Source organism: Brevundimonas sp. UBA7506, from assembly GCF_002479495.1.
Classification (GTDB): domain Bacteria; phylum Pseudomonadota; class Alphaproteobacteria; order Caulobacterales; family Caulobacteraceae; genus Brevundimonas.
This window is the reverse complement of sequence record NZ_DLNQ01000014.1, coordinates 56,229-113,899: the sequence shown is the minus strand read 5'-3', so window position 1 is coordinate 113,899 and position 57,671 is coordinate 56,229. Positions and strand designations below refer to the sequence as shown.

The window sequence follows — 57,671 nt, the reverse complement described above, 5'->3', positions numbered from 1 at the left end:
CAGTTCACGGCCAACACCATGGCCATGGCCCTGTCGATGATGGGCATCAGCCCCATGGGCGCCAATGACGTCCCCGCCGTCGATCCCGGCAAGGGCGCGGAAGGCGAGCGCTGCGGTCGTCTGATCGTCGAGCGCGTCTTCGCCGGCGACACCGCCCGCAAGTACATCACCAAGGCCAGCCTGAAGAACGCCGCCGTCGCCGTCTCGGCCTCGGGCGGATCGACCAACGCCGTCATGCACCTGACCGCCATCGCGGCCGAGGCCGGCGTCGATTTCGGCATCGAGGACTGCCACCAGGCCTGCGTCGAGGCTCCGGTCATCTGCGACCTGAAGCCCGGCGGCCGCTTCCTGGCCTCGCACCTGTTCGCGGCGGGCGGCACGCGTCTGGTCGCCCAGCGCCTGGCCGAGGCGGGCAAGATCGTCAACACGCCCACCGTCAGCGGCCGCAGCCTGTTCGCCGAGGCCGCCGAGGCCGAGGAGACGCCCGGCCAGCAGGTCGTCACCAGCATGGACGCCCCCGTCATGGCGCGCGGCTCCTACGCCGTCATCTATGGCGACGTGGCCCCCGAGGGCGCGGTCATCAAGCTGACCGGCCACAAGGTGGACCGCTTTGAAGGCCCCGCCGCCGTCTTCGACTGCGAGGAAGACGCCTTCTACGCGGTTCAGGACGGCTCGGTCGGCGAAGGCGACGTCATCATCATCCGCTACGAAGGGCCCAAGGGCGGTCCCGGCATGCGCGAGATGCTGCAGGTCACCGCCGCCCTGAAGGGCCGCAAGGTCGAGAACGTCGCACTGCTGACCGACGGCCGCTTCTCGGGCGCCAGCTACGGCTTCGTCGCCGGCCACGTCTCGCCCGAAGCGGCGGTCGGCGGCCCGATTGCACTCATTCGCGATGGCGATCCGATCGTCATCGACGTCACCAACCGCCGGATCGACGTGCTCGTCGATCTGGAGGCGCGCCGGGCGGACTTCGCCCCCAACCGTGTCCGCCCGGCGCAAGGCGTTTTCGCGAAATACCGCGCCGCCGTCGCCTCCGCCTCGCAAGGGGCCGTGACCATCCCCAATCCGCCGCCGGCCCAGATCCCCGCAGATTTGGCCGCCTCCACCTATTCCAACGCCCCGATCTCTGAGGACGCCTGAACCATGGCCATCACCATCTACACCAACGACGACATCAAGCCGGGCGCCATCGCCGGCCAGCGCATCGCCGTCATCGGCTATGGCTCGCAGGGCCGCGCCCACGCGCAGAACCTGAAGGACTCGGGCCACGACGTCATCGTCGGCGTGCGTCAGGGCGGCACGGGCTGGAAGCACGCCACCGCCGACGGCGTCCCCACCGCCGAGCCGGCCGAGGCCGTTCGCGGCGCCGACATCATCGCCATCCTGACCCCGGACATGATCCAGAACGAGGTCTATCGCGACATCATCGAGCCCAACGCCAAGCCGGGCGCCGCCCTGCTGTTCGCCCACGGCTTCTCGATCATCTACGACCGCATCACCCCGCGCGACGACATGGACGTCATCCTGGTCGCCCCCAAGGGTCCGGGCGATCTGGTCCGTCGCGAGTTCGCGCGCGGCCGCGGCGTCCCCTCGCTGTTCGCCATCGAGAAGGACGCGACCGGCAAGGCGCGCGACCGCGCCATGGGCTACGCCAAGGGCATCGGCGGCGCGACCGGCGGCCTGCTGGAAACCAGCTTCCGCGAAGAGACCGAAACCGACCTGTTCGGCGAACAGGCCGTCCTGTGCGGCGGCGCCAAGGAGCTGGTCATCTCGGGCTTCAACACCCTGGTCGAGGCCGGCTACCAGCCCGAGATCGCCTATTTCGAATGCCTGCATGAGCTGAAGCTGATCGTGGACCTCTTCTACGAGGGCGGCATCTCCAAGATGCACCACTTCATCTCGGAAACGGCCAAGTGGGGCGCGGTCGCCAGCGGCCCGCGCGTCATCACCGATGAGACCCGCGCCCGCATGAAGGAGGTCCTGACCGAGATCCAGGACGGCACCTTCGCCCGCAACTGGATCGCCGAGAACGAGACCGGCAAGCCGCAATACCAGGCCTGGCTGGACGCGGATCGCCAATCCCACATCGAACAGACCGGCGCCCGCCTGCGCGAGCGGATGGCCTGGCTGCAGACCCCCAAGTCTGAAGCCGCCTGACCCGCACATATATAAAGAGAGACTGACCCGATGAGCGCCGTCGCGCCCGCCCTGAAAACCGCCTCCGCCCCGGCGACCGTGCACGACACGGCCACCGGCGCGCGCCTGCTCGTCTCCAGCCTGGAGCGAATGGGCGTGGAGGTGGTCTTCGGCTACCCCGGCGGCGCCATCATGCCCATCTATGACGCCCTGACCGGCACGGGCTTGAAGCATATCCTGGTCCGTCACGAACAGGGCGCGGCCTTCGCCGCCGACGCCTATGCCCGCGCCTCGGGCAAGGTCGGGGTCTGCATGGCCACCTCCGGCCCCGGCGCCACCAATCTGATCACCGGCATCGCCAACGCCATGATGGATTCGGTGCCGATGGTCTGCATCACCGGCAACGTCCCCCAGGGCGTCATGGGCACCGACGCCTTCCAGGAGATCGACATCCTGGGCGTCACCCTGCCGATCGTGAAGCACTCCATACTGGTGCGCGACGCATCGGAGATCCCGGCCGCCGTCGAACAGGCCTTCCACATCGCCGCCTCGGGCCGCCCCGGTCCCGTCCTGGTCGACCTGCCCAAGGACGTCCAGTTCGCCACGGCGACCGCCCCCTTCGGCTTCAACATCCCCAATGAGGCCGCAGACGTCGACCACGACGCCATCGCCGAGGCCGAACGCTTCATCCGCGCTGCTGAGCGCCCGCTGATCTACATCGGCGGCGGGGTGAAGATCGGCCGCGCGACCGAGGCCGTCCGCGCCTTCGCCGAGGCCACCGGCATCCCCACGGTCTCGACCCTGAACGCCCTGGGCACGGTTGCGACCGACGCCCCCGGCTTCCTGGGCATGCTGGGCATGCACGGCACGCGCGCCGCCAATGAGGCGGTCCAGGCGTCCGACCTGCTGATCGTCCTGGGCGCCCGCTTCGACGATCGCGCCACGGGCAAGCTGGCCGAGTTCGCCCCCCACGCCCGCGTCGTCCATTTCGACATCGACGCCTCCGAGATCGGCAAGCTGCGCGAGACCCATGTCGCGGTCGCCGGTGAACTGAAGCCGGGCGTCGAGGCCCTGACTGCGCGCATGGCGTCTGGTCCGTTGGCCATCGACGCCTGGGTCATCCGCTGCGCCACGGCGGCCGTGAATCATGCGGCCCGCTATGACGCGCCGGGCGAAGGCGTCTATGCGCCCGCCCTGCTGAAGCAGTTGTCCGAAGCCGCCGGCGACCGCTTCGTCGCCGCCTGCGACGTCGGCCAGCACCAGATGTGGGCGGCCCAGCATTGCCGCTTCTCCAAGCCCGAAGCCCACATCACCTCGGGCGGTCTGGGCGCCATGGGCTTCGGCCTGCCCGCCGGTCTGGGCGCCAAGCTGGCCGATCCGTCGGCCACGGTCGTCACCATCGCCGGCGACGGCGGCTTCATGATGAACATCCAGGAGCTGGCGACGCTGAAGCGCTACGGCGTCGCCCTGAAGATCGTCCTGCTGGACAACTCGTCGCTGGGTCTGGTGCGCCAGTGGCAGGAGCTGTTCTTCGAGGAGAACTATTCCGAGGTCGATCTGTCCGACAATCCGGACTTCGTGAAGGTGGCCGAGGCCTTCGGCGTCGAGGCCTTCCGCATCGACCAACGCGATCAGGTCGAGGCCGGCATCGCCCGCCTGCTGGCCGCCGACGGCCCCTGCCTGGCCCACGTCGTCATCAACCCCAAAGAGAACGTCTGGCCTCTGGTTCCGCCGGGCAAGAGCAACGCTGAAATGATGGAAGGCGCATGAGCATGAGCGACACCATTCACATCCAGATCGACCGGGCCGACGGCTCGCTTCAGCGCCTCATCGGCCTGGTGGAACGCCGCGGCTTCCACATCGACGGCATGAGCATGGCTGACGAAGGCCCCTCGCGCCGCATCGCCCTGACCGTGCGCGGGCGCGACGCCGCGCGCTCCATCGACAATCTGGGTTGCCAGATCGACCGCCTGTTCGGCGTCGCTCGCATCAGCGCCCCTGCCTATCAGTCCGAGGCCGCCTAATGTCCCGAGTAGAACGAGTATCCAGAACCGCCGAGATTACGGCGTCGGATCCCAACCGCGTCATCATCTTCGACACCACCCTGCGCGACGGGGAACAGGCCCCCGGCTTCTCCATGTCGGCCGAGGCCAAGCTGAAGATGGCCCATGTCCTGCGCGACCTGGGCGTAGACGTGATCGAGGCCGGCTTCGCCGCCGCCTCGCCGGGCGACGAGGAATGCATCCGACGCGTCTGCGGCGAGATCGAGGGACCGATCTTCGCCTCGCTGAACCGCGCCAACGAGAAGGACATCGACGCCTCGTTCCGGGCTCTGGCGCCGGCGCCGAAATCGCATCGCCGCTGCCACGTCTTCCTGGCCACCAGCCCGATCCATCGCTCGGCCAAGCTGCGGATGAGCACCAACGAGGTTCTGGCCACGATTTCGCGCACGGTGGAATACGCCGCCTCGATGTTCGACGACGTCGAGTTCTCGGCCGAGGACGCCTTCCGCACCGAGCCGGAGTTCCTGGCCGAGGCCCTGATGGCCGCCGCCGATGCGGGGGCCCAGACGCTGAACGTGCCCGACACCGTCGGCTACGCCACGCCGGAAGAAGCGCGCCAGCGCTTCGCCTATCTGGACGGGATCATCCGCCCGCGACACGCCGACATCATCTTCTCGTCGCACGCGCACAACGACCTGGGCCTGGCCGTGGCCAACTCCCTGGCCGCCGTCGAGGGCGGCGCGCGTCAGATCGAGGGCGCCATCAACGGCATCGGCGAACGGGCCGGCAACGCCTCCATCGAGGAGATCATCATGGCCCTGCGCACCCGCGCGGACCGCTATGGCGTCAGCGTATCCGCCGAGAGCCGCCACCTGGTGCGGGCGTCCCAGACCCTGCGAGACGTGACCGAGACGGTCATCGCCCGCAACAAGGCCATCGTCGGCCTGAACGCCTTCGCCCACGAGGCCGGGATCCACCAGCACGGCATGATGGCCGACGCCCGCACCTACGAGATCATGCGTCCCGAGGACGTCGGTTTCGAGGGCAGCTACTTCGTGCTGGGCAAGCATTCCGGCCGCCACGCGGTCGGCAAGCGGGCCGAGGCCCTGGGCCATGTGCTGGAAGGCCAGCGCCTGGCCGACGTCTTCGCCGGCTTCAAACAACGCGCCGACCAGATCGGCGAAATCAATGACGCGGAGCTGACCGCCATCATCGCGGCCGTGACGGCCAATACGACGATTGGGGGCGCCTCCGCACAAATGGACAAGACCTATGCAGCCGCTGGCTAAGAATATCTGGATCAACGGCGACCTGACGCCGTGGGCCGACGCGAAGATTCACGTCATGAGCCACGCCCTGCACTACGGCACCTCGGTGTTCGAGGGCATCCGTGTCTATGACACCCCCAACGGCCCGTGCGGCTTTCGACTGACCGACCACATCCGCCGCCTGTTCGACAGCGCGCGCATCTATCACTTCCCCCTGCCCTTCACCGAGGACGAGCTGGTCCAGGCCTGCAAGGACGTGGTCCGTTCCGAGGGCCTGCGTTCGGCCTACCTGCGCCCGCTGGCCTTCCTGGGCGAGTGCGGCATGGGCGTGACCCCGTCGCCGGAAAACATCCGCACCGACGTCATGATCTCGGCCTTTCCCTGGGGCGCCTATCTGGGCGAGGAAGCCCTGGAAAAGGGCGTCGACGCCTGCGTCTCCAGCTGGAGCCGCGTCGCTCCGAACACCATCCCGGCGGGCGCCAAGGCCGGCGGCAACTATCTGTCCGGCTACCTGATCGGCCGTGAAGCCCGCGTCGGCGGCTTCGGTGAAGGCATCGCCCTGGGCGTCGACGGCCGCCTGTCGGAAGGTGCCGGCGAGAACCTGTTCGTGGTCAAGGACGGGGTGCTGATGACGCCCCCCGCCGCCGCCTCCATCCTGCAGGGCATCACGCGCGACAGCGTGATGAAGCTGGCGCGCGGTCTGGGCTACGAAGCCCGCGAGCAGATCCTCCCGCGCGAAGCTCTCTACGTCGCCGACGAAGTCTTCATGACCGGCACCGCCGCCGAGATCACTCCGGTGCGCTCCATCGACGGCATCACGACCCGCGCCGCCGGCCCCGGCCCGATCACGAAGGCTGTCAACAAGGCCTTCCGCGGCCTGTTCGACGGCACGACGCCCGACCGCTTCGGCTGGCTGGAGCCCATCGGCGAGGCGGCGACCGCCCCCAAGGAGCGCGTGCATGAGCCAGCATGACCAATCCTCCCCTGTCGCCTCGCGACGGGGGAGGGGGACCGCCGCAGGCGGTGGAGGGGGCAAGCCCCATCCGTCGCGCTCGGCCATCGCCCCCTCCACCATGCTGCGCATGGTCCCCCTCCCCCGCTACGCAGGGGAGGATCGCTGATGGCCGCCCGCACCCTGTACGAAAAGGTCTGGGACCGGCACGTCGTCGTGCCGGAAACGGCCGAGACGCCGGGCGTCATGTATGTGGACCTGCATCTGGTTCACGAGGTCACCTCGCCCCAGGCCTTTTCCGAAATCGAGGCGCGCGGACTGAAGGTCCGCCGCCCCGACCGCACCTTCGCCACCCTGGACCACTCCACCCCGACCCTGCCCGCCGGGCCGGACGGCCAGCGGCCCTATTTCACCCAGGCCGCCAAGGCCCAGGTCGAGACCCTGGAGGCCAACTGCGCCCGTCACGGCGTCGAACTGGCCGGCTGGGGTTCGGACCAGCGCGGCGTGGTCCACGTCATGGGGCCCGAGCTGGGCCTGACCCAGCCCGGCATGACCGTGGTCTGCGGCGACAGCCACACCGCCACCCACGGCGCCTTCGGCGCCCTGGCCTTCGGCATCGGCACCTCCGAGGTCGGGCATGTTCTGGCCACCCAGTGCCTGTTGCAGCGCCGCGCCAAATCCATGCGCGTGACCGTCGACGGGCGCCTGCGTCCCGGCGTCTCGGGCAAGGACGTGGCTCTGGCCGTCATCGCCGCCATCGGCTTCGGCGGCGGCACCGGCTACGTCATCGAATACGCCGGCGAGGCCGTGCGGTCGCTGGACATGGAAGGGCGCATGACCCTGTGCAACATGTCCATCGAGGCGGGCGCCCGCGCGGGCATGATCGCCCCGGACCAGACGACCATCGACTGGCTGCGCGGCCGCAAACACGTCCCCGCCGACTATGAGGCCGCCGCGGCAGACTGGCTGGGCCTCGCCTCCGATCCCGGCGCGACCTTCGACAAGGAGGTCGTGCTGGACGGCGCCGCCATCCGTCCCATGGCCACCTGGGGCACCACCCCCGACGCGGGCGCCCCCGTCGGCGCCCCGGTGCCGCAGCCGCGCTCGGACTCGGACCGCAAGGCCATCGCCTACATGGGCTTCACCGCCGGCGAGGCGACGACCGGTCACAAGGTCGACGTGGTCTTCATCGGCAGCTGCACCAACGGTCGCCTGCCCGACCTGCGCGCCGCCGCCGAGGTCCTGCGCGGCCGCAAGGTCCAGCCGGGCGTGCGTATGCTGGTCGTGCCCGGCTCCGAGGCCGTGCGTCGCGACGCCGAGGCCGAGGGTCTGGACAAGGTCTTCACCGAGGCCGGCGCCGAATGGCGCATCCCCGGCTGCTCCATGTGCATCGCCATGAACGGCGATTTCGTCGCTCCCGGTCAGTTGGCGGTCTCGACCTCCAACCGCAATTTCGAAGGCCGCCAGGGCAAGGGCGCCCGCACCATCCTGGCCAGCCCGGCGACCGCCGCAGCCAGCGCCATCGCCGGCGTCCTGACCGACCCGCGCGCCTATCTGTCGGAGGCGGCCCTCCTCATGCAGCCGAGCGCCGCGCGCGCGGCGGTAGGAGCAGAATAATGTCTGAGCCCTTTAAAACTCTGACGTCGAAGACCCTGACCCTGAGCCAGGCCAATATCGACACCGATCAGATCATCCCGGCGCGCTTCCTGACCACCACGACGCGCGAGGGTCTGGGCGCCCAGGCCTTCTATGACTGGCGCTATGAAGCCGACGGCTCGCCCAAGCCCGAGTCCGTGCTGAACCGCATCGACCCGAGCGAGCACCGCATCCTGCTGGCCGGCCCCAACTTCGCCTGCGGCTCGTCGCGCGAGCACGCGCCCTGGGCCCTGCTGGACTATGGCTTTCGCGCGGTGATCTCGACCGAGATCGCCGACATCTTCACCTCCAATGCGCTGAAGAACGGCTTCCTGCCCATCGTCGTCGATCAGGCGACCTGGGACGACCTGGCCGCCCACCCGGAACAGGCGGTCACCGTCGATCTGGAAGCCGGCGAGATCCGTCGCGGCAACGTCGCCCCCGTCCCCTTCAAGGTCGAGGCCTTCGCCCGTCAGTGCCTGCTCGACGGGGTCGACACCCTCGGCTGGCTGCAAGCCAAGCTGCCCTACGTCGAAACCTTTGAACGCCTGCGCCAAGATTCCTATCAGCCGGAGACCGCCTGATGCCCCACCATGAAGCCCACCCCGCCCCCCGCACCTTCAACATCGTGGTCCTGCCCGGCGACGGCGTCGGGCCGGAGGTCGCCCTGGCCGCAGAGCGCGTCCTGACCTGCATCGGCGACATCTACGGCCACCGCTTCGACTTCACCGAGCACCTGATCGGCGGTGCCGCCATCGACGCGACCGGCGAAGCCCTGCCCGAGGACACCAAGGCCGCCTGCCTGGCTTCCGACGCCGTCCTGCTGGGCGCGGTCGGCGGTCCCAAGTGGGACGGCGCCCCGGTCCGCCCTGAACAGGGTCTGCTGGCCATCCGCAAGGCCATGGGCCTGTACGCCAATCTGCGCCCGCTGCAGGTCTCGCCGGTCCTGGCCCACCGCTCGCCGCTGAAGAAGGAGATCGTCGAGGGCGTCGATCTGATCGTCTTCCGCGAACTGACCAGCGGCGTCTATTTCGGCGAGAAGACCCGCACCGAAACCAGCGCCTCCGACCTGTGCGTCTATACCGTCGAGGAGATCGAGCGCGTCGCCCGCGCCGCCTTCCAGGCCGCCGGCCAGCGTCGCGGCAAGGTCACCTCGGTCGACAAGGCCAATGTCATGGAAACCAGCCGCCTGTGGCGTGAAGTGGTGACCCGCATCCACGCCGAGGAATATCCGCAGATCACCCTGGAACACGCCCTGGTCGACTCCATGGCCATGCACCTGATCCGCAAGCCGCGCGACTACGACGTCATCCTGACCGAGAACATGTTCGGCGATATCCTGTCGGACGAGATCTCGGTGCTGGGCGGCTCCATCGGCCTGCTGCCCTCGGCGTCGCTGGGCGCCGACGGCCCCGGCCTGTTCGAGCCGATCCATGGCTCGGCCCCGGACATCGCCGGTCAGGATCTGGCCAATCCGGTCGGCATGGTGCTGTCAGCAGCCATGATGCTGCGTCACAGCTTCGATCTGGAGGACGAGGCGGATTCCATCGAGGCCGCCGTCGCCGCCGTCCTGGCTTCGGGCGCCGTCACCGCCGATCTGGGCGGCGCCCTGGGCACGGTCGAGGCCACCCGCGCCATCGTCGACGCCATCCGCGCCATCCACTGGGCCGCCGCGCGTCACGTGCCGATGCACTGGGCCTGAGCCCCGACGTCGGCGCACAAAGAAAGGGCGGGCCTCGCGGTCCGCCCTTTTGCATTCAGTTGTCGATCAGGCCCTGCAGCGCCACGGCCATGCGCCGCGCCAACTCCGCCTTCTGCGTCTCGTCCAGCGAGGAATAGCCGTCCGACAGCTCGCGCCCGATCGCCATGCCCATGATCAGGCCCGCCGCCAGACGCGCCCGCACCGGGGCCTCGGGACCGCCGATCCAGGCGGCCAAAGGGTCGAAGAAGCGGTTGTTGGACGTGCGCTGCATGACGTCCATCGCTTTCGCCGAACCGACCGAGCGCAGCAGGATCAACAGACCTCGCATCTTGGCGCCCGCGCCGTCATCCTGACAGGGCATGACCTCCCCGTAGACGATCTCGCGCGCCAGCCGCTCGCCGAAGTCCTCGCGCGGGCCGTCCATCAGGTCGCGACCGTTCTTGCAGCTGTCCAGCACGGCGACGAACAGGTCTTCCTTGGACCCGAAGTAGCGGCTGATCAGAGCGGCATCCACGCCGACGTCGCGCGCGACGTCTCGCATGCCGACGTCATCGTAGCTGTCGGAACAAAAACGCTCCCGCGCCGCTTCCAGAATCGCCTGGCGCGTCGCGTTGGCGTTACGCGGTCGAGGGGCGTCGCAAAGGACCAACGGAACCTACTCCAATAAACCTTAAACCCTATATGGCTTTGTCATCAGACGTTGACAAGCGCTGCCGCCGTTCTTTAAGTCACCCAGCGTTGACTGGACGCTCCCTCCCCAAAGAGCGACGGTCTTCCAGATTCAATTCCCTCCCAAGGAGAATGCGCCGATGCGCACGGTGAAGATCGCGGCCGCGTCCGTACTGATGGCGACCGCCCTCTACGGCTGTTCCAAGGGCGGCGAAGCCCCCGCCCCCCAAGCCCCTCCGGTGACGGTGGCCCTGCCCCTGGCCCGCCAGGTGGTGGACTGGGACGAAGTCACGGGTCGCTTTGAAGCCCCCCGCACGGTCGATGTGCGCGCGCGCGTCGGCGGCTACATCCAGTCGGTCCATTTCAAGGACGGCGACTTCGTGCGTCAGGGCCAGCTGCTGTTCACGCTTGACCCGCGCCCGGCCCAGGCCGCCCTGGCCTCGGCCCAGGCCCAGCTGTCGCAGGCCCAGGCCCAGTTGACCCTGGCCCGCACCGAGTTCACCCGCGCCGAAGGCCTGCTGGCCTCGCAGGCCGTGTCCCAGGCCGAGGTCGACGCCAAGCGCGGCGCCGTGGCCCAGGCCCAGGCCGCCGTCTCGGCCGCCAACGCCGCCATCCGCGCGCGTCAGCTGGACGTCGAGTTCACCCGCGTCACGGCCCCGATTTCCGGCCGTGTGTCCGATCGACGCGTCGATCCCGGCAACCTGATCGGCGGCGGCTCCTCCGCCGGCGATGTGCTGACGACCGTGGTTTCGGCCTCACCGATCTACTTCGTCTTCGACGGCTCCGAGGCCCTGGCGCTGAAGTATCAGCGCGACGCCCGCTCCGGCGGCGCCGCCCCGATCCGCATCCGCCTGCAAGACGAGACCAGCTATGACCGCGTCGGCACGCTGGACTTCACCGACAACGCCATTGACCCGGCCTCGGGCACCATCCGCCTGCGCGCCGTGGTGCCGAACGCCGACGGCTTCCTGAAGCCCGGCATGTTCGGTCAGGCCCAACTCGCCGGAGCGGGCGCCTATCAGGCCCTGCTGGTGCCCGACGCCGCCATCGCCACCGACGCAGCGCGCCGCGTGGTCATCGTGGTCAAGCCTGATGGCACGACCGAGCCGCGCGCGGTCCAGACCGGACCTCTGGTCGACGGCCTGCGTGTCATCCGTTCCGGCCTGAAACCGACCGATCGCGTCATCATCGCCGGCGGTCAGCGCATCCAGATGCCGGGCATGAAGGTCGCGCCCAAGAACGGCACCATCGCTCCGGTCGCGCCGCAGGCTGGCGGCGCCCCGGTCACCCAGGCGGCGCCGGCTTCCAGCGCCTCCTTCGCCAACGCCGGCTGATAGCTCATGAATTTCTCACGCTTCTTCATCGATCGGCCGATCTTTGCAGGCGTGATCTCGGTGTTCATCACCCTGATCGGCCTGTTCGCCTATCCGATGCTGCCCCTGTCGCAGTATCCGGAGATCGCGCCGCCTACCATCACCATCAACGCGGCCTATCCGGGCGCCTCGGCCGAGACCCTGGCCGAGACGGTCGCCGCCCCCATCGAGCAAGAGGTCAACGGCGTCGAGAAGATGCTGTACCTGACCTCCTCGTCCACCTCGGACGGGGCCGTGGCGATCACGGTGACCTTCCAGCCCGGCACGGACCTCGATTCCGCCCAGGTGCTGGTCCAGAACCGCGTCGCCCTGGCCGAGCCCAAGCTGCCTGAACAGGTCCGCCAGATCGGCGTGACGGTCAACAAGGCCGAAAGCGGCTTCCTGATGATCGTGGGCCTGACTTCGCCCGACGGCAGCCTGGACAACGACTATGTCGGCAACTTCGCCAACTCGACGCTGCGCGACCGCCTGCTGCGGATCGACGGTGTCGGTCAGGTCCAGGTGTTCGGCGGCGGCAACTATTCGATGCGGATCTGGATCGACCCGGCCAAGGCGGCAGAGCGCGGTCTGACGGGTCCTGACATCGTCGCCGCCCTGCGCGCCCAGAACGTCCAGGCCGCCGCCGGCGCCATCGGTCAGCCGCCCTTCGCCACCAACGCCGCCGCCTTCCAGCTGCCAGTTCAGGTCCAGGGCCGCCTGTCCGACCCGGATCAGTTCGCCGACGTCGTCATCAAAACCGATGCTCAAGGGCGCGTGACCCGCGTTCGCGACGTCGCCCGCGTTGAACTCGGCGCCCAGGATTACGGCATCCGCGGCTTCTTCGACGGAGAGCGCGGCGTCGGCGTCGCGGTCGTCCAGCAGCCGGGCGCCAACGCCCTGGGCACTGCCAACCGCGTCCTGGCCGAGGTCGAGGCCATCAAGACCGAACTGCCGGCCGGCATGGCCGCCTCCATCCCCTACAACCCGACGGAATTCGTCGCCGCCTCGGTCGAAGCGGTGCAGCACACCCTGCTGGAAGCTGTCGTCCTCGTCGTCATCGTCGTCATGGTCTTCCTGCAGACCTGGCGCGCGGCCATCATTCCCATCGTCGCCATCCCCGTCGCCCTGGTCGGCACCTTCGCGGTGCAACTGGCGCTCGGCTATTCCATCAACTCCCTGTCGCTGTTCGCCCTGGTTCTGGCCGTCGGCATCGTCGTCGACGACGCCATCGTCGTGGTCGAGAACGTCGAGCGCTACCTGAGACAAGGCCTGACGCCTAAGGAGGCCGCCTATCGCTCCATGCAGGAGGTTTCGGGCGCCCTGATCGCCATCGGCCTGGTGCTGACGGCGGTGTTCGTTCCGACCGCCTTCGTCCCCGGCATCCCCGGCATTTTCTACCGTCAGTTCGCCGTCACCATCGCTTCGGCGGCTCTGATCTCGCTGCTGGTGTCCCTGACGCTGTCCCCGGCCATGGCCGCCCTGCTGCTCAAGCCGCACACAGAGCACGACAACGTGCGCAAGCCGGGCCTCTGGGGCGCGGTCGTCTATTACGTCCGTTGGGCCGGCGACAAGTTCAACCAGGGCTTCGACTGGCTGTCGGACAAGTATGGTCGTCTGACCGCCCGTCTGGTGCGCTCGCTGATGGTCGTCATGATCATCTATGCGGGCCTGTTGGCCCTCACCGGCTGGCGCCTGATGGACACGCCCTCGGGCTTCATTCCGGAACAGGACCAGGGCTTCCTGATCGGCGTCATCCAGCTTCCGGCCGGCGCTTCGCTTGACCGCACCGAGGCCGTGATGAAGCGCGCCAACGAGATCATCCAGAAGACCGAGGGTGTCGACGGCACTGTGGCCTTCGCCGGTCTCGACGGCTCCAGCTTCTCGTTCGGCTCCAACGCCGCGACCATCTTCGTGCGCCTCGACGCCTTCGAGAACCGCACCAAGGAACAGGCCGCCACGGCCCTGGCCGGCGCCATCACCGGCGCCACCGGCGGCATCGAGGAAGCCAACATCTTCGTCATCGCCCCCCCGGCCGTTCAGGGCCTGGGCAACGGCAACGGCTTCAAGATGATGATCCAGGACCGTTCCGGCGCAGGCTATCGCGCGCTGGAAGGCGCCACCTTCGCCATGATGGGCGGCGCGGCCCAGATGCCTGAACAGGTGCAGCAGGTCTTCTCGACCTACAACACCGGCTCGCCCCGCATCGCCGCCGACGTTGATCGCAACAAGGCCCTGATGATGGGCGTCCAGCCGTCGGCGGTGTTCGACACCCTCGGCGTCTATCTGGGCTCCTCCTACATCAACGACTTCAACCTGCTGGGTCGCACCTTCCGCGTCACCGCCCAGGCTGAACCCTCGGCCCGCGACGACATCGCCGACATCGCCAATCTGAAGACCCGCTCCGCCTCCGGCGCCATGGTGCCGATCGGCGCCGTCGCCAACCTGCGCGAGGACTCCGGTCCGGCCCGCGTCGTCCGCTACAACCTGTTCCCGGCTTCCGAGCTGCAGGGTCAGGCCGCGCCGGGCGTCTCGTCCGGCCAGGGCATCGCGGCGATGGAGCAGCTCGCCTCTCAAGCCCTGCCGCAAGGCTTCAGCTATGAGTGGACCGAACTGGCCCTGCAGGAGAAGCAGGCCTCGGGCGGCGCCTCGATGATCTTCATCATGGCCGTGGTCTTCGTCTTCCTGGTGCTGGCGGCGCAGTATGAGGCCTTCACCCTGCCGCTCGCGGTGGTGCTGATCGTCCCCATGTGTCTGTTGGCGGCCATGATCGGGGTGAACATCCGCGGTCTGGACAACAACATCCTGGTCCAGATCGGCCTGGTCGTCCTGATCGCCCTGGCGGCCAAGAACGCCATCCTGATCGTCGAGTTCGCCAAGCAGGCGGAAGAAGAAGAGGGCATGGATCGCTTCGAAGCGGCTGTTTACGCCGCCAAGGTGCGCCTGCGTCCCATCCTGATGACCTCCTTCGCCTTCATCTTCGGCGTCGTGCCGCTGATGCTGGCGACCGGCCCCGGCGCCGAAATGCGCCAGTCGCTGGGCACGTCGGTCTTCTCCGGCATGCTGGGCGTGACCTTCTTCGGCCTGATCTTCACCCCGGTCTTCTACGTGATGATGCGTTGGCTTTCGGCCAAGCTGCCCAAGACGCCGGAGAAGCCGCGCGAGCTGCCGACGACCTACGGCGCGCCTCCGCATGATCCGTACGACCCCAACGACCCCGCGCCGACGGCCCCCACGGCCAGCCCGCGCCTGGGAGACGCCTGATGAACCGTAAAGCCCTCTCGCTCCTGACCGCTTCCGGCGCCGCGCTCCTGCTCGCCGCCTGCGCGGTCGGGCCCAAGGCGCCGGACGCTACGATCCCGGCGCAGGGCCAGGGCGCCTTCATCGGCTCGCAATCCGTCTCGGTTTCGACCGAGGCGGCCCGCGCCGACTGGTGGCGGCTCTATAACGACGCCACGCTGGACAGCCTGATCCAGCAGGCGCTGACCGAGAACAACGAGCTGGAGGCGGCCGCGGCCAATCTGCGCGCCGTCCGGGCCTCGCTGTCCGAAGCCCGCGCCGGTCGTCTGCCCACGACCAACGCCAACGCCGCCTTCAACCGCAGCCAGGCCTCGACCATCACCAACCCCGCCGCCAACGGCGCCAAGCTGGACGACGTCGACACCTACAGCGTCGGCCTGGACGTCTCCTACGAAGTCGACCTGTTCGGCCGGGTGGAGTCCTCCATCCGCGCCGCCCGTAATGACGCCGCCGCCGCCGCCGAGGCGCTGGAGATCGTTCGCATCTCGGTCGCCACTGAAACGGCCCGGGCTTACGCCGACACCTGCTCGGCCAACGCCCAGATCGCTGTCGCCGAACGCACCATCGACCTGCAGGGCAAGACCGTCGATCTGACCCAGCGTCTGCTCGACGGCGGATCGGGCAATGGCCTGGACGTGGCCCGCGCCCGCGCGGCCCTGGAGCAGACCCGCGCCAGCCTGCCGCCCCTGCGGGCCTCTCGCGACGGCGCACTCTATCGCCTCGCCACCCTGACCGGGCGCACCCCGGCCGAGGCCAGCGAGGCGGCGCGCGGCTGCCAGTCGCCGCCGCAACTGTCGCAGCCGATCCCGATCGGCGACGGCGCGGCCCTGCTGGCCCGTCGTCCCGACGTGCGGCAGGCCGAGGCCCGTCTGGCTGCGGCCGCCGCCCGCGTGAACGTGGCCACCGCCAGCCTCTATCCGTCGATCAGCCTGGGGGGCTCGCTGGGCTCGACCTCGCTGGATTCCTCGGGTCTGGGCGACGACGCCAACTTCCGCTTCAGCGTCGGTCCGCTGATCAGCTGGAACTTCCCCAACATCGCCGTGGCCCGCGCCCGCATCAAGCAGGCCGGCGCCCAGACCGACGCGGCTCTGGCGACCTTCGACCAGACCGTGCTGACGGCGCTGCAGGAAACCGAGACGGCGCTCAGCGCCTACGCCAACGAACTGGACCGTCGCACAGCCCTGCGCACCGCGCGGGATCAGGCGGCGACGGCGGCGCGCCTGTCGCGTCTGCGTTTCGACGCCGGCGCCGACAGCTTCCTGACGGTGCTGGATTCGGAACGGACCCTGGCCGGCGCCGACGCAGCTCTCGCCGCTTCGGAAGCCCAGGTCACCACCTACCAGATCGCCCTGTTCAAGGCCCTGGCGGGCGGCTGGGATCAGGCGCCAGATCCTGAAGCCTAGCCCCGAAGCCTGATCCTCGGATCATCGCTAAAAATACAAACGCCCGGCAGGTTCGACCCCGCCGGGCGTTTTCTTTTGGGCTCGTCGGCACGATTTTGACGCACGAGGGCGTGACCCCGACGCGATTGATGCTCTAGGGAGGATGCATGGCTTCTCCCGCCGTATCCACGCCCGCCGTCGACATCACCGCCGCCCCCGCGACGGCGCTGACCCACGCCCGCCGCGTGGTGGTCAAGATCGGCTCCTCCCTTCTGGTTGACGCCGCCACCCGCGCGGTGGCCCGCGACTGGCTGGCCTCCCTGGCCCAGGACATCGCCGACCTGCGCGCGCAGGGTCGCGAGGTCATTGTCGTCTCCTCGGGCGCCGTGGCCCTGGGGCGCGGACGACTGAACACCGCACCCGGTCGGCTGCAGGACAAGCAGGCCGCCGCCGCCGTCGGCCAGACCCTGCTGATGCACGCCTGGGAAGAAGCCCTGGCCCCCCACGGCCTGATCACCGCCCAGATCCTTCTGACCCGCGACGATACCGAACGCCGTCGCCGCTGGTTGAACGCCCGCGCCACGGTCGAGGCCCTGCTGGCCCATGGCGTCGTCCCGGTGGTCAATGAAAACGACACCGTCGCCACCGAGGAAATCCGCTACGGCGACAACGACCGGCTGGCTGCGCGCGCGGCACAGTTGGCGCGCGGCGACCTGCTGATCCTGTTGTCCGACGTGGACGGCCTCTACACCGCCGACCCGCGCCGCGATCCCGACGCCCGCCATCTGGCCCTGGTCGAGAGCCTCGGCCCCGACATCCTCGGCATGGCCAGCGGCGCCAATGCCGAGGCCGGGGTCGGCACCGGCGGCATGGCCACCAAGCTGGCGGCGGCCCAGATCGCCCGCTCGGCCGGCTGCGCCACCGTCATCGCGTCGGGCCTGACCCTGCATCCGCTGAAGGCCGTGGCCGAGGGCGCCCGCGCCACCCTGATCACCGCCCCGGCCACGCCCCTGGCCGCGTGGAAGCAGTGGATCGCCGGCAGCATGGCGCCGGGCGGTTCCTTGACCCTGGACGAGGGCGCCGTGCGGGCCCTGAAATCCGGCAAGAGCCTGCTGCCCTCGGGCATTGTCACCGTCAGCGGCGAGTTTGAAAAAGGCGACAGCCTGCGTCTGCTCGATCCGTCCGGCGCCGCCTTCGGCGTGGGCCTGGCCGCCTATCCGGCCGATGAAATCGCCCTGATCCGGGGCCGCCATTCTGACGAGATCGAGAGCCTGATCGGCTACCGCGGCCCCTCGGTTGTGATCCACCGCGACGACCTGGTGCTGGAGACCCGATGACTGATGTAAGCACCATCATGCTGGACATGGGCCGACGCGCCCGCGCCGCCGCCGACGCCCTTCGCGCCACGACGCCGGACGCCCGCACCGAGGCCCTCATCCGTCTCGCCCAGGGCCTGCGCGCCGCCGAGGCCGAGATTCTCGCCGCCAACGCCCGCGACATCGCCAACGCCCGCGCCTCGGGCCTGTCGGAAGCCCTGATCGACCGTCTGGCCCTGACCCCCGCTCGCGTCGAGGGCATGGCCGTCGCCGTCGAGACCATCGCCGCCCAGCCCGATCCCGTCGGCGCCGAGATGGCCCGCTGGACCCCCGCCAACGGTCTGGACATCGCCCGCGTCCGCACCCCGCTCGGCGTGCTCGGCGTCATCTACGAGAGCCGCCCCAACGTCACCGCCGACGCCGCCGCCCTCTGCCTGCGCTCGGGCAACGCCGCCATCCTGCGCTGCGGTTCGGACTGCCTGGAATCCTCGCGCGCCATCGCCGCCGTGGTGGCCCGCGCCGTGACCGAGGCCGGCCTGCCCGCCGACACCATCCAGCTGGTTCCCGTCCCTGACCGCGAAGCCGTGGGCGCCATCCTGTCGGGGCTTGAGGGCGCCATCGACCTGATCATCCCGCGCGGCGGCAAGAGCCTGGTCGCCCGCGTTCAGGCCGAGGCGAAAGCGCCTGTGCTGGGCCACCTGGAAGGCCTCTGCCACACCTATCTCGACGCCGCCGCCGACCTTGAGGTCGCCCGCCGCGTCGCCGTCAACGCCAAGATGCGCCGCGTCTCGGTCTGCGGCGCCACCGAGACCCTGCTGGTCGATCGCGCCGCCGCGATGCGCCTGCTGCCCGTCGTCGCCGCTGACCTGATGGCTGCCGGTTGCGAACTGCGCGGCGATGCAGAGACCCGCGCCCTGGTCCCCGCAGCGGCCGAGGCGGTCGAGGCCGACTGGACCACCGAATACCTGGCCCCCGTCCTGTCGGTGCGGGTCGTGGACGGGGTGACGGGCGCCGTGGATCACATCCGCCGCTACGGCTCGGGCCACACCGAGGCCATCATCACCACCAACCCCGAGGCCGCCGAACGCTTCGCCAAAGGAGTCGACAGCGCCATTGTCCTGATCAACGCCTCGACCCAGTTCGCCGACGGCGGCGAGTTCGGCTTCGGCGGCGAGATCGGCATCTCGACCTCCAAGCTGCACGCGCGCGGCCCCGTCGGCGCTGAACAGCTGACCACCTACAAGTACGTCGTGCGCGGCCAGGGTCAGACCCGACCCTGAGCCTTCGCCCCCTGGAGAGCGCCACAGCCCTTCCCGGGATGACGCAAGGCCGCCTGAAACCAACATTTTCCCAGGGCGATGCCCGCAGGAGCCGCGCCCATCGCGTCCGCACCCGCGAAAACGTGCTGCGTCGCACACCGCAGTCCGGTGATAAATTCCGCAAATTTAGATTTGAAGGCCCATTAATGCCTATGCATATAAAATTTTAGCTTCACTTCGGAAAATATTTGCGCTCCCGCCGCAGGATTCGCTTAATGAGCAGATGCAAAAAGGTGGACGTTCCAACCCCGGTGGTTTTCTGATCGAGCAGCGTCGGCTGGAGAAACAGCCCGCTGATCTGCGCGTACGCGCCTTCACGGAGATCACGCTCAAACCGACCGCCGACAGCGGAACGGTCCAGGCGTCGCGCTGCACCGACTGCGGCGTGCCCTTCTGCCAGAACGCCTGCCCGCTGCAGAACAACATCCCCGACTGGCTGGCCCTGTCGGCCGACAGCGACCTGCGCGAGGCCTGGCGCGTCGCCTCGGCAACCTCGACCATGCCGGAAATCTGCGGCCGCATCTGTCCTCAGGACCGCCTGTGCGAGGGCGCCTGCACCCTGCAGCAGTCCGGCTGGGACGGCGTCACCATCGGCTCGGTCGAGGCCTGGATCGCCGACACGGCCTTCGACAACGGCTGGGTCGAGCCCATCCGCCCCCTGGCCGAACGCGGCCAGAGCGTCGCCATCGTCGGCTCCGGCCCCGCCGGCCTGGCCGCCGCCGACCGCCTGCGCAGCGAGGGCTACGCCGTCGTCGTCTATGACCGCCACGACCGCGCCGGCGGCCTGCTGACCTACGGCATCCCCGGCTTCAAGCTGGAGAAGCGCATCGTCCAGCGCCGCATCGACCGCCTGGTCGAGGGCGGGGTCCAGTTCGTGCTGAGCACCAACGTCGGCGTCGACGTGTCGATGGACGAGCTGCGGTCGCGCCATGACGCCGTCCTGCTGGCCATGGGCGTCTATCAGGCCCGCACCCTCGCCGTGCCCGGTCGCGGTCCGAATGACACCGTCGCCGCCCTCGACTTCCTGATCGCCCAGAACCGCGTCGACTGCGGCGACGCTGCTGATGCGTCCGCGCCTCATGCGGCGGGTCGCGACGTGGTCGTCGTCGGCGGCGGCGACACGGCCATGGACTGCGTCCGCACGGCTATCCGCCAGGGCGCGAACAGCGTCGTCTGCCTCTATCGCCGCGACCGCGAGAACATGCCCGGCTCGGCCCGCGAGGTGCAGAACGCCGAGGAGGAAGGCGTCCGTTTCGAATGGCTGGGCGCGCCCAAGGCCCTGATGTCGAAAGGCGAGGCCGTCACCGCCGTCCGCGCCCAGCGCATGGCCCTGACGGAAGCCGCCCCCGGCCAGCGTCGCGACATCGCCTCTGTGGCCGGTTCGGACTTCGACCTGCCCGCCGACCTGGTGATCGAGGCCCTCGGCTTTGAGCCCGAGGCCTTCGCCGAGCAACTCGACGCCGGCCTCGGCCTGACCAAATGGAACACCCTGCAGGTGGCGCGTGGCGGTTTCGCCACCACCCTGCCCGGCGTGTTCGCCGCCGGGGACGCCGTGCGCGGCGCCTCTCTCGTCGTCTGGGCCGTGCGCGACGGCCAAGACGCCGCGGCCGAAATCGACCGCTACCTGCGCGCGCGTACCGAGGAAGCCGCCGCATGACCGACGCATCACAACAGAACTGGCTGGCCCAGTACGAAGAGAACCGCGCCCACCTGATCGAAGGGGGGGCCTATGATCCGGCATCGGAACGCGACGCCTGCGGCGTGGGTCTGGTCTGTGCCATCGACGGCAAGCCGCGCCGCGAAATCGTCGAGATGGCGATCAAGTCGCTGAAGGCCGTGGCCCACCGTGGGGCGGTCGACGCCGACGGCCTGTCCGGCGACGGCGCCGGCGTCATGATCGAGCTGCCCCAGGCCTTCTTCGCCGCCCAGGTGCGCGCCGTCGGCCAGACCCTGCGCCCCGGCCCCATCGCTGTCGGCCAGGTCTTCCTGCCGCGCACCGACCTGGGCGCCCAGGACCACGCCCGCGCCATCGTCGAGGCCGAGGCCATCCGCTCGGGCTTCTACATCTACGGCTGGCGCCAGACGCCGCTGGATTTGTCGGTCGTCGGCGTCCGCGCCGACGCCACCCGCCCCGAGATCGAGCAGATCATGCTGGCCGCCCCCGAGGGCATGGAGATCGAGGAACTGGAGCGCGAGCTCTTCCTGTGTCGCCGCCGCATCGAAAAGGCGGTGCAGGCCAGCGGCCTGAACGGCTTCTACCTGTGTTCGCTGTCGGCCCGCTCCATCGTCTACAAGGGCATGGTCCGCGCCGAGCTGTTGGGTCAGCTGTATCACGATCTGAACGACCCCACGGTCGAGGCCGGCTACGCCGTCTTCCACCAGCGCTATTCGACCAACACCTTCCCCGAGTGGAAGCTGGCCCAGCCCTTCCGCATGCTGGCCCACAACGGCGAGATCAACACGCTTCAGGGCAACCTGAACTGGATGCGCGCCCACGAGATCCGCATGGCGGCCTCGGCCTTTGGCGACCGCGACCATGAGGTCAAGCCGGTGGTCCAGCCAGGCGGTTCGGACTCGGCGGCCCTGGACAATGTCTTCGAGGTCCTGGTTCGCGCCGGACGTCCCGCGCCCCTGGCCAAGGCCCTGCTGGTGCCCGAGGCCTGGTCCTCGGACGACGTGGTGATGAAGCCCGAACACCGCGCCCTCTACGCCTATTGCAATGCGGTGATGGAGCCGTGGGACGGCCCCGCCGCCCTGTGCGCCGTCGACGGCCGCTGGGTCGTGGCCGGCAAGGACCGCAACGGCCTGCGCCCCCTGCGCGCGGTGGAAACCGTGGACGGCCTGCTACTGGCGGGCTCTGAAGCCGGTCTGGTCCCCCTGCCCGAGGGCCGCATCAAGCGCCGCCTGCACATCGGCCCCGGCAAGCTGATCGCCGTCGATCTGAAGCACGGCCGTCTCTACGACGAGCATGAGGCCGTCGACGCCCTGGCCGCCGCCCAGCCCTATGAACAGTGGCTGGAGAACATGGTCGACCTGGAGCCGATCATCGGCCCCGGACCCGAGCCGCGCGCCGCCGTCGGCGAGGCCCTGATCCGTCGTCAGATCGCCGCCGGTTTCAGCCGCGAGGATCTGGACCTGCTGCTGGACGCCCTGGTCCGCGACGGCAAGGAGGCGGTCGGCTCGATGGGCGACGACGCCCCGCCCGCCGTCCTGTCCAGCCTGCCGCGCCCACTGGCCCACTACTTCCGCCAGAACTTCAGCCAGGTCACCAACCCGCCCATCGACCCCCTGCGCGAAGCCGGGGCCATGAGCCTGAAGACCCGCTTCAAGAACCTGGGCAACATCCTGGCCCAGGACGAGGCCCAGACCGAGGTCTTCGTCCTGGACAGCCCGGTCCTGACCACCGGCATGTATCAGCGCCTGCTGGGCGTCGTCGCCGACGGCTCGACCACGGTGATCGACTGCACCTATCCGGTCCCCGCTGAAGGCGATCGCCAAGGCGCCGGCCTGCGTCAGGCGCTCGACCGCATCCGCGACGAGGCCGAGGCCGCCGCCCGCGACGGCGCCACCCTGATCGTCCTGACCGACGAGCACGCCTCGGCCGAGCGTCTGGCCGCGCCGATGATCCTGGCCACCGCCGGGACGCACGGCCGTCTGATCGCGGCGGGCCTGCGCACCTATTGTTCGCTGGTCGTGCGTTCCGCCGAGACCCTGGACCCCCACGCCTTCGCCGTTCTGATCGGGGTCGGCGCCACCGCCGTCAATCCGTGGCTGGCGCAGGAGTTGTTCCAGGAACGTCTGGATCGCGGCGTCTATCCGGGCCTGACGCTCCACGACGCCTGCCTCAACTACAAGCACGGCATCGAGGCCGGCCTGCTCAAGGTTCTGGCGCGCAAGGGCATCAGCATCATCTCCGCCTATCGCGGCGGCTGCGAGTTCGAGGTCCTGGGCCTGTCGCGGGCTCTGGCCGCCGAGTTCTTCCCCGGCGCCCCGTCGCGCATCTCGGGCATCGGCCTGGCCGGTCTGGAGCAGGCGGCGCTCAAGCGTCACGCCGTGGCCTTCGGCGCGGCCGTGCCGTCGCCGTCGATGGGCGGCTTCTTCCGCATCCGCGCGGGCGGCGAAGCCCACGCCCACGACGCCAGGACCATCCACCTGCTGCAGGACGCGGTGAACCGCGGCGACTACAAGCGCTTCAAGCAATACTCCGCCGCCGTCCGCGAGCAGCCGGATCTGGCCCTGCGCGATCTGCTGGACTTCAAGGACGGCCTGACCCCGGTGCAGTTGCACGAGGTCGAAAGCGTCTCGGACATCCGCCGTCGCTTCCTGTCCCAGGCCATGTCCTTGGGCGCCCTGTCGCCTGAGGCCCATGAGACCCTGAACATCGCCATGAACCGGATGGGCGCGCGCGCCGTCTCCGGCGAGGGCGGCGAGGACCCGGCGCGCTATGTGCCGCGCCCCAACGGCGACAACGCCAACTCGGCGGTCAAGCAGGTGGCCTCGGGCCGTTTCGGCGTCACCGCCGAATACCTGAACCAGTGCCGCGAGATCGAGATCAAGGTGGCCCAGGGCGCCAAGCCCGGCGAGGGCGGCCAGCTGCCCGGTTTCAAGGTCACCGAGTTCATCGGCCGGATGCGTCACGCCGTTCCGGGCACGACGCTGATCAGCCCCCCGCCGCACCACGACATCTATTCGATCGAGGACCTGGCCCAGCTGATCTACGACCTGAAGGCGATCAATCCCGATGCCAAGGTCACGGTCAAGCTGGTCTCGGCCACCGGCATCGGCGCCATTGCTTCAGGCGTGGCCAAGGCCAAGGCCGACGCCATCCTGATCGCCGGCCACAACGGCGGCACGGGCGCCTCGCCCCAGACCTCGGTCAAGCACGCCGGCATGCCGTGGGAGATCGGTCTGGCCGAAGCGCACCAGGTCCTCAGTCTGAACCACCTGCGCTCGTCGGTGTCCCTGCGCGCCGACGGCGGCATCCGCACCGGCCGCGACGTGGTCCTGGCCGCCCTGCTGGGCGCCGAGGAATACGGCATCGGCACCTCGGGCCTGATCGCCATGGGCTGTCTGATGGTGCGTCAGTGCCACTCCAACACCTGCCCGGTCGGCGTCTGTTCGCAGGACGAGCGCCTGCGCGCCAAGTTCACCGGCACGCCGGAGAAGGTGGTCAACCTCTTCACCTTCATCGCCGAAGAGGTCCGCGAAATCCTGGCCTCGATCGGCGCCCGCACGATCGACGAGATCGTCGGCCGCACCGACCTGCTGCGTCAGACGCGGCGCGGCGGCTCGCACCTGGACGACCTGGACCTCAACCCCTTGCTGATGAAGGTCGACGTCGACCGGCCCGGCCGCTGGGCCGACAAGGTGCGCAAGCCCGTCCCCGAAAGCCTGGACGCCCAGGTGCTGAAGGACGCCGCTCCCTTCCTCGAGCGCGGCCAGACGCTGGAGCTGTCCTATCCGCTGAACAACACCCAGCGCACCGCCGGCGCCGGGGTCTCCTCGGCCATCGTCCGCAAGTTCGGGCCTGAGGGGCCGCAGGGCCGCCTGAAGCTGAAGCTGGAAGGCATCGCCGGTCAGAGCTTCGGCGCCTTTGGCGCGCGCGGCCTGATCCTCGACGTCACCGGCGAGGTCAACGACTACGTCGGCAAGGGCCTGTCGGGCGCCGACATCCATGTCCGTCCCTATGAGTGGCGCGCCGACCAGCAGGTCTGCGGCAACACCACCCTCTATGGCGCCACCTCGGGCCGTCTGTTCGTGGCGGGCGCGGCGGGCGAACGCTTCGCCGTCCGCAACTCGGGCGCCGAGGCCGTGGTCGAGGGTCTGGGCGCGCACGGCTGCGAATACATGACCGGCGGTCGTGTGGTCGTCCTGGGCTCGGTCGGCTGGAACCTGGCGGCAGGCATGAGCGGCGGCGAACTGTTCGTGCTCGACGCCGACGGCCGCGCGGCCCAGGCTCTGAACGGCGATCTGGCCGGCATCGGCCGCCTCGACGCCGACGCCGAGGCCCGGTTGAAGGCCCTGATCGAGGCCCATGCCAGCGCCACCGCCTCGCCCCTGGCCCGACGCATCCTGGCCGACTGGTCCCAGTTCGCGCCGCGCTTCGTCCGCATCGCGCCCAAGACCGTCCTCGCCGCCGAGGCCGCTGAGACCGACGTCAGGCTGGCCCAACCGGCCTGACGTCGCCCTCCCCTTTTCGCCCGCGTCTTCTCCCCGAGACCTTCATGACACCACCGACGATCACCAAGGCCGCAGCATTCTGTTGCGGCCTTTTCGCCTTTGCGTTCGCGGCGCCCGCCTTCGCCGCGCCGCCGAACCTGCTCGCGCATCAGGTCCCGCTGGCGCTGGACGGTCCCGGCACGGCCTGGATCCTGACCTCGACGGCCTTCGTGCTGATGATGACCCTGCCGGGCCTGGCCCTCTTCTACGGCGGCATGGTGCGCAAGAAGAACCTGATCGCCACCATCGCCCATTCCACGGCGGCCATGGCCATCGTCACCGTCCTGTGGTTCGTCGCCGGCTACACCCTGTCCTTCGGCACCGTCGACGGCCCCGCCAACGGCTTCATCGGCAGTCTTCAAGCCCTCTTCCTCAACGGCGTGGGGGTGAAGACCGCCCACGCCCTGACCCCCGGCCTGCCCGAGCTCCTGTGGATCAGCTATCAGCTGACCTTCGCCATCATTACTCCGGCCCTGATCGCGGGCGCCTTCGCCGAGCGGATCAAGTTCTCGGCCAGCGTCCTCTTCTTCACCCTGTGGCACCTGATCGTCTATGCGCCGATCTGCCATCAGGTCTGGGGCGGCGGCTGGATGGGCGAACTGGGCGTGCTCGACTTCGCGGGCGGGGCCGTGGTCCACGTCAATGCGGGCGTGGCCGGTCTGGTCTGCGCCATCGTGCTCGGCCCGCGCCACGGCTGGGGTCGCGACAACATGGCCCCGCACAACCTGGCCTTCACCGCCATCGGCACCGGCCTGCTCTTCGTCGGCTGGATGGGCTTCAACGGCGGCTCGGCGGCCGGGGCCAATGAGATCGCCGCCGTCGCCGTCTTCAACACCCTGCTGGCCCCCGCCGCCGCCGCCGTCGGCTGGATCGCGGTCGAGTGGACGCTGAAGAAAAAGCCGACCCTTCTGGGTCTGCTGACCGGCGTGGTCGCCGGCCTCGTCGCCATCACCCCCGCCGCCGGCTTCGTCGACCCCAAGGGGGCCTTCCTGATCGGTCTGATCTCGGGTCCGGTCGCCTATATCGGCGCGGTCTGGCTGAAGCACAAACTCAAGTACGATGACAGCCTCGACGCCTTCGGCGTGCACGGCGTCGCGGGGATCGCGGGCGCCCTGCTGACCGGGGTCTTCGCCAACGCCGCGATCAACCCCGTCGCCGAAGGGGCCACGGTCTGGAAACAGGCCATCGGCCTGGGCGGCGCCATGGTCTGGAGCGCCGTCGGCACCTTCGTCGTGTTGATGATCTGCAAATACACCGTCGGCCTGCGCGTCGAGAAGGAGGCCGAGATCGAGGGCCTCGACTACAGCCAGCACGGCGAGGCCATGCACTGACGAGCGGGCGGCGTGGGTCGATGAAGCCTTCGCCGCCCCTCTGCGTTCCCACCGGATGACCGCGCGCGGCGAGCTCGACACCTATCAGGCCAAGCGGAACTTCGGCGTCACGCCGGAGCCGAAGGGCCGCAAGGCGAAAGCCCGCCAGACCGGCCTGCGCTATCTGATCCAGCGCCACGCCGCGTCGCACCTGCACTACGACTTCCGCATCGAGCACGACGGGGTGCTCAAGTCCTGGGCCGTGACCAAGGCCCCCTCGCGCGACCCCGCCATCAAGCGGCTGGCGGTCGAGGTCGAGGACCATCCCCTCGACTACGGCGGCTTCGAGGGGACTATCCCGGCCGGGAACTATGGCGCGGGCACGGTGCAGTTGTGGGACGTCGGCGAATGGACGCCCCAGGACCCCGATCTGGACGCGGCCTTTGCCAAGGGCGTGATCAAGCTGACCCTCGACGGCGCGCGGCTGAAGGGCGGCTGGGCCCTGATCCGGCTGAAGTCGGATCGCGGCAAACCCTCCAAGCGCCCGAACTGGCTGCTGCTCAAAGAGAAGGACGCCTATGCCGTCGAGGGCGAAGGCGACGCCCTGACCGAGATCGACGCCTCGGTCGTCAGCGGGCGCAGCCTGGCCGAGATCGCCGAAGGTCATAGCGAATGGACATCGTCCAAACCCGCCGCCCACAAGACGGCGCCCAAGCCCGCCGTCGCTCCCAAACCCCTCGCCAAGCCCCGCGCCTTCGTGCCGATCCAGCTGTGCCAGGTCGCCGAACGTCCGCTTTCGACGCCCGGCTGGGTGCATGAAATCAAGTTCGACGGCTATCGGATTCAGGTCGCGACCGGCGGCGGGCAAGCGTCCCTGCGCACTCGCAAGGGCCTGGACTGGACCGACCGATTTCCCGAACTGGCCGACGACGCCGCCCATTGGCCCGACGCCGTGGTCGATGGCGAACTGTGCGCCCTGGATGAGGACGCCATGCCGGACTTCTCGGCGCTTCAAACCGCCATCGCCGAGGGCGACACGGGCCGTCTGGTCTACTTCGCCTTCGACCTGCTGTTCGACGGGGCCGAAGACCTGCGCCCACTGCCGCTGTCGCACCGCAAGGCGCGGCTGCAGGCCTGGTGCGACCGCGTGACGAAATCTCGTGGAGCGCGTCTGCGCTACGCCGACCATTTCGTCGCCAAAGGTCAGGCCGTTCTGGAAGGCGCCTGCCGCATGGGGCTGGAGGGCGTCATCTCCAAGAAGCTGGACGCCCCCTATCGCGCCGGCCGCTCGGCGACCTGGGTCAAATCCAAATGCCGGGGTCGCGACGAGATGGTGATCGGCGGCTGGTCGTCAGAGGACGGGACCCGCTTTCGCTCCCTGCTGGTCGGGGTGAAGGCGAAGGGCGGCCTGCGCTACCTGGGCCGCGTCGGCACGGGCTATTCCGCCGCCTTGACCAAGACCCTTCTGCCCGCGCTGAAAGCCGCCGCCGCCGAGCGCTCGCCCTTCGTCGCCCCGCCCGAGGCGGAGGATCAGTTGCACTGGGTCGCCCCCGTCCTCGTCGCCGAGATCGAACACGCCGGCTATTCCAAGGATGGCCTCCTGCGTCAGGCCGCCTTCAAGGGCCTGCGCGAAGACAAGGCCCCCGCCGATGTGACCGCCCCGCCCCAACCGCCCGCCGCCAAAGCCGGCAAGCTGACCGTCGCAGGCGTGAGCATCACCCACCCCGACAAGATCCTGTGGCCCGCGACCAGCGACCACGCCGCCGTCAGCAAGGCCGATCTGATCGCCTATTACGCGGCCGTGGCCGAGCGGCTTCTGCCCCATGTGCTTGACCGGCCAGTCTCCATCATCCGCGCCCCAGACGGCATCGAAGGCGAACGCTTCTTCCAGCGCCACGCCCTGGCGGGCCGACATCCGGGCCTGACGGCGATCGACGTCGGCGAAGGCAAGCCCTACCTCGCCGTCACCGACCTAAGCGGCCTGATCGCCGTGGGTCAGTCAGGCGGGCTGGAACTGCATCCCTGGGGCTGCAAGCCCGGCGATCCCGAGACGCCGGATCAGATCACCTTCGATCTCGATCCCGACGAGGGCCTCGACTTCGACGCCGTCGTCGTCGCCGCCAACATGCTCAAACCTCGCCTCGAGGCCCTGGGCCTGACGCCCTTCGTGAAGACCACCGGCGGCAAGGGTCTGCACGTCGTGGTCCCGATCAGGGCCGACGCTCGCAGCCGCATCGACTGGGACGCCGCCAAGGCCTTCGCCAAGGCGGTGTCGGAGGCGATGAAGGCCGACCACCCCGACCGTTTCACCACCACCCTGGCCAAGAAGGCGCGGGGCGGAAAGATCTTCCTCGACTATCTGCGCAACGGCCGCGCCGCCACCGCCGTCGCCCCCTGGTCGCCCCGCGCCCGGCCCGGGGCCGGGATCGCCTGCCCCCTGTCCTGGGATCAGGTGAAGCCGGCGCTCGACCCGAAGGCCTTCAACCTGTCGTCGGCCGTCGACCTGTTGCAAGCGCCCGATCCGTGGGCGGAGTTCCGCGCCTCGGCAGCGTCGCTGAAACCTGCACTGCGGAGGCTCCGCTAGGCCTGCAGACGCTCGGCCAGGAAGTCGACGAAGACCCGCACCCGCGCCGGGGTGTTGGGCCCGCCGATGAAAACGGCGTGGGTGTTCTCCACATCGCCGGGATTGAAGTCCTCCAGCAGGGGGGTCAGCCGACCGGCGGCGATGTCATCCGCCACGCTGAAGGCGCCGACCCGGGTGATCCCCACTCCGTCAGCCGCAAGCTGGCCCAGGGTTTCACCATTATTGGCCTCTAGGCTTCCCCGCACCGTCAGGCGGAATTCATGCCCGTCGCGCACGAACGGCCAGACCGGCTCTGCCCGACGAAAGTTGAAATTCAGGCAGTTGTGGGCGTGCAGGTCCTCGGGGACGACCGGCGTTCCCCGACGGGCCAGATAGGTGGGCGAGGCCACGATGACCCGCCGTGTCTGGCTGATCTTCTTCGCCGTCAGGCCGCTGTCTTCCAAGGGGCCCGAACGGACGCCCACGTCCGCCTGCCCGGCGGCGATGTCCACCACCGCGTCGGTCAGGTTGATATCGACCAGGATGTGCGGATAGAGGGCTGTGAAATCGCCCAGCAGCGGCACGACGTGCAGACGCCCGTGCGACTGGGACACGCTGACCCGCAGCCGCCCGCGCGGCGCGCCCTGGTCGGCGATGGCCTGCTCGGCATCGTCCAGATCGGTCAGGATGCGTCGCGCCGCCTGCAGATAGGCCTCGCCCTCCGCCGTCAGGGTCAGGCTGCGCGTGGTGCGGATCACCAGCCGCACACCCAACCGGGCCTCGGTCCGCGCCACCGTGCGACTGACGGCCGAGGGCGTCAGCTTCAACGCGCGCGCCGCGCCGGAGAAGCTCCCCGCTCGCGCCGCCGCCTCGAATACCGCCAGCTCGCCTGCGCGATTGACCTCGATGTCGGCCATTCGTGCCTCCAGAGCAAAGATGTTTGACCTCACCCAGCCCTACTCCCTGCACCTCGCTCGCGCCACCTGTCCGCTCGAAACAGGACAGGCCTCCGCTCTTATGAAACTCAATCCTCCCCTTCTCGCGCTGGCGGTCGGCGCCTTCGGCATCGGCGTCACCGAGTTCGCGCCCATGGGCATGCTGCCCGTCATCGCCGGCGACCTGGGCGTCTCCATTCCGGCGGCGGGTCTGCTGGTCAGCGCCTACGCCTTCGGGGTCCTGATCGGCGCGCCGCTGATGACCCTGACCACCGGCCGCGTGCCGCGCCGAACCCTGCTGATCGGCCTGATGGGAATCTTCACCCTGGGCAACCTGCTGTCGGCCATAGCCCCCGAATACTGGAGCCTGATGGCGGCGCGGGTCGTGACCTCGTTCAACCACGGCGCCTTCTTCGGCGTCGGCTCCATCGTCGCAGCCAGCGTGGTGGCGCCGAACCGGCGCGCGGGCGCGGTGGCGGCCATGTTCATGGGTCTGACCATAGCCAACATCACCGGCGTGCCCCTGGCCGCCTGGGCCGGCGAGACCCTGGGCTGGCGCGCCTCCTTCTGGGGCATCGCCGGTCTCGGCGCCCTGGCCATGATCGCCCTGCGCCTGACCCTGCCGCATGGCCGGGTCGAGGCCTCGGCCGACGGCGGCGCCATGAAGGCCGAACTCGCAGTGCTGAAGCGCGGCCCGGTGCTGGCGGCCCTGGCCCTGACCGTGATCGGCTCCAGCGCCATGTTCACCGTCTTCACCTACATCGCCCCGATCCTGAAGGAACAGACCCTGGCCTCCAGCGCCTTCGTCACCGCCATGCTGGTCGTCTATGGCGTCGGCCTGACCGTGGGCAACTGGCTGGGCGGCCGCTTCGCCGACCGTTCGGTGGATCGCACTTTGATCATCACCCTGGCCAGCCTGGCCGCCCTGCTGGTCCTGTTCGCCGTCGTCATGCCGTGGCAGGCGCCCGCCGCCGTGGTCATCTTCCTGTGGGGCGTGGCCAGCTTCGCCCTGGTGCCGCCGCTGCAGATGCGGGTCATGACCGCCGCCAGCGACGCGCCCAACCTGGCCTCGGCCATGAACATCGGCGCCTTCAACCTGGGCAACGCCATCGGCGCGGCCCTGGGCGGCGCGGTCATCGGCCTCAACCTCGGCTATCCGGCCGTGGCCCTGGCCGGGGCGGCGATGGCGGCCTCGGGTTTGGTCCTGGTCCTGCTGCTGGTCCGGCGCGAGGCACGCGAGGCGACGGCGGCTCCCGCCCGCTGCTAGTTCAAAAGACCGGCCTCTTCTTCATCCGAAGGAGGGGCCGCTTCGCCGCTTTGGTGCTAGGCTTGATCTTTACGATCAAGGAACACCCTCATGGCGGGCCTCAAGGACAAGCGCGGCTTTATCGACAAGGACCGGCTGGACCTGTCCGAACGTCAGGCCGTCGAATACTGGATGAAGCGCTGGGGCGTGACCCGCGACCAGATCGTCACCGCCCACCGCAAAGTCGGCCGCATGACCAAGGACATCGCCGCCGAACTGGGCAAGAAACGCTAGTCAGCCGGTCTTCTTTTTCGGCGCGGCCTTCCTGGCGGCAGGCTTGGCCGGAGCCGCCTTGGAGGCCGCCCCCTTCAAACTCGCTTTTAGCGCCGCCATCAGGTCGATGACATTGGTGTCGTCCGGCTCGGGGGCCGAGACCACGCCCTTCCCGCCCTTCTGCTTGGCCGCGATCATCTCGCGCAGGGCTTCGTCGTAGCGATCATGGAAGCGGGTCGGATCAAACGCCGCCTCCTTCTGGCCGATGATCCGGGCGGCGATCTCGACCATGTCGGGGTCGGCCTTCGCCTCCGGGATGTCGTCGAAGAAGTCGTCGGCGTTTTTCACCTCGTCGTGGGCGCGCAGGGTGTAGGCGACCAGTCCCTTGCCGTGGACCTCCAGCGCCAGTTGTCGCTCCTTGCCGCGCAGCACCAGTTGACCCAGGGCGATCTTGCCCGCCGTCTTCATCGCCTCGCGGATCACGGCGAAGGCTTCAACCCCGACGCCCTTTTCCGGCACCACATAGAAGGGGTCATCCCAATAGAGACGGTCGATGTCGGCCTCGTCGACGAACTGGTCGATGGCGATGGTCCTGGTGCTTTCCAGCTTCACCTTGTCGAAGTCGGCCTCGTCGAATAGGACGTATTCGTCCTTGGAGACTTCATAGCCCTTGACCAGATCCGACCGCTCGACCGGTCCGGTGTCGGGGTCGGTCGTCACCATGCGGATCCGGTTGTTCGTCGCCGGGTTGATCAGGTGAAAGCGCACGTCGGCGGCGCTGCTGGTCGCCGTGTAGAGGGCGACGGGACAGGTCACCAGCGACAGCTTCAAATGCCCCTGCCAGGTCGGTCGCGCGGCCATGATCCGGTCCTCCAGCCCGCTTCAACGGGTGCGGCGCGGATTCGTTCAGGCCTCTGGCCCCGGCCGAAGAACCGCGCAATCATCCGTCCATGACCTGGATCGTCCGCCTGTTCCGTCTGCACGCCGCCCTGTGGCTGGGGCTGGCGGTGCTGGGCGCGGTCATCGCCCTGACGCCCGGCGTCCGGGACTGGCCGACGCGGATCGCGGCGGGATGGGGCGCGGGCGCCGCCGCCTTTCTGGCCCTGACCTTCGCGCGACTGATGCGCGCCCGCTCGGTCGAGGCCATTCGCAAGCGCGCCGCCGAACTGGATCAGGCTGGCGGCGCGGTCCTGCCCCTCAGCCTGCTGGCGGCGGCCGCCAGCGTCTTCATCATCGTCATGGAGGCGGCCGACGGCGGCAAGCCGTCGGCGGCGGCGGCCTTCTTCTCGATCGTCGTCATCGCCCTCTCCTGGCTGTTCGTACATGTCATCTTCACCCTGCATTACGCGCATGAGTTCTACGCGCCCGACGACACGGGAAAGGGCGACCGCCAGGGACTGATCTTCCCCGGCGAGGACGACGCCGACTACTGGGACTTCCTGCATTTCGCCCTTATCATCGGCGTCGCCAGCCAGACCGCCGACATCCAGATCAGCAGCCAGAAGCTGCGCCGCATCGCCACGCTGCACAGCCTGGTCGCCTTCCTGTTCAACACGGTGATCCTGGCCCTGGCGGTCAATATGGCGGTGAGCCTGTTGGGCTAGCCCGCCGCCTTGCGCTCATCAAAGGCCAGCCTCGCCGCCTCGATACGATCCAGGTTCTTCTCCGCCCAGGTCCAGACCCCGCAGAAGGCTTCGGCCAGGGTCACGCCAAGATCGGTCAGCCGGTATTCGACGCGCGGCGGAATGACCGGATGCACGGTCCGCACCACGAGGCCGTCGCGCTCCATCTGCCTGAGGGTCTGGGTCAACATCTTCTGACTGATGCCGCCGACCCGTTCGCCCAGGCGGGTGAAGCGCTGCTCCCCGTGCTGCTCCAGCACCTCCAGGATCAACATGGTCCACTTGTCCGCCACCCGCCCAATGACCTCGTTGACCAGAGCCTCAACGCGCGCATCGACCGGCTCATCGCTATGTGGCGACGAAATTCTCGCGGCCGGATAGTGCGTCATATCCAAATCTTCCCATCCGGTAAGTATGGCTGTTTCTGGTGCCTACTTTCTAACGGAGAGCATAGACCATAGCTGAGCCCCGGCGTGAATGCGCACACCGAAGGAGCCCGAAATGAAGATCACCGGCAACACCATCCTGATCACCGGCGGCGGCAGCGGCATCGGCCGCGCCCTGGCCGAAAGCCTGCACGCGCGCGGAAACCGCATCATCATCACCGGCCGCCGTGAGGCGCCGCTGAAGGCCGTCGCCGCCGCCAACCCCGGCATGGCCTGGGCGACCCTGGACATGGAAGACTCCGCCGCCATCCGCGCCTTCGCCGACCGGATCGTGCGGGACCACCCCGACCTCAACGTCGTCGTCAACAACGCCGGGATCATGCAGCCCGAGGATCTGACCGCCGAGCCCTTCTCGCTGGAGACGGCCGAGACCACCATCGCCACCAACCTGCTGGGCCCGATCCGGCTGACCATGGCCCTGCTGCCGCATCTGCGCCGCCGCCCGGCCTCGACCGTGATCACGGTCACCTCCGGCCTCGCCTTCATCCCCTTGGCCGCCACTCCGACCTACAACGCCACCAAGGCGGCTATCCATTCCTGGACCCAGTCCCTGCGCACCCAACTGGCTGGCGCCTCGGTCGAGGTGCTGGAACTGGCCCCGCCGGCGGTCGCCACAGACCTCATGCCCGGCCACGCCGAAAACCCCGCCTCCATGCCCTTGGCCGACTATACGGCCGAGGTGATCGGCCTGATCGAGCGCGGCGAAACCCCGCGCGGCGAGATCCTGGTTGAGCGGGTCAAACCCTTGCGCCGCGCCGAGATCGACGGGCGCTACGAACAGATCTACGCTGCTCTGAACGGCCATACCTGAGCCTGAAAAATCAAGGCCGCGCCCGCGCCGCCTTGACTTGGCCGCTATTGAGGCCCATCTGCGCTGCACCGCACAATCGCGGTATCCGGTTTCCTGCAACGCGTGTGGGCCTTCCTCCCCGAAGACCTGATTGCAGACGCAGCCGGCCAGACCTCAGAGTCATTACGTCGTCCGGACACGCGGGGCGGCGCCCGATCCACCCCGACGGCTTCATTCCGAAGCTCTATCGGGACTGGCGGTGCGTCTTCCTTGTTGCGTGCGGTCAGAAGGCTTCGCCTTCTCGACCTGACGCACGCGGGATGCGCACTTCCGCAAGCGAAAGACGCTCCGTGAGCAACACCACCTTTGAATCCATGGGCCTGAACAAGGCCATCCTTCAGGCCCTGGCCGCGACCGGCTATGAAAAGCCGACGCCGATCCAGGCCAAGGCCATTCCCGACGTCATGGCGGGCAAGGACCTGCTGGGCATCGCCCAGACCGGCACCGGCAAGACGGCCGCCTTCGCCCTGCCGATCCTGCATCGCCTGGCCGAGAACCGCATCCCGCCGCGCCCGCGCACCACGCGCGCTCTGATCCTGAGCCCGACGCGCGAACTGGCCACCCAGATCGGCGAGAGCTTCAAGCAGTACGGCGCCCATCTGGGCTTCCGCGTCGCCGTCATCTTCGGCGGCGTGAAGTACGGCGGCCAGGAACGCGCCCTTCAGCAGGGCCTGGACGTTCTGGTGGCCGCCCCCGGCCGCCTGCTGGACCACATCCAGCAAAAGACCCTGGACCTGTCGACCTGTGAGATCTTCGTCCTGGACGAGGCCGACCAGATGCTGGACCTGGGCTTCATCAAGCCCATCCGTCAGATCGTCAGCCGCATCCCGGCCAAGCGTCAAAACCTCTTCTTCTCGGCCACCATGCCGTCGGAGATCGGCAAGCTGGCCGGCGAGCTGCTGAAGGATCCCGTCAAGGTCCAGGTCACGCCGCAGTCGACCACGGTCGAGCGCATCAAACAGTCGGTCATCCACATCGAACAGGGCCGCAAGCGCGCCCTGCTGACCGAGCTGTTCAGCGACCCCGCCTATACGCGCTGCCTGGTCTTCACCAAGACCAAGCACGGCGCCGACAAGGTCGCGGCCTATCTGGAAGCCGGCGGCGTCGAAGCCGGCGCCATCCACGGCAACAAGAGCCAGCCGCAGCGTGAGCGCGCCCTGGAAGCCTTCAAGAACGGCAAGCTGCGCGTTCTGGTCGCCACCGACATCGCCGCGCGCGGCATCGACGTGGACAAGGTCACCCACGTGGTGAACTTCGAACTGCCCTATGTGCCGGAAGCCTATGTCCACCGCATCGGCCGTACGGCCCGCGCGGGCAAGGACGGCACCGCCATCAGCTTCGTCGCCGGCGACGAGATGAAGCTGCTGAAGGACATTGAGAAGGTCACGCGCCAGAAGATCCCGGCCGTGGATCGCCGCAACGACAAGGCCCTGGCCCAGCTGGACGCCTCGATCATGGCGGCGGGCGTGGCCAAGAAGGCGACCCTGCCCGAGCGCGAAGGTCGTGAAGGCCGCGGCGGCGAAGGCCGCAATCGTCCTCGCAACCCGCGTCGCGACGGCGTCAAGCCGGAGGGCGGCGGTCAGCCGCACCGCCAGCGCAAGGGCGGCCGCGACCGCACCCACCACGCCGAGCGTCCGGCGGCGGCCTATGATCCGATGGCGGGCGAACGTCCCAAGTCGTCGCCGCGCGCCCAACCGGCGGCCGAGCCCAAGCCGGTCGGCGAGATGAAGCGCCGCCCCCGTCGTCGCCCGTCGAACGGCGGCAAGGGCTACAGCGCCTAGGATCGTCTGATCCGAAGCCAAAGAAAAAGGGCGGCTCCCGCAAGGGAGCCGCCCTTTCCATATGAGTCTGGGGCCGGGATCAGAAGGCCCAGCGCGCGCCCAGCGAGGCGACCAGAGCCGAACCCTCGGCCGTGCCGCGCAGGTGGGACGTCGTCGCCGCCGGAGTGCCGGCGTAGAAGGTGCGGTCGTCATAGATGTCTGAGTCGCTGAAGGCGATGTAGGTCAGACCCGCGTCGAAGGTCACGCCCTTGTTCACCTCGGTCGAGGCGCCGACCGAGACCAGCAGACGGTCGGCGTCGGGGATGCGGGCCGTGCGCAGGCTGTCGCGGGTCGGGGTCGGATCATAGCCGACGCCGGCGCGCAGGGTGGTCTTGTCGCTGTAGGCGTAATCCAGGCCGATGGCGCCGGTGGTCACGTCCTTGTAGTTCTGATGGATGGAGTCGCCGCCGTTCGGATATTCGACGTTGATGGCGTCGAACTCGGACCAGCCGATGCGGTTGACCTGGGCGTTCAGGGTCAGCTTGTCGTTGACGGCGTAACGCACCGAGGCCGAGGCGAACCACGGGGTGTTGAAGCTGGCCATGCCGCCGGTCGAGACGCTGTTGGGCGCCAGGGGGCCGGTCAGGACGATGTTCACGTCGCCGTCCAGTTCATGCTCGATGGCCGAGCGATAGGACAGGCCAAAGTCCCACGCGCCCTTGTGCACCTGGGCGCCGACGTTCCATCCGAAATCCCATCCGTCGCCTTCCAGCGAGGACGAGCCGTCCGGCAGCAGGGGCGAGACCGACGGCATGGCCGAGGTCAGCTTGGCCTTGACGTACTGGGCGTTCAGGCCGGCGCCGAGGTCCAGCCAGTCGTTGACCTGATAGGCCACGGTCAGGCTGGCGTCGCCCGAGCGCAGTTCCGAGGTCAGGGCGTCATAGCGGGCGAACGAACCCGGCTCGTATTTGGTGGTGAAGTTGTAGGGCGCGGCCACCGAGACGCCGACGGCGAAGCGGTCGCCGATCGGGGTGGCGAAGGCGAAGTTGGGCACCAGGCCGCTTTCGATCGGATCCACCTCGGTGTTGCGCGGGTCGCGCACCGGCACGTTCACGCCGCCCGGATAGGTGACATAGGAGCCGGCGTTCTTCACTTCGGAGTCGATGCGGATGGCGTGCATGCCGAACGACAGCTCGCGCCCGCTGCGGGCGATGGCGGCGGGGTTCCACCACATCGAGCCGGTGCCGCGATCGGCGGCTTCGCCCGAGAAGGCGCGACCGGCGCCGCGCACCGACTGTTCCTGAAGATAGAAGGAGCCGGCGAAGGCCGGGGCCGCCACGGAGGCCATGAGGACTGCAAGGCCGCCGATGCGAGCCGTGTTCCTGGGGGTCATACTGTTTCACCTATGTAAGTCCGCCCGTTCTTACTGGTGAACGGGTCGTTTTTCGGGGAGAGGCGCCACGCTATCAGCCACAGCGCTCGTGTCATGAAAGCGTTGCGCCTGAGACTCCTCTCGGACCGCAAATCGTCGAAACCGTGGCGACTTTGTCGCACAATTCTACACCTGAGACGGTGACGTTACGGCAAGATTAATTCCCAAATAACGCAGTTCGCGAGAAAGATCGTGTTCCGCAAGGTCAACTTTCGCTTCATCACGACCACGGATCACCAGCTGGGTTCCGACCGGTCCTTCGCCGCCCAAGCCGAAAGGATAGCTGCCGAACGACAGGTCCGGACGAGCCTCCGCGGCGGCCCTCAGAACCTCGGCGACGCCCCCCTCGCCGACGCCTTCGACCCGGATCGTCCTGGCATGGACCACGGCCCCCGTGCGCAGACGCGGGACCACGTCCTGCAGCATGGCCTCCATGATCTTCGGCACGCCCGCCATGACGAAGACATTGCCGATCTGGAACCCCGGCGCATCCGTCACCGGATTGGCGATCAGGGTCCCGCCGTCAGGAATGCGCGCCATGCGCCGGCGCGCGGCGTTGAACTCGCCAGGTCGGTAACGGCGCTCCAGAACGGCCACGGCGTCAGGGTGCTCGTTCACCGGCACGCCGAAGGCGGCCCCGACAGCGTCGGCGGTAATGTCGTCATGGGTCGGACCAATGCCGCCCGTCGTGAACACGTAGTCATAGGTCGCGCGCAGGGCGTTCAACGCCTCCACGATCTGCGATTGCCGGTCGCCGACCGTGCGCGCCTCCATCAGGTCGATCCCCAAGGCCGCCAGAAATCGGGCGATGGTGTTCAGGTTGGTGTCCCGCGTCCGACCGGACAGGATTTCATCCCCGATAATCAGAACGGCGGCAGTGGGGGCGGCTTGATCGGTCATGATCTGCAGATAGGCGCCGCCTTCCGCCGCGTCATCGTCTCCGCCTGACGGGGTTGAGCTTTTGTGCTAGTCTCGCCATCTGACGTCTAAGAAACAGCCGCCCTCCCTTTCGTCGCGGCGCCCGAAAGCAGATCATGTACGAGACCCCCGACCTGGATACCGACGCCTTCGTCCGCAGCCATGAAATCCGCATCCATGACGCGGAGGCCTTCGAGGGCATGCGCAAGGCCGGACGTCTGGTGGCCGAGGCTCTGGACATGATCGGCGAGCACGTGAAGCCCGGCGTCACCACCGGCGAACTGGACGATCTGGTGCGCGAGTTCACCCTGGCGCGCGGCGGCGTCCCCGCCTGCCTCGGCTACAAGGGCTACACCCGGACGATCTGCACCTCGATCAACCACGTCGTCTGCCACGGCATTCCGGGCGACAAGGTTCTGAAGGAAGGCGACATCGTCAACATCGACCACACCGTCATCATCGATGGCTGGCATGGCGACTCGAGCCGCATGTATCCGGTCGGCGAGATCAACGCCCGGTCCAAGAAGCTGATCGACGTCACCTATGAGGCGCTGGAACTGGGTCTGGCCCAGGTCAAGCCCGGCGCCACCTTCGGCGACATCGGCTATGCCATCCAGAAATTCGTCGAGGCCCAGCGCATGAGCGTGGTGCGCGACTTCTGCGGTCACGGCATCGGCCGCGTCTTCCACGACAGCCCCAATGTCCTGCACTATGGCCGCCGCGGCGAGGGCGCCGTGCTGAAGCCCGGCATGTTCTTCACCGTCGAGCCGATGGTGAACCTGGGCAAGCCGGCGGTGAAGGTGCTGTCCGACGGCTGGACTGCCGTGACCCGCGACAAGTCCCTGTCGGCCCAGTGCGAGCACACCATTGGCGTGACCGAGGACGGTCTGGAAATCTTCTCGGCCTCGCCGAAGGGCCTGTTCCGCCCGAAATTCTAGACCCCGCTCATCCCCGCGGAGGCGGGGACCCAGAGCTTTGGCCCCGCAATCCAGCGCTTGATCCCTGCGACGGACAAGTTAGCGTCCGGTCCCAGGACTGGGTCCCCGCCTCCGCGGGGATGAGCGGATGGGGGCATCGTGTCCGACGGCGTCGCGGGAGCAATTCCAAAGCAGGCCAAGCCGCACCACGCCGGTCATCGCGAACGGCTGCGCGAACGCGCGCGCGGCGCCGGCATCCACCACCTGCCTGACTATGAACTGCTGGAGCTCTTCCTGTTCCGCAGTCAGCCGCAGGGCGACGTCAAGCCGATCGCCAAGGCCCTGCTGACCCGCTTCGGCTCCCTGGCCGCCGTCCTGGCCGCCTCGGTCGAGGACCTGATGACCGTCCGCGCAGAGGACTCGCGCGGCCGCTCCAAGGGCGTCGGCGCCGAGACCGCCCTGGACCTAGCCGCCCTGCACGAGGTATCGCGCCGCGTGGCCAAGGAGGAGGCCAACAAGCGCACCGTCATCTCGTCCTGGACGGCCCTGCTGGCCTATGTCCGCCTGTCGCTGCAGCACGAGCCGCGCGAGCAGTTCCGCGTCCTCTACCTCGACAAGAAGAACCAGCTGATCCTCGACGAGATCCAGAACCGGGGCACGGTGGATCACGCCCCTGTCTATCCGCGCGAGGTGGTGCGCCGCGCGCTGGAGCTGTCGGCCAGCGCCATGATCATCGTCCACAATCACCCCTCCGGCGACCCCACCCCCAGTCGCGCCGACATCGACATGACGAGACAGGTGATCGAGGCCGCGCGCTCGCTCGCTGTCCAGGTCCACGACCACCTCATCGTCGGCCGCGAAGGCGTGGCCAGCTTCAAGCAACTGGGTTTGATGTGACCATCCTGACCACCGACCGCCTGACCCTGACGCCTGTCGCCGTCGGCGACATGGACGATCTGATCCCGCTCTGGGCCGACGCCGACTTCACCCGCCACATCATGGGGCGCGGCCTGTCGGAGGAAGAGGTCTGGTTCCGGCTGTTGCGCGATATCGGCCACTGGCAGGCCAAGGGGTACGGCAACTGGTCGATCCGCGAGACGGATACTGGCGCCTATGTCGGCAGCGTCGGGGTGCTGGACTATCGGCGCGAGATGACCCCGGCCTTCGATGCGCCGGAACTGGGCTGGGGCGTGGCCCCCGCCTTTCAGGGTCAAGGCCTGGCGCTTGAAGCCCTGCAGGCGGCCCTGACCTGGACCGACGCCTATCGGCTGGAGCCGCGCACCGTCTGCATGATCTCGCCCGACAACGCCCCCTCGGTGAAGCTGGCGGAGCGCGTCGGCTACCGCCCCTATGCCGAAGCCGACTACAAGGACTCGCGCGTCACCCTGTTTGAACGACCCCGCGCGGTTGCGGGCTGACAGACGGCGCAGACCTCTCTAGGTTTTACAGTTCAGATCCGATCTTCCGGTTTCGAGAGTAGCTTCATGCCCATGTCCGTCGACGTCCTTCGCGCCCATCTGGTCGAGGCCTTCCCCGATGCGGACATCGCCATCGAGGACCTGGCCGGCGACGGCGACCACTATCGCGCCCGGATCGTATCAGCGGCTTTCAAGGGCCTGCCGCGTGTGCGCCAGCACCAGTTGGTCTACGGCGCGTTGAAGGGTCAGATGGGCGGCGAGTTGCACGCCCTCGCGCTGGAGACCTCCGCCCCTGCCGAGGCGGGCTGACCCATGCGCTATCGTCCGTTCGGCGGCACCGGCGCGGCGGTCTCGAACCTGACCCTCAGCCTCGGGCATGAGGCCCTGGGGCGGGGACGCGCGGCCCTCAGCGAGCTGATCTTCACCGCACTCGAAGCAGGGGTGAACAGCTATCACCTCGAGAACGCCGACCCGGTCCTGGCCGAGATCGTCGGCGAGGCCCTCGGCCATGTCGAGCGTCGCCTGGTCTGCGTCGGCCTCACCCTGGGCGTCGGCGACGGGCGTAAAAAGGGCTTTCGTGACTTCTCGGCCGAGGGCCTGAGCGGATCGATCGACCGCGCCCTGCACGCCTCGGGTCTGGGCTGGTTCGACGTCGCCGTGCTGGACGAACCCGCCGACGATGAACTGCCCCAGGCTTCGCTGATCGTGCTGAAGGCCCAGCGCAAGGCCGGTCACGTCAAGCTGCTCGGCGTGTCGGGCGACGCGCCCGTGATGGACGTCTATGTCTCGACCGGGGCCTTCGACGTTCTCTACACCCCCTTCCACGCCAATGTGGAATGGCGCATCCGCTCGCGGATGCGAGCCGCGCGCGAACGCGACATGGCGGTCTTCACCTACGACTACTTCCCTGAAAGCCTGTCGACCGAACGCAAGGCGGCGGGCGCGGGCGCAGCGCCCAAGAAGAAGGGCCTGTTCGGTTTCGGCGCCAAGCCCGTCGATCCGGGCCTGGCCAACGCCGGCTCCTTCGCCTTCCTGCACCAGACGACGAACTGGAAGGCCGAGGAAATCTGCCTGGCCTTCACCTTGACCGACCCGGCCATCGCCAGCGTCATGGTGGACGCCGTCAATCCAGAGCGGATGGAGGCTCTGGCGGCCGTTCCTGAGCGCGATCTGCCGCCCGGCCTGTCGGCCCAGATCGAGATGGCGCGCGTGGGCTCGGCGGCGGCTTAGCCGCCCACAGCGACGAACGGCCCGTTGAGGAAGCCCGGCTTGCGATAGGCCAACCGCGCCCCGTCCGCCCCCAGGACGCGGCCCCCGGCCGCTTCCAGCACCGCCTGCCCGGCGGCCGTATCCCATTCGGATGTCGGCCCGGTGCGCGGGTAGGCGTCGAAACGGCCCTCGGCGATGAGGCAGAACTTCAACGACGAGTCCGTGCCCTGCCACCGGCTGCAGCCGTGACGCGCGGCCAGCCGCGCCGCCTCCTCGTCGGTCATGCTGTGGCTCAGCAAGGCGACGCCTTCGGCCGGACGGTCGCGCACCTTGATCGGCCGCCAGGCCTCGCCGAAGGCGCGGCGCACGGCCCCCTTGCCTGGTGTGGTCGAGGCCCAGGTCACCCCCGTGGCTGGGGCCGTCACCACGCCCGCGACAGGGGCGTCGCCGCGCATCAGGGCGATGTTGACGGTGAAGCTCTCGCGGCCCTGAACAAAGCCCTTGGTCCCGTCCAACGGGTCGATCAGCCAGAACCACTCGCCGACCGAGGTCGGGACGCCGTCGGCGGCGGAGGCTTCCTCGGCCACAGCCTCGACCTCGGGCCAGTGCTCGGCCAGCCGCTTCAGGATCAGGGCCTCGGCGGCGCGGTCGGCCTCGGTCACCGGGCTGGCGTCGGACTTGGTCTCGACCGCCGTGTCGGCCCGCCAGAACGGCAGGATCAGACGCGCAGCCTCCTCGGCGATGTCGGCGATGGTCTCGGCGAGGGCGCCGGAAGCGAGGTCGGTCTCAAGAGCGTGCGTCATGTCTTCGCCTCGATAGCCCATGCGACCGGTTTCAAGAACCGGCAAATCAGGTCAGCCTTAACCATTCCATCCAGAAGACCGCCCGAACGATGACCCTCCCTGACCTAGCTATTCCCTCGGCCGACCTCGCCGCCGCCGACCTGCCCGTGGGCGGCGCCGAACTGGCGGCCTTCATCGCTGGAAAGCTGTGTCACGACTTCATCAGCCCGGCCGGCGCCATCATGTCGGGGCTGGACCTGCTGGAGGACCCCACCGCCCAGGATATGCGCGACGACGCCATGAGCCTGATCCGCCAGAGCGCGAAGAAGATGGTGGCCCACGTCCATTTCGCCCGCGTCGCCTTCGGCGCCGCCACCACCAGCGAACACTTTGTCTCGGCCGAGCTGCGCGGCCTGGTCGCCAACCTGTCCGAAGGCGGACGCGCCACGCTGGACTGGCGCATCGACGACGGCCAGACGCTCTCCAAGCCCGAGGCCCGCATCCTGATCAATCTGGCCTGGATGGCCCTTGGCGCCCTTCCGACCGGCGGGGTGGCGACCATCACCGCTCGCCGCGAAAGCGACCGTCTTCTGCTGATCGGATCGGCCGAGGGGAACCGCGCGCGGCTCAAGCCCGAGGCCCTGACCGGGCTCGGCGGGCAACGCCTGACCGAGGGTCTGGCCGGTCAGTGGATCCAGCCCTACTGGCTGTGGCTGGCCGTCAACGAGGCGGGCGGACGCCTCGATGTCGCCAGCGACGAGGGCCGCGTCGGTCTGATCGCCCGCATTCCGGCCTGATCGCGGCCCGTTCCAATCGTCCGTTAACCCCCAGGAACGATCATGGCGCGAGCCGCGCTTTGATTGTGCGCGCAGCGGGATAGAGCCCTTGGACCTCAAGACCTGTTTGATCGTCGATGACAGCCGGATCATCCGCAAGGTCGCGCGCCGCATCATCGAGGACCTTGGCTTCGAGGTCGATGAAGCCGCCGACGGCGCCGAGGCCCTGACCTACTGCATGGGCCTGATGCCCCAGGTGGTCCTCCTGGACTGGCAGATGCCGGTCATGGACGGTCTCAGCTTCCTGCGTCGCCTGCGCGACCTGCCTGGCGGCCGCGTACCCAAGGTGTTGTTCTGCACGATCGAGACCCGCGCCGACCGGATTGCAGAAGCCCTGTCCGCAGGGGCCGACGATTATGTTATGAAACCCTTCGACGGCGAGATCCTTCATTCCAAACTCGCCGAAGTGGGAGCTGTTCAGTCGCCGTCATGACGCCGGAGGATTTCGATCGCCTTCAGACCTTGCTGGCGTCCCGCGCCGGCTTTCGGCTGTCGCGCGACCGGATGCATCTGGCCGAGCATCGCCTGGGCCCCGTGGCGCGCCGCGAGGGCTACCACAATGTCGAGGCCATGCTGGCGACGCTGTGGAACAAGCCGGTCGCCTCGCTTGGCTGGGCGGTGATCGAAGCCCTGCTGAACGGCGAAACCTGGTTCCGCCGCGACCGCGCCGTTTTCGACGTCTTTGCGCGTGAACTGATGCCGGCCCTGACCGCCGCCCGGCCCGGCGGCAAGGTGCGGCTGTGGTCCGCCGGTGCCTCGACCGGTCAGGAGGCCTATTCCCTGGCCATCGCCGCCCTGGAGAACAGGGCCGACGTGGAAATCCTCGCCACAGACCTGTCGCGCCTGTCGATCGAAAAGGCGCATTCGGGCCTCTACACCTCGTTCGAAATCCAGCGCGGGCTGTCGGCCCGCACCATGCTGCGCTGGTTCGAACAAGCCGATGAACAATGGCGCGCCCGTCCCGAGCTGCGCAGCGCGGTGAAATTCGAACGCGCCAACCTGCTCGACGAACCAGCCGACGAGCGCCAGTTCGACGTCATCTTCTGCCGCCATGTGCTCTGCGATCTGGAGCCCGAACGCCGCGCTCAGGTGTTGGACCGCCTGGAGCGCCAGCTGGTGGACGACGGCTGCCTCTTCCTCGGGGTCGACGAGCGGCCTGAGGGCGACAGCGTCGCCTTCCGTCCGGTCGCCGGCCGCAAGGGCCTGTATGTGAAGGCCCCATCGGCGGTGCGCCGCGCCGCCTAGGCCGTCAGCAGGCCTTCGGCCGCTGCCGCCTTGACCCGCACCTGCGGAACCTCGCTGAAAACCAGATCGCTGACGCCGAAATACTCGGCCTGATTCAGGGCGCACCAGTCGGTCGTGACCAGACGGATGGTTGCCCTGCCCGCGACATCGCTCACCGCACCATAGACGAAGTCGCCGTTGCGCTCGGCCAGGGGCATGGTTCGATCCTGGTTGGCTCGCGCCATGAAGCCCGCCAGGCGTTCAACCGGGACCTCGGCGACCATCAGCTTGCCGTCGAAGCGCACCACGGCGTCGAACTCATAACGCGTCACCGGCCCCGCCGGCAGGCCGGTCCCCAGGGTGGTGTGGCCGATGAAGCCCGCCTCGGCGTCCGCCGCTCTCGCCAGCGCGGCGGCGACGGCCCGGCCGGTTTCGCCCAGGCTCATCGCGCGCGGACTGACGCCCAGCACCGCCCTTTCCTCGTCGGTCAGATGCGTCGCCAGGGTCGTCGCGATCAGATCGGCGATGCGCGCCGATGGCGCGGCTTCGCGATCCACCGCCGTGGAGCCGACCGTGATCCGCCCGTCGTCGAACAGGGTCGCCGTGGTGTAGGCGTTGCTCCACGATCCAGTGTGGGCATAGGCGCTGCGGCCCTGTTCATGCTGGAACAGCAGATGGTTGTGCCCGCCGATCATCAGCGCCCCTTCGGGCAGAAGGGGCAGGATGTCGCGATCCCCGGCCACCCCGGCATGGCTCATCACCAGCATCAGGTCGGCCCCGTCCAGCAGCCGGGCCAGGTTCGCCTGCGCCCAGTCGCCCGGTTCGGGGATCGACAGCCAGTCGCGGCTGACCTTGGGATAGGTGTTCAGCGAATCCGTCCCCGCCCCGACGATGATCAGCGACCGCCGGCCCAACGGCACGGTCACGGCGGCCTCGGCGTAGGGCTGGCCCGTGCGCGCATCGACGATATTGCTGACCACCAGAACGCCCAGCGACCGCATGCGCGCCACCACCTCATGCAGGTCCGGCGTCAGATCGTTGTCGTGGTTGCCCAGGTTGACCACCGTGGGCGCCAGCTTCGGCAGTTCGCCGAGGAAAGCCCAGTCGATGGCTCCGCCTGAGCGCACCGAGACGACGTTGCCGTGCTCGAAGATGTCGCCGTCGATGGCGATCAGGTGCGGAACATCCGATCCTGCGATTTCGGCCTCCAGCGCCGCCAGCAGCTGTCCCGTCCGCTCATAGGCCGAGTGCAGGTCGGACATGGCCAGAACCCGACCGATCGCCTGCGCGCCCGCCGACGGGGCCGACGCCCCCAGGCCCGGCGCTACGACGGCGACGGCCATCAGCTGAAACAGGCGACGGCGGTGAAGGCTGGAAGTCGGCATGCGCGGGTCCCTGTCAGGCCGCCCCGGCGCGTCGAGAGTTTCCTCGCCAGAGGCGGCGCAGCCCTGCCGTTTCGCATGGGACATTGCGCCGCACAATGCCAGGACGCCCCCGTCATCGCCTGATGCGTCAGGTTTTCCGGCAGCGTGTCCGTGTCGCGAAAGCTTCATCGAGCCAGCGCTATCGAAGCTGGCAAAAGCGTCGCCGCAGACCTAGGCCCCTCGCCAGTTTCAACGAGGACCCTCCCCCCATGTCCCCTCGCCTTACCGCCCTCGCCGCTTCCGCCAGCGGCCTCGCCCTGCTCCTCGCCGCCCCGGCCATGGCCCAGACCGCTGACGCCGCCGCCGAACAGGCCGTCGCCGTCGACGAGATCGTCGTCACCGCCCAGCGCCGCAGCGAGAACATCCGCGACGTGCCCTTCGCCGTCACGGCGATGAACACCGAGACCCTGACCGCCATCTCGGCCGGCGGCGCCGACATCCTCAGCCTGTCGGGCCGCGTGCCCAGCCTGCAGGTCGAAAGCTCGAACGGCCGCTACGCCCCGCGCTTCTACATCCGCGGCCTCGGCAATGTGGACTTCGACTTCACCGCCTCTCAGCCCGTCTCCATGGTGATGGACGACATCGTGCTGGAGAGCGTCTACCTGAAGGGCTTCCCCCTCTTCGACGTCAAGCAACTGGAAGTGCTGCGCGGTCCGCAGGGCACCCTGTTCGGCCGCAACACCCCGGCGGGCGTGATCAAGATCGACACCACCAAGCCGGGCGACGACTTCACCGGCTATGGCTCGCTGACCTACGGCAACTACGGTTCGACCCGCGCTGAAGCCGCCGTCACCCTGCCAGCTTCCGACACCCTGTCGGTTCGCGTCGCCGCCCTGTGGAACCACCGCGACGACTACATCAACAACGCCTATGACGCCCCCTTCGCCAAGAAGGACGGCAAGGATCTCGGCAATTTTGACGACATCGCCGGCCGCGTTCACGTCGCCTGGACCCCGACCGACCGCCTGTCGACCCTGCTGACCCTGCAGGCCCGCGACTACGAGGGCACGGGCACGATGAACCGCGCCAACGCCCTGACCAAGGGCTCCAACAAACTGAACGACAACTTCGACCGCGAGACGGTCTGGTACGACGGCGGCCGCAACAACTTCCAGAAGCAGCAGACCACCTCGCAGTCGCTGCAGGTCGCCTATGACTTCGGTCCCGCCACCCTGACCGGCGTGGTCGGCTCCTATCAGGGCTCCAGCCAGGGCGACGGCGACATCGATGGCGGCGTGGCCTCGGCCCCCGCAGGCTCCGGCTACAAGACCCCGTTCAATGTCGAGTCCGGCACCCTCTCGAGCGACCTGCTGCAGAACACCTATGAACTGCGCCTGGCCTCGAACGGCGACGGCCGTCTGGGCTGGCAGGTCGGCGCCTTCTACTGGGACGAGCGCATCAACCTGGTGTCCGGCACCTTCAACGGCACCGGCGGTCTGATCCCCACCAAGGCCACCGACATCGTGCAGAAGTCGGACTCCTGGTCGATCTTCGGTCAGGCCAACTATCAGGTCACCGACGCCTTCAAAATCACCGGCGGCGTGCGCTACACCGACGATAGCCGCGACTATCACGGCAAGATCGTCATCGGCACGCCGGCCAACGCCGAGGGCCAGGTCTCGGTCGGCGACGAGCAGGTCAGCTGGGACGTCAGCGCCCTGTATGAAGTCAACGACAGCCTGAACCTGTTCGCTCGCGTGGCCAGCGGCTATCGCGGTCCGTCGATCCAGGGCCGCAACCTGCCGGTCCTGACCACGGCCGCCTCCGAGACCGTCATGTCCTACGAGGCCGGCCTCAAGTCCCGCCTGTGGAACGGCCGCGCCCGTCTGAACGCCACGGCCTATCTGTATGACGTCAAGGACATGCAGTTCACCGCCATCGGCGGCATCGACAACTCCAACCGCCTGATCAACGCCGACAAGGGTCAGGGCTACGGCCTGGAGATCGACGGCGACGTCTATCTGGGCGCGGGCTTCACCCTGGCCGGCGGCGTGGCCTGGAACCACACCGAGATCAAGGACAAGGACCTTCTGGTCGCCATCTGCGGCAACCACCTGTGCACCATCACTGATCCAATCGTGAAGGTGGGCGCCAGCGACCGCGCCGCCATCGACGGCAACCCCTTCCCCCAGGCGCCGGAGTACACCGCCAACCTGACCCTGTCCTATGTCCGCCCCATCGGCGACGCCCAGGAGCTGTTCGCCTCGACCGACTGGGTGATGCAGAAGGACTTCAACCTCTTCCTCTATGAGGCGGTGGAGTTCCGTCAGGACGCCAACTTCGAGGGCGGCCTGCGCGCAGGCTGGCGCGACCTGAACCGCGGCCTGGAAGCCGCCGCCTATGTCCGCAACATCACGGACGAGGCCAACATCATCGGCGCCATCGACTTCAACAACCTGACGGCCTTCGTCAACGAACCGCGCATGTACGGCGTGGAACTGACCAAGCGCTTCTAAGGCTTCACGGCTGATCGCATCGGAGGGCGGCGACAGGGAGACCTGTCGCCGCCCTCTTGCCATCCGGGCCCAGCTTGGCCCTACTGCCTCCCGGATCGGGGAGGATCTTTCACATGCGGCTGGCCCTGCTGTTCGGATCGCTGACGCTCGCCTTCTTGCTGGCCGGCTGGACCACCCAGGTCCCCAGGCCTCGCCCGCTTGACGCCCCTGCCGCCGCCTTCTCGGCCGCGCGGGCCATGACCGACATCGAGCAGATCGCCCAAGCCCCGCACCCGGTCGGGTCCGCCGAGCACGCTCGCGTCCGCACCTATCTCACAGCCCGCATGACCCAGCTGGGCCTGTCGCCCCAGGAACAGGTCGGGCCCCTGTCCCCCGGCGCGATCCAGCGGCTGAAAAAGGCCGGCGGGGATCCCGACGCCGCCAATAATCAGGCGATCAATCTGGTCGGCGTCCTGCCCGGAAAAGACCGCAGCCAGCCCGCCGTCATGCTGATGGCCCACTACGACACCGTGGTCGGCTCGCCCGGCGCGGCCGATGATTCCACCGGCGTCGGCGCCGTGCTGGAGGCCGTCCGCGCCATCAAGGCGCGCGGCCCCATCGAACGCGACCTGGTCGTCCTGCTGACCGACGCCGAGGAACTGGGCCTGGACGGCGCCCGCATCTTCTTCGGCGGGCACCCCCTACGCGACCGCATCGGGTCCGTGGTCAACCTCGAGGCCCGAGGCGGCGGCGGTCGCGCCGCCATGTTCGAGACCGGACGCGAGGCCGGCCCCACCGTCGACCTGTTCCGCCGCGCCGCCATGCGCGCCGACGGCGGGACCACCGCCACCTCGCTGGCGGTCTTCATGTACGAGCAGATGCCCAACGGCACCGACTTCACCATCCCCAAGGATCGCGGTGTCGGCGGGCTGAACTTCGCCTTCATCGGCCGCCCGGCGCAGTACCATTCCGCCGACGCCACGCCCGAGAACCTCGACCAAGGCGCCCTGCAGCATCTCGGCTCTCAGGCATTGGAGGCCGCCGACGCCCTGCTGCGCGCCCCCGCCCTGCCCGCCAAGGGACCGAACACCGTCTACGCCGACGTCTTCGGCCGCCTGATGCTCAGCCATTCGGCCGTCATGGGCTGGGGCCTGCTGGGCCTGACCGTCCTGCTCGGCGGCTTCGCCGCCTGGCGCGCCCGACGCGCCACCGGCCTGACCGCCGCACAGGTCGGACGCGGCCTGCTGGACGGGCTGTGGTTCCTGTCCGCCGGACTGGTTCTGGCCCAGGCCGTGCGCCTGCTGGCCGGGCCGATGTCGAGCCGCGCCGCCTCCTCCGAAACCTACTATGTCCTTCTGCATCGCCTGCCCTGGATGGAGGCGGGCGCCGTCCTGACCATCCTCGCCCTGGCCCTGCTGTTCCTGACCGGGGCGCGCCGGTCGCGTCCGCGCGTGATCGCCGGGACCGTCGCCGTCCTGACCCTTCTGACCCTGCTGATCGGCGGCTTCAGCCCGGTCATGCTCGGCGCGGGCGTCATCGCCGCCGCCCTGTCGCTGTGGCTGGTCAAGGCCACCACCACGACCTGGGGCGCCTGGCTGGGCCTGATCGCTCTCGCCGTCCTGCTCGGCTGCGTGGTTCAGGGCGCCGCCCCCGAGGCCGCCCTGCTCTTCGTCTGGCCGACCCTGCTGGCGGCGACCGCCGCCGCGCTCGCCGCCCTGATCAACCCCGATCTGACCCGGCCCGCCAGCCTGATCCCCGCCGCCGTCGCGGGCGTGCTCGGCGGCGCCTGGTTGATGGGGCTGGGCCATTTCGTCTTCCTCGGCATCGGCATGGACCTGCCCGGCGCCCTGGCCCTGATCGGCCTGCTGGCCCTGCTCTTCCTGCGCCCCCTCAGCCCGCCCGTCGGCGCGGTCCGCCCGGTGCTGATCGGCGCGGCGGCCTGTCTGGTCCTGGCCTGCGGCCTCAACCTCGCCGCCCGCTTCGCCGAGCCGACCCCCGCCGTGGCCGAGGCCCTGCCCTGACCGTCCGCTGGCGAAACCGCGTCCAACCGTCTATCGCAGCCTGATGTCCCACGATCCCGTTCTCGTCACCGGCTCCGCCGGCTTCATCGGCTTTCACACCGCCCGGCGGCTGCTGGAGCGCGGCGAGACGGTCATCGGTCTGGACAACCTCAACGCCTACTACGACCCGGCGCTGAAACACGCCCGTCTGGCCCAGCTTCAGGCCTACCCTGCCTATCGCCACCACACCCTCGATCTGGCCGACCGCGACGGCGTCGCCGCCCTGTTCGCCGAGCACCAGCCGCGCCGCGTCGTCCACCTCGCCGCCCAGGCTGGTGTCCGCTACAGCCTCGAGGCGCCCGAGACCTATGTGGACTCCAACGTCGTCGGCTTCCTCAGCATTCTCGAGGGCTGCCGCGCGGTGAAGGCCGCCAACCTGGTCTTCGCCTCGACCAGCTCGGTCTTCGGCGCCAACGCCGCCCTGCCCTTCTCGGTGCGTGACCCGGCCGACCACCCGCTGACCGTCTATGCGGCGACCAAGCTGGCCAATGAGGCCATGGCCCATTCCTACGCCCACCTGTTCGGCTTCCCGGCCACGGGCCTGCGCTTCTTCACCGTCTATGGGCCGTGGGGCCGCCCGGACATGGCCCTGTTTAAATTCACCCGCGCCATCCTCAAGGACGAGCCCATCGACGTCTACGGCGAAGGGAAGATGTCGCGCGACTTCACCTATGTCGACGACATCGTCACCGGCGTGATCGCGGCCCTGGACCGCCCCGCCGCCATCGACCCGACTTGGGACGCCGCCGCCCCCAACCCGGCCACCAGCGGCGTCGCCCCCTGGCGCATCCTCAACCTCGGCGCCGGCCGCCCGGTCGCCCTGATGCGCTACATCGAGGTTCTGGAAGAGAAGCTGGGTCGCAAGGCGAAGCTGAACCTCATGCCCATGCAGGACGGCGACGTGGCCAATACCGAGGCGGATGTCGCCGACACCCTGAAAGCCCTCGACTACGCCCCCTCGACCCCGGTCGAGGACGGCGTCAGCCGTTTCGTCGACTGGTACTGCAACTTCTATCGGGAAAACTGAGCGGGCGCGCACACGCGCCGTCTCGACATCCGATTGTCTGAAAAGCCCTGGTGGAGCCGAGGGGAGTCGAACCCCTGACCTCGTCATTGCGAACGACGCGCTCTACCAACTGAGCTACGGCCCCGACCGACAGGCAGATGCCGGAGATAGAGGGCGGCGCGGGGGAGTGTCAACGGGTCGCGGAGGAATCCTTGGCGTTCCCGCAAGGCCCCGCTAGAAACAGGTCTGCTTTCAAGGGAATTGGTTCATGGGCATCGGCGCCGGCGTCATCGGCTTCATCTTCTTCGTGCTGGGCGCGCTGCTGCAGCTTCTGCTGTTCGCCATCATCGCCAATGCGATCCTCAGCTGGCTGTTCGCCTTTGACGTGATCAACTATCGCAACCGCTTCGTGGCCCAGGTGGCCGAGTTCCTGGATCGGTTCACCAGCCCCATCCTGGCCCCGCTGCGCCGGATCATCCCGCCCCTGGGCGGCATCGACCTGACCCCGATCGTGGCCCTGCTGATCATCCAGGGCGTGCAAGGCTATCTGCTGCCGCCGCTGTATCAGGCGGCGCTGGGTCTGGCGGGCGGCTACTAGGTCGTTGAGACTCGGACACGGGCGGTCAGGAATCTTAATCCCGCCCCATTCCGCCCCTTGCGCCCGGCGGGCGGGCTCCTAAGGTGCGCGCGACGGGTCCCCGCGGGACCGCAGATTGCGCGTATTTATGACCACGATCAGGACAGTCGCCGTTATCGGCGCCGGGCAAATGGGTTCGGGCATCGCTCAGACGGTGGCCGCCGGCGGCTATGAGGTGCGGCTCTACGACCTGTCGGCCGAGCGCATTCCCCTGGCCCAGGGCGAGATCGCGGCCAGCCTGGCGCGGCGCGCCGCGCGCGGGCTGATGACCCAGGCCGAGGCCGATACGGCCCTGACGCGGATTCAGCCCGTCGCCTCCCTGGCCGAGGCGGCCCAGGCCGATCTGGTCATCGAAGCGGCGTCCGAGGACGAAGCGGTCAAGAAATCGGTCTTCGTCGACCTGCTGCCCCACCTGCGCCCCGACACCCTGCTGGCGTCCAACACCTCGTCCATTTCGATCACGCGCCTGGCCTCGGTCAGCGACCGGCCCGACCGCTTCATCGGCCTGCACTTCATGAAGCCGGCGCCGACGATGAAGCTGGTCGAGATCGTGCGCGGCATCGCCACCTCGGCCGCCACTTATGAGGCCGCCGTCGCCTTCGCCGAGAGCCTGGGCAAGATCACCACCGAATCCGAGGACTTCCCCGCCTTCATCGTCAACCGCATCCTGGTGCCGATGATGAACGAGGCCATCTATGTCCTCTACGAAGGCGTCGGCAACGTCGCCTCGATCGACAAGGCGCTGAAGCTGGGCGCCAACCATCCGATGGGGCCGCTGGAGTTGGCCGACTTCATGGGTCTGGACGTGGTCCTGGCCATCATGAACGTGCTGTACGACGGTCTGGCCGACAGCAAGTACCGCCCCTGCCCCCTGCTGGTGAAGTATGTCGAGGCCGGCTGGCTGGGCAAGAAGAGCGGCCGCGGCTTCTACGACTATTCCGGCGCGACGCCGGTCCCGACCCGCTGATGCTGCGCCTCGACCGGATCGAGGACCTCCCGGGCCTCAAGCGCGTCGCGCCGCGCCGTTCGACCCAGAGGTTCGTGCTGGCCGCCCTCGCCGCCGCCGCCTGGCCGCCGCTCATTCTGACCCTGGCCGTCTGGCCGCCCGAAAACTGGGCCTCGGGCGTCGACACCGACTGGCGGCTGGTGTTGCTGGTGCTGGGCCTGATCGCCGCCCCGGCCGGCCTGTGGCTGCTGCGCCAGACCCATGAGCGGGTCGGCCGCCCCTCGACGCGCCTCGGCGTGGTCTGCCGCTTCATGGTCTTCGGCGGGCTGCTGGCCGCTGCCGTACAGACCCTGATCGCCCTGGTCATGTCCCTGTTGTCGGTGATCGCCTCGCAGAGCCTGGTCCAGGGGCTGGGCGCGCTGGAGACCACCCTGCTGATCTTCGGCGTCGCCGGTCTGCCGCTGGCGGTGCTGGTAGGCGTCAGCTACGCTCTGTGGGCCGGTCTGTGCGTGGCCTTCATCGCCTTTGCGCCCGCCCCCGTGGTCAAGGGCCGCATGGGCCTGATGCCGAACGGTCAGCCCTGAACATTACCGCGTTTTAAGGTGTCGGCGCCGCCCGCAGCCCGCATGACCGGTCTCCTCGACGGGGGAGAGCCGACGCCATGACTGATCAGATCCTTCTCGCGGACAGCCCGCAGCCCGTGGCCGCCGGCGCGCGCATCCAGACCCTGGACGTGCTTCGCGGCGTGGCGGTGCTGGGCATCCTGGCGGTCAACGCCCCCGCCTTCGCCCTGCCCATGTCGGCGGCGATGTCGCCGGAGCAATCGCCTTTCCCCCTGGTCGGCGCCGCTGCTGCGGCGCAGTGGACGGTCGAGGTCTTCTTCCACCAGAAGTTCGTCACCCTGTTCTCCATGCTGTTCGGCGTCTCGATCTTTCTGGTCGGCGGTCAACGCGGGGACGGGGCGCGCGGTCGCGTGCTGCGCCGCCGCCTGATGTGGCTGGCCCTGTTCGGCGTCATCCACGGTGCCGCCTTCTGGTACGGCGACATCCTGCTGCTCTACGCCTGGTCGGGCCTGTTCGTGATGCTGATGCGCTCGATGTCGGCCCGTTCGCTCATTCTGTTCGGAGCGGCGGCCACACTGGCCCTGGCCACCATGCAGGCCGCCACCATGTGGCTGACGGTCAACGGCCCCGCCGCCCTGGTCGAGGCCATGAGCGACGACAGCATGGACCTGGCCGAAGGCGCTGTCTCCGCCAGCATCGCCGCCTATCGCAGCGGCTGGCCCGCCGGCCTGATCGAGAACCTGAAAGCCTGGGGCATCCTGCAAAGCGCCAGCCTGTTCGGCTATGTCTTCGCCACCATCCCGCTGATGATGCTGGGCCTGGGCCTGTTCAAGGCCGGCTTCTTCCATGGCCGCTTGCAGACCCGCGTCTATCTGACCCTGCTCGCGGTCGGCGGCGCGGTCCTGGCCCTGCTCGGCGTGTTGGAATGGCGTGAAATCACGGCCGGACCGGGCGTTGAAGCCACCCATGGCTGGGCCGAGGTCGTCGCCTCCTACCCGATCTTCATCACCCTGGCCTACGCCAGCGGCCTGATCCTGCTGACCTCGCGCGGCGTCATGTGGGTGCGCCGTATCTTCGCTCCGGTCGGGCAGATGGCCTTCACCAACTATCTAAGCCAGACGCTGATTATGAGCACCCTCTTCTACATGCCGTGGGGGCCGCGCCTGATGGGACAGATCGATTACCCGGCCCAGTGGGCCGTCGTCGCCGCCGTCTGGGCCCTGCAGTTGATCTGGTCGCCGCTGTGGCTGAGCCGGTTCCGCATGGGGCCGCTGGAGTGGCTGTGGCGCCGCCTCAGCTATGGCCACGATCTGCCTCTACGCCGCGCCGTCTGACCAAGACGCCGGACAGCAAGTTGCAGCCGGTCCGCCGATGGCTTAATCGCGCGGCATGACCGACGAAGCCCCCATCCGCCCCGAAGCCCGCTCGCCGCGCGGGTTCGCTGACCGTCGCGGCCGCGACCTGACCGCCGAACGCCGCATCGTGGCGCGCGTTTCCGAGGTCTATGAGCGCTGGGGCTTCGAGGCGCTGGAGACCCCGGCGTTCGAGTACGCCGACGCCCTGGGCAAGTTCCTGCCCGACGCCGACCGCCCCAACGAGGGCGTCTTCGCCCTGCAGGACGACGCCGGATCGGACGAGCCGGGCGAGTGGATGGCCCTGCGCTATGACCACACCGCGCCCCTGGCCCGCTTCGCCGCCCAGAACTGGGAGACCCTGCCCAAGCCCTTCCGCCGCTACGCCTACGGCCCGGTCTGGCGCAACGAGAAGCCCGGTCCCGGCCGCTTCCGCGAGTTCTGGCAGTGCGACGCCGACACCGTGGGCTCCGACCGCCCTGAGGCCGACGCCGAGATCATCGCCATGGGCTGCGAGGGCCTGCGCGCCGCCGGTCTCGGCGACGGCCAGTCGGTCATCCGCGTCTCCAACCGCAAGCTGTTCGACGGCCTGTTCGACGCCGGCGGCGTGACTGACGCGGTCCAGCGCCTGACCGCCCTGCGCGCTGTCGACAAGTACGACCGCCTGGGTCTGGAGGGCGTGCGCGCCCTGCTGGGCGAGGGCCGTCTAGATGAATCCGGCGACTACACCAAGGGCGCCCGCCTGCCTGCCGCCGTCATCGGCGCGGTCGAGGCCTTCCTCGTCTCGGCCGAGACCCCCGGCCTTAGCCGCGCGGGCGTGCTGGACGCCGTGGCCAACGCCGGCGCCGGCCTGGGCGCCGCGGGCGAAGCGGCCCTGGCCGAGCTGTCGGCCATCGACCGCGCCCTGACCGCCATGCGCGTCGGCGAGGCCGAGGTGAAGTTCGACCCGACCATCGTGCGCGGTCTGGAATACTATACCGGCGCTGTGTTCGAGGCCGAGCTTCTGCTCGACACTAAGGACGACAAGGGCCGCACCGTGCGCTTCGGCTCCATCGGCGGCGGGGGCCGCTATGACGACCTCGTGGCCCGCTTCACCGGCCAATCGACCCCGGCCACCGGCTTCTCATTCGGCGTGTCGCGTCTGGCCTCGGCCCTGCGCGCCGCCGGTCGCGGCGCCGACGATGCGACGCGCGGCCCCGTCGTGGTCATCGTCTTCGCGGAAGACGACATGCAGCACTATCTCGACGCCGTGTCCGAGCTGCGCGCCGCCGGCATCGCCGCCGAGCTCTATCTGGGCCGCGCCGGCATGAAGGCGCAGATGAAATACGCCGACCGTCGCGGCGCGCCGGCCGTGGTCATCCTCGGCGGCGACGAGCTGGCCGCCGGTGAAGTCACCATCAAGGACCTTGACGCCGGGCGCGCCCGCGCCGGCGCCATCGCCGATAACGAAGCCTGGAAGGCCGAGCGTCCCGGTCAGCAGAAAGTGGCGCGCGGCGACCTGATCGCCACGATCCGGGCCATTATCGAATAGTCTTCGATTAACTTTTGGCGCTGAGCGTGTATTATCGACGTTCAGTCACGAAAGACCTGCCTTTTGGCATGGACATGATTGACTTGCCCCCGGCCTTCGCGTCATTTGGTCTCACTCAGGAGGCGCAGCGATCAAACGCAGCGACATCTTGGAGGCGTTTCGGGGAGGAAACGTCCGCTCCTTAGAGAGCGTGAAAGCCCGCTGCGATGTATCCCCCGCAGCGGGCTTTTTCATGCCTGACACCCAGCAACTCCGCCCTCGGACGATGACGCGACAGCCGATTGTCGAACAAGCTTCGATAGCCAGCGGTTAGCCATGAAAAAGGGCCGGAGCGGCGACGCCCCGGCCCTCTTCATTCGTCAGACGTCACGCTTACCAGATGCGGACGCGGTCTTCCGGCGCGAGGTAGTACTTGTCGCCCGGCTTGACGCCGAAGGCTTCGTACCAGGCGTCGATGTTGCGGACCGGGCCGATCACGCGGAACTCGGCCGGGCTGTGCGGATCGGTGGCGATCTGGTTCTTCAGCGCGTCCTCGCGGTACTTGGACTGCCAGACCTGGGCCCAGCCGTAGAAGAAGCGCTGGTCGCCGGTCACGCCGTCGATCACCGGCGCGGGCTTGCCGTTCAGCGACAGATGATAGGCCTCCAGACCCACCGCCGTGCCGGCGGCGTCGCCGATGTTCTCGCCCATGGTCAGACCGCCCTGGACGTGGAAGCCCGGCAGGGG

General features: G+C 68.7%; 48 protein-coding genes and 1 tRNA gene (2 of these 49 cut by a window edge). 39 read left to right on the top strand and 10 right to left on the bottom strand.

Annotated features, from left to right (window positions below):
- The 9 genes from B3K53_RS12545 to leuB form a co-directional block, all read left to right on the top strand.
- Positions 1-1,140, top strand: partial view of a dihydroxy-acid dehydratase gene (locus B3K53_RS12545; RefSeq protein ID WP_292084730.1) — the 3' portion only. The gene continues 615 nt to the left of window position 1, outside the view; the window shows 1,140 of its 1,755 coding nt (coding positions 616-1,755); its start codon lies beyond the left edge, outside the window; the stop codon is at positions 1,138-1,140.
- Positions 1,141-1,143: 3 nt separating this feature from the next.
- Positions 1,144-2,157, top strand: coding sequence for a ketol-acid reductoisomerase (ilvC, locus tag B3K53_RS12540; RefSeq protein WP_292084728.1), 1,014 nt, complete (start codon positions 1,144-1,146; stop codon positions 2,155-2,157).
- 129 nt (positions 2,158-2,286) lie between these two features.
- A complete protein-coding gene (gene ilvG / locus B3K53_RS12535) occupies positions 2,287-3,906 on the top strand; it encodes an acetolactate synthase 2 catalytic subunit (protein WP_409515801.1) in 1,620 nt (539 codons plus the stop codon).
- A gap of 2 nt (positions 3,907-3,908) precedes the next feature.
- Positions 3,909-4,160 carry an ACT domain-containing protein gene (locus B3K53_RS12530; protein WP_292084726.1) on the top strand — a complete coding sequence of 84 codons (252 nt, stop codon included), beginning with the start codon at positions 3,909-3,911 and terminating at the stop codon, positions 4,158-4,160.
- Complete coding sequence (locus tag B3K53_RS12525) at positions 4,160-5,428, top strand: 2-isopropylmalate synthase (RefSeq protein WP_292084725.1); 1,269 nt, start codon at positions 4,160-4,162, stop codon at positions 5,426-5,428. Before B3K53_RS12530 ends, B3K53_RS12525 begins: the two co-directional genes overlap by 1 nt.
- Positions 5,412-6,380, top strand: coding sequence for a branched-chain amino acid transaminase (locus B3K53_RS12520; RefSeq protein WP_292084724.1), 969 nt, complete (start codon positions 5,412-5,414; stop codon positions 6,378-6,380). Before B3K53_RS12525 ends, B3K53_RS12520 begins: the two co-directional genes overlap by 17 nt.
- A 147-nt stretch (positions 6,381-6,527) precedes the next feature.
- The gene (gene leuC / locus B3K53_RS12515) at positions 6,528-7,976 is read left to right on the top strand and encodes a 3-isopropylmalate dehydratase large subunit (RefSeq protein WP_292084722.1); all 1,449 of its coding nucleotides are present in this window, start codon (positions 6,528-6,530) and stop codon (positions 7,974-7,976) included.
- Entirely contained in the window at positions 7,976-8,578 is a 603-nt protein-coding gene (gene leuD / locus B3K53_RS12510; protein WP_292084720.1) for a 3-isopropylmalate dehydratase small subunit, read from the top strand. Before leuC ends, leuD begins: the two co-directional genes overlap by 1 nt.
- The gene (gene leuB / locus B3K53_RS12505; protein ID WP_292084719.1) at positions 8,578-9,696 is read left to right on the top strand and encodes a 3-isopropylmalate dehydrogenase; all 1,119 of its coding nucleotides are present in this window, start codon (positions 8,578-8,580) and stop codon (positions 9,694-9,696) included. Before leuD ends, leuB begins: the two co-directional genes overlap by 1 nt.
- A 55-nt stretch (positions 9,697-9,751) precedes the next feature.
- Here leuB and B3K53_RS12500 read toward each other — a convergent pair whose 3' ends face one another.
- Entirely contained in the window at positions 9,752-10,345 is a 594-nt protein-coding gene (locus B3K53_RS12500; protein ID WP_292084718.1) for a TetR/AcrR family transcriptional regulator, read from the bottom strand.
- Positions 10,346-10,505: 160 nt separating this feature from the next.
- Here B3K53_RS12500 and B3K53_RS12495 point away from each other — a divergent pair, with 160 nt between their 5' ends.
- The 9 genes from B3K53_RS12495 to ligD all read left to right on the top strand — a co-directional run bounded on the left by B3K53_RS12495 (position 10,506) and on the right by ligD (position 29,144).
- Positions 10,506-11,699: an efflux RND transporter periplasmic adaptor subunit gene (locus tag B3K53_RS12495; protein WP_292084717.1), complete on the top strand. Its 1,194-nt coding sequence runs from the start codon at positions 10,506-10,508 to the stop codon at positions 11,697-11,699.
- A gap of 6 nt (positions 11,700-11,705) precedes the next feature.
- On the top strand, positions 11,706-14,978 hold the full coding sequence (locus B3K53_RS12490) for an efflux RND transporter permease subunit (RefSeq protein WP_292084716.1): 3,273 nt from the start codon (positions 11,706-11,708) through the stop codon (positions 14,976-14,978).
- The gene (locus B3K53_RS12485; RefSeq protein ID WP_292084715.1) at positions 14,978-16,417 is read left to right on the top strand and encodes an efflux transporter outer membrane subunit; all 1,440 of its coding nucleotides are present in this window, start codon (positions 14,978-14,980) and stop codon (positions 16,415-16,417) included. Before B3K53_RS12490 ends, B3K53_RS12485 begins: the two co-directional genes overlap by 1 nt.
- A 182-nt stretch (positions 16,418-16,599) precedes the next feature.
- Positions 16,600-17,733: a glutamate 5-kinase gene (gene proB / locus B3K53_RS12480; RefSeq protein WP_409515800.1), complete on the top strand. Its 1,134-nt coding sequence runs from the start codon at positions 16,600-16,602 to the stop codon at positions 17,731-17,733.
- Positions 17,730-18,992: a glutamate-5-semialdehyde dehydrogenase gene (locus B3K53_RS12475; protein WP_292084711.1), complete on the top strand. Its 1,263-nt coding sequence runs from the start codon at positions 17,730-17,732 to the stop codon at positions 18,990-18,992. Before proB ends, B3K53_RS12475 begins: the two co-directional genes overlap by 4 nt.
- Before the next feature lie 262 nt (positions 18,993-19,254).
- Positions 19,255-20,688 (top strand): NAD(P)-dependent oxidoreductase, encoded by a 1,434-nt coding sequence (locus B3K53_RS12470; protein WP_292084709.1) that lies wholly within the window; start codon positions 19,255-19,257, stop codon positions 20,686-20,688.
- The gene (gltB, locus tag B3K53_RS12465; RefSeq protein WP_292084706.1) at positions 20,685-25,211 is read left to right on the top strand and encodes a glutamate synthase large subunit; all 4,527 of its coding nucleotides are present in this window, start codon (positions 20,685-20,687) and stop codon (positions 25,209-25,211) included. Before B3K53_RS12470 ends, gltB begins: the two co-directional genes overlap by 4 nt.
- A 44-nt stretch (positions 25,212-25,255) precedes the next feature.
- Entirely contained in the window at positions 25,256-26,581 is a 1,326-nt protein-coding gene (locus B3K53_RS12460) for an ammonium transporter (protein WP_292084705.1), read from the top strand.
- A gap of 55 nt (positions 26,582-26,636) precedes the next feature.
- On the top strand, positions 26,637-29,144 hold the full coding sequence (ligD, locus tag B3K53_RS12455; RefSeq protein WP_292084704.1) for a DNA ligase D: 2,508 nt from the start codon (positions 26,637-26,639) through the stop codon (positions 29,142-29,144).
- On the opposite strand, the gene B3K53_RS12450 is transcribed toward ligD, so the two are convergent.
- Positions 29,141-30,040: a LysR substrate-binding domain-containing protein gene (locus tag B3K53_RS12450; protein ID WP_292084703.1), complete on the bottom strand. Its 900-nt coding sequence runs from the start codon at positions 30,038-30,040 to the stop codon at positions 29,141-29,143. The two genes, ligD and B3K53_RS12450, sit on opposite strands and share 4 nt — an antisense overlap.
- A 19-nt stretch (positions 30,041-30,059) precedes the next feature.
- Here B3K53_RS12450 and B3K53_RS12445 point away from each other — a divergent pair, with 19 nt between their 5' ends.
- Complete coding sequence (locus B3K53_RS12445) at positions 30,060-31,325, top strand: MFS transporter (protein ID WP_292084702.1); 1,266 nt, start codon at positions 30,060-30,062, stop codon at positions 31,323-31,325.
- Positions 31,326-31,415: 90 nt separating this feature from the next.
- The gene (locus B3K53_RS12440; protein ID WP_292084701.1) at positions 31,416-31,598 is read left to right on the top strand and encodes a DUF3606 domain-containing protein; all 183 of its coding nucleotides are present in this window, start codon (positions 31,416-31,418) and stop codon (positions 31,596-31,598) included.
- Here the strand turns inward: B3K53_RS12440 and B3K53_RS12435 are convergent, their stop codons facing one another.
- On the bottom strand, positions 31,599-32,438 hold the full coding sequence (locus B3K53_RS12435) for a Ku protein (protein WP_292084700.1): 840 nt from the start codon (positions 32,436-32,438) through the stop codon (positions 31,599-31,601).
- Positions 32,439-32,527: 89 nt separating this feature from the next.
- On the opposite strand from B3K53_RS12435, the gene B3K53_RS12430 reads away from it, so the two are divergent.
- Positions 32,528-33,181: a DUF1345 domain-containing protein gene (locus B3K53_RS12430; RefSeq protein ID WP_292084699.1), complete on the top strand. Its 654-nt coding sequence runs from the start codon at positions 32,528-32,530 to the stop codon at positions 33,179-33,181.
- Here B3K53_RS12430 and B3K53_RS12425 read toward each other — a convergent pair.
- A complete protein-coding gene (locus B3K53_RS12425; protein ID WP_292084698.1) occupies positions 33,178-33,588 on the bottom strand; it encodes a winged helix-turn-helix transcriptional regulator in 411 nt (136 codons plus the stop codon). The two genes, B3K53_RS12430 and B3K53_RS12425, sit on opposite strands and share 4 nt — an antisense overlap.
- 112 nt (positions 33,589-33,700) lie before the next feature.
- Here B3K53_RS12425 and B3K53_RS12420 point away from each other — a divergent pair, with 112 nt between their 5' ends.
- Positions 33,701-34,456 carry an SDR family oxidoreductase gene (locus B3K53_RS12420; protein ID WP_292084697.1) on the top strand — a complete coding sequence of 252 codons (756 nt, stop codon included), beginning with the start codon at positions 33,701-33,703 and terminating at the stop codon, positions 34,454-34,456.
- 353 nt (positions 34,457-34,809) lie between these two features.
- The gene (locus B3K53_RS12415) at positions 34,810-36,276 is read left to right on the top strand and encodes a DEAD/DEAH box helicase (protein WP_292084733.1); all 1,467 of its coding nucleotides are present in this window, start codon (positions 34,810-34,812) and stop codon (positions 36,274-36,276) included.
- A 79-nt stretch (positions 36,277-36,355) separates the two neighbouring features.
- On the opposite strand, the gene B3K53_RS12410 is transcribed toward B3K53_RS12415, so the two are convergent.
- Positions 36,356-37,648 carry an OmpP1/FadL family transporter gene (locus tag B3K53_RS12410; protein ID WP_292084696.1) on the bottom strand — a complete coding sequence of 431 codons (1,293 nt, stop codon included), beginning with the start codon at positions 37,646-37,648 and terminating at the stop codon, positions 36,356-36,358.
- 165 nt (positions 37,649-37,813) lie between these two features.
- Positions 37,814-38,587, bottom strand: coding sequence for a competence/damage-inducible protein A (locus B3K53_RS12405; protein WP_292084695.1), 774 nt, complete (start codon positions 38,585-38,587; stop codon positions 37,814-37,816).
- Between the two features lie 134 nt (positions 38,588-38,721).
- Here B3K53_RS12405 and map point away from each other — a divergent pair, with 134 nt between their 5' ends.
- From map to B3K53_RS12380, 5 genes are all read left to right on the top strand, one after another.
- Entirely contained in the window at positions 38,722-39,543 is an 822-nt protein-coding gene (gene map / locus B3K53_RS12400) for a type I methionyl aminopeptidase (protein ID WP_292084694.1), read from the top strand.
- Between the two features lie 138 nt (positions 39,544-39,681).
- Positions 39,682-40,419, top strand: coding sequence for a RadC family protein (radC, locus tag B3K53_RS12395; protein WP_292084693.1), 738 nt, complete (start codon positions 39,682-39,684; stop codon positions 40,417-40,419).
- The gene (locus tag B3K53_RS12390) at positions 40,416-40,940 is read left to right on the top strand and encodes a GNAT family N-acetyltransferase (protein WP_292084692.1); all 525 of its coding nucleotides are present in this window, start codon (positions 40,416-40,418) and stop codon (positions 40,938-40,940) included. Before radC ends, B3K53_RS12390 begins: the two co-directional genes overlap by 4 nt.
- 66 nt (positions 40,941-41,006) lie before the next feature.
- A complete protein-coding gene (locus B3K53_RS12385; protein WP_292084691.1) occupies positions 41,007-41,249 on the top strand; it encodes a BolA family transcriptional regulator in 243 nt (80 codons plus the stop codon).
- 3 nt (positions 41,250-41,252) lie between these two features.
- Positions 41,253-42,170, top strand: coding sequence for an oxidoreductase (locus B3K53_RS12380; protein WP_292084690.1), 918 nt, complete (start codon positions 41,253-41,255; stop codon positions 42,168-42,170).
- Here B3K53_RS12380 and cysQ read toward each other — a convergent pair.
- Positions 42,167-42,952 (bottom strand): 3'(2'),5'-bisphosphate nucleotidase CysQ, encoded by a 786-nt coding sequence (cysQ, locus tag B3K53_RS12375; RefSeq protein WP_292084689.1) that lies wholly within the window; start codon positions 42,950-42,952, stop codon positions 42,167-42,169. The genes B3K53_RS12380 and cysQ overlap by 4 nt on opposite strands.
- Positions 42,953-43,041: 89 nt before the next feature.
- On the opposite strand from cysQ, the gene chpT reads away from it, so the two are divergent.
- The 3 genes from chpT (at position 43,042) to B3K53_RS12360 (ending at position 45,012) form a co-directional block, all read left to right on the top strand.
- On the top strand, positions 43,042-43,728 hold the full coding sequence (gene chpT, locus B3K53_RS12370) for a histidine phosphotransferase ChpT (protein WP_292084688.1): 687 nt from the start codon (positions 43,042-43,044) through the stop codon (positions 43,726-43,728).
- Positions 43,729-43,816: 88 nt separating this feature from the next.
- Complete coding sequence (locus B3K53_RS12365) at positions 43,817-44,200, top strand: response regulator (RefSeq protein WP_292084686.1); 384 nt, start codon at positions 43,817-43,819, stop codon at positions 44,198-44,200.
- Positions 44,197-45,012 (top strand): CheR family methyltransferase, encoded by an 816-nt coding sequence (locus B3K53_RS12360; RefSeq protein WP_292084685.1) that lies wholly within the window; start codon positions 44,197-44,199, stop codon positions 45,010-45,012. The genes B3K53_RS12365 and B3K53_RS12360 overlap by 4 nt, the downstream gene beginning before the upstream one ends.
- On the opposite strand, the gene B3K53_RS12355 is transcribed toward B3K53_RS12360, so the two are convergent.
- On the bottom strand, positions 45,009-46,376 hold the full coding sequence (locus B3K53_RS12355; RefSeq protein ID WP_292084684.1) for a metallophosphoesterase: 1,368 nt from the start codon (positions 46,374-46,376) through the stop codon (positions 45,009-45,011). The two genes, B3K53_RS12360 and B3K53_RS12355, sit on opposite strands and share 4 nt — an antisense overlap.
- 248 nt (positions 46,377-46,624) lie before the next feature.
- On the opposite strand from B3K53_RS12355, the gene B3K53_RS12350 reads away from it, so the two are divergent.
- From B3K53_RS12350 to B3K53_RS12340, 3 genes are all read left to right on the top strand, one after another.
- A complete protein-coding gene (locus tag B3K53_RS12350; protein ID WP_292084682.1) occupies positions 46,625-48,871 on the top strand; it encodes a TonB-dependent receptor in 2,247 nt (748 codons plus the stop codon).
- A gap of 113 nt (positions 48,872-48,984) precedes the next feature.
- The gene (locus B3K53_RS12345) at positions 48,985-50,871 is read left to right on the top strand and encodes a M28 family peptidase (RefSeq protein WP_292084680.1); all 1,887 of its coding nucleotides are present in this window, start codon (positions 48,985-48,987) and stop codon (positions 50,869-50,871) included.
- A 43-nt stretch (positions 50,872-50,914) separates the two neighbouring features.
- The gene (locus tag B3K53_RS12340) at positions 50,915-51,937 is read left to right on the top strand and encodes an NAD-dependent epimerase (RefSeq protein ID WP_292084679.1); all 1,023 of its coding nucleotides are present in this window, start codon (positions 50,915-50,917) and stop codon (positions 51,935-51,937) included.
- A gap of 48 nt (positions 51,938-51,985) precedes the next feature.
- Here B3K53_RS12340 and B3K53_RS12335 read toward each other — a convergent pair.
- Positions 51,986-52,061: transfer RNA gene (locus B3K53_RS12335), tRNA-Ala, on the bottom strand.
- 123 nt (positions 52,062-52,184) lie between these two features.
- Between B3K53_RS12335 and B3K53_RS12330 the strand changes: the two genes are divergently transcribed.
- From B3K53_RS12330 to hisS, 5 genes are all read left to right on the top strand, one after another.
- Positions 52,185-52,514, top strand: a complete 330-nt coding sequence (locus B3K53_RS12330) for a YggT family protein (protein ID WP_292084678.1) — start codon at positions 52,185-52,187, stop codon at positions 52,512-52,514.
- A gap of 127 nt (positions 52,515-52,641) precedes the next feature.
- A complete protein-coding gene (locus B3K53_RS12325) occupies positions 52,642-53,520 on the top strand; it encodes a 3-hydroxybutyryl-CoA dehydrogenase (protein ID WP_292084677.1) in 879 nt (292 codons plus the stop codon).
- A complete protein-coding gene (locus B3K53_RS12320; protein ID WP_292084676.1) occupies positions 53,520-54,083 on the top strand; it encodes a hypothetical protein in 564 nt (187 codons plus the stop codon). Before B3K53_RS12325 ends, B3K53_RS12320 begins: the two co-directional genes overlap by 1 nt.
- A 77-nt stretch (positions 54,084-54,160) precedes the next feature.
- Positions 54,161-55,396, top strand: coding sequence for a DUF418 domain-containing protein (locus tag B3K53_RS12315; RefSeq protein WP_292084675.1), 1,236 nt, complete (start codon positions 54,161-54,163; stop codon positions 55,394-55,396).
- 55 nt (positions 55,397-55,451) lie between these two features.
- On the top strand, positions 55,452-56,945 hold the full coding sequence (hisS, locus tag B3K53_RS12310; protein ID WP_292084673.1) for a histidine--tRNA ligase: 1,494 nt from the start codon (positions 55,452-55,454) through the stop codon (positions 56,943-56,945).
- A 372-nt stretch (positions 56,946-57,317) separates the two neighbouring features.
- Here hisS and B3K53_RS12305 read toward each other — a convergent pair whose 3' ends face one another.
- Positions 57,318-57,671, bottom strand: partial view of a M13 family metallopeptidase gene (locus tag B3K53_RS12305; protein ID WP_292084672.1) — the final stretch only. It continues 1,785 nt past the right edge of the window; only the last 354 of its 2,139 coding nucleotides appear in the window; its start codon lies beyond the right edge, outside the window; it ends in the stop codon at positions 57,318-57,320.

Excerpts from the sequence above, each read along its gene's own strand:
- B3K53_RS12440 (WP_292084701.1), top strand. The coding sequence starts at position 31,416 with ATGGCGGGCCTCAAGGACAAGCGCGGCTTTATCGACAAGGACCGGCTG.
- B3K53_RS12450 (WP_292084703.1), bottom strand. The coding sequence starts at position 30,040 with ATGGCCGACATCGAGGTCAATCGCGCAGGCGAGCTGGCGGTATTCGAG.
- B3K53_RS12485 (WP_292084715.1), top strand. The coding sequence starts at position 14,978 with ATGAACCGTAAAGCCCTCTCGCTCCTGACCGCTTCCGGCGCCGCGCTC.
- gltB (WP_292084706.1), top strand. The coding sequence starts at position 20,685 with ATGACCGACGCATCACAACAGAACTGGCTGGCCCAGTACGAAGAGAAC.
- B3K53_RS12330 (WP_292084678.1), top strand. The coding sequence starts at position 52,185 with ATGGGCATCGGCGCCGGCGTCATCGGCTTCATCTTCTTCGTGCTGGGC.
- B3K53_RS12425 (WP_292084698.1), bottom strand. The coding sequence starts at position 33,588 with ATGACGCACTATCCGGCCGCGAGAATTTCGTCGCCACATAGCGATGAG.
- B3K53_RS12380 (WP_292084690.1), top strand. The coding sequence starts at position 41,253 with ATGCGCTATCGTCCGTTCGGCGGCACCGGCGCGGCGGTCTCGAACCTG.
- B3K53_RS12405 (WP_292084695.1), bottom strand. The coding sequence starts at position 38,587 with ATGACCGATCAAGCCGCCCCCACTGCCGCCGTTCTGATTATCGGGGAT.
- B3K53_RS12410 (WP_292084696.1), bottom strand. The coding sequence starts at position 37,648 with ATGACCCCCAGGAACACGGCTCGCATCGGCGGCCTTGCAGTCCTCATG.
- B3K53_RS12470 (WP_292084709.1), top strand. The coding sequence starts at position 19,255 with ATGCAAAAAGGTGGACGTTCCAACCCCGGTGGTTTTCTGATCGAGCAG.
- B3K53_RS12320 (WP_292084676.1), top strand. The coding sequence starts at position 53,520 with ATGCTGCGCCTCGACCGGATCGAGGACCTCCCGGGCCTCAAGCGCGTC.
- ilvC (WP_292084728.1), top strand. The coding sequence starts at position 1,144 with ATGGCCATCACCATCTACACCAACGACGACATCAAGCCGGGCGCCATC.
- B3K53_RS12360 (WP_292084685.1), top strand. The coding sequence starts at position 44,197 with ATGACGCCGGAGGATTTCGATCGCCTTCAGACCTTGCTGGCGTCCCGC.
- B3K53_RS12420 (WP_292084697.1), top strand. The coding sequence starts at position 33,701 with ATGAAGATCACCGGCAACACCATCCTGATCACCGGCGGCGGCAGCGGC.
- B3K53_RS12445 (WP_292084702.1), top strand. The coding sequence starts at position 30,060 with ATGTTTGACCTCACCCAGCCCTACTCCCTGCACCTCGCTCGCGCCACC.
- B3K53_RS12460 (WP_292084705.1), top strand. The coding sequence starts at position 25,256 with ATGACACCACCGACGATCACCAAGGCCGCAGCATTCTGTTGCGGCCTT.
- leuC (WP_292084722.1), top strand. The coding sequence starts at position 6,528 with ATGGCCGCCCGCACCCTGTACGAAAAGGTCTGGGACCGGCACGTCGTC.
- leuD (WP_292084720.1), top strand. The coding sequence starts at position 7,976 with ATGTCTGAGCCCTTTAAAACTCTGACGTCGAAGACCCTGACCCTGAGC.
- B3K53_RS12325 (WP_292084677.1), top strand. The coding sequence starts at position 52,642 with ATGACCACGATCAGGACAGTCGCCGTTATCGGCGCCGGGCAAATGGGT.
- hisS (WP_292084673.1), top strand. The coding sequence starts at position 55,452 with ATGACCGACGAAGCCCCCATCCGCCCCGAAGCCCGCTCGCCGCGCGGG.
- B3K53_RS12475 (WP_292084711.1), top strand. The coding sequence starts at position 17,730 with ATGACTGATGTAAGCACCATCATGCTGGACATGGGCCGACGCGCCCGC.
- ligD (WP_292084704.1), top strand. The coding sequence starts at position 26,637 with ATGACCGCGCGCGGCGAGCTCGACACCTATCAGGCCAAGCGGAACTTC.
- B3K53_RS12495 (WP_292084717.1), top strand. The coding sequence starts at position 10,506 with ATGCGCACGGTGAAGATCGCGGCCGCGTCCGTACTGATGGCGACCGCC.
- B3K53_RS12350 (WP_292084682.1), top strand. The coding sequence starts at position 46,625 with ATGTCCCCTCGCCTTACCGCCCTCGCCGCTTCCGCCAGCGGCCTCGCC.
- B3K53_RS12520 (WP_292084724.1), top strand. The coding sequence starts at position 5,412 with ATGCAGCCGCTGGCTAAGAATATCTGGATCAACGGCGACCTGACGCCG.
- chpT (WP_292084688.1), top strand. The coding sequence starts at position 43,042 with ATGACCCTCCCTGACCTAGCTATTCCCTCGGCCGACCTCGCCGCCGCC.
- B3K53_RS12315 (WP_292084675.1), top strand. The coding sequence starts at position 54,161 with ATGACTGATCAGATCCTTCTCGCGGACAGCCCGCAGCCCGTGGCCGCC.
- B3K53_RS12530 (WP_292084726.1), top strand. The coding sequence starts at position 3,909 with ATGAGCGACACCATTCACATCCAGATCGACCGGGCCGACGGCTCGCTT.
- B3K53_RS12355 (WP_292084684.1), bottom strand. The coding sequence starts at position 46,376 with ATGCCGACTTCCAGCCTTCACCGCCGTCGCCTGTTTCAGCTGATGGCC.
- B3K53_RS12415 (WP_292084733.1), top strand. The coding sequence starts at position 34,810 with ATGGGCCTGAACAAGGCCATCCTTCAGGCCCTGGCCGCGACCGGCTAT.
- leuB (WP_292084719.1), top strand. The coding sequence starts at position 8,578 with ATGCCCCACCATGAAGCCCACCCCGCCCCCCGCACCTTCAACATCGTG.
- B3K53_RS12430 (WP_292084699.1), top strand. The coding sequence starts at position 32,528 with ATGACCTGGATCGTCCGCCTGTTCCGTCTGCACGCCGCCCTGTGGCTG.
- B3K53_RS12340 (WP_292084679.1), top strand. The coding sequence starts at position 50,915 with ATGTCCCACGATCCCGTTCTCGTCACCGGCTCCGCCGGCTTCATCGGC.
- B3K53_RS12345 (WP_292084680.1), top strand. The coding sequence starts at position 48,985 with ATGCGGCTGGCCCTGCTGTTCGGATCGCTGACGCTCGCCTTCTTGCTG.
- cysQ (WP_292084689.1), bottom strand. The coding sequence starts at position 42,952 with ATGACGCACGCTCTTGAGACCGACCTCGCTTCCGGCGCCCTCGCCGAG.
- B3K53_RS12525 (WP_292084725.1), top strand. The coding sequence starts at position 4,160 with ATGTCCCGAGTAGAACGAGTATCCAGAACCGCCGAGATTACGGCGTCG.
- ilvG (WP_409515801.1), top strand. The coding sequence starts at position 2,287 with ATGGGCGTGGAGGTGGTCTTCGGCTACCCCGGCGGCGCCATCATGCCC.
- B3K53_RS12435 (WP_292084700.1), bottom strand. The coding sequence starts at position 32,438 with ATGGCCGCGCGACCGACCTGGCAGGGGCATTTGAAGCTGTCGCTGGTG.
- B3K53_RS12490 (WP_292084716.1), top strand. The coding sequence starts at position 11,706 with ATGAATTTCTCACGCTTCTTCATCGATCGGCCGATCTTTGCAGGCGTG.
- B3K53_RS12385 (WP_292084691.1), top strand. The coding sequence starts at position 41,007 with ATGCCCATGTCCGTCGACGTCCTTCGCGCCCATCTGGTCGAGGCCTTC.
- map (WP_292084694.1), top strand. The coding sequence starts at position 38,722 with ATGTACGAGACCCCCGACCTGGATACCGACGCCTTCGTCCGCAGCCAT.